Annotated in this window: 54 protein-coding genes and 1 riboswitch (2 of these 55 only partly in view); of the genes, 17 read left to right on the forward strand and 37 right to left on the reverse strand. The window is 75.3% G+C overall.

The window, feature by feature from the left end; translation table 11 throughout:
• Positions 1–1,537 carry the end of a hypothetical protein gene (locus tag SM577_RS06725; RefSeq protein WP_474586499.1) on the forward strand. 2,102 nt of this gene lie to the left of the window's left edge, so 1,537 of the gene's 3,639 nt are visible here — the last part of the coding sequence; the start codon falls outside the window, past its left edge; it ends in the stop codon at positions 1,535–1,537.
• Positions 1,538–1,546: 9 nt separating this feature from the next.
• On the opposite strand, the gene pspM is transcribed toward SM577_RS06725, so the two are convergent.
• The 7 genes from pspM to SM577_RS06760 all read right to left on the reverse strand — a co-directional run bounded on the left by pspM (position 1,547) and on the right by SM577_RS06760 (position 8,043).
• Positions 1,547–2,326, reverse strand: coding sequence for a phage shock envelope stress response protein PspM (pspM, locus tag SM577_RS06730; protein WP_302917643.1), 780 nt, complete (start codon positions 2,324–2,326; stop codon positions 1,547–1,549).
• Positions 2,327–2,351: 25 nt separating this feature from the next.
• A complete protein-coding gene (locus tag SM577_RS06735) occupies positions 2,352–3,233 on the reverse strand; it encodes a PspA/IM30 family protein (RefSeq protein ID WP_474586500.1) in 882 nt (293 codons plus the stop codon).
• A gap of 200 nt (positions 3,234–3,433) precedes the next feature.
• Positions 3,434–3,883: a helix-turn-helix domain-containing protein gene (locus SM577_RS06740; RefSeq protein ID WP_302917645.1), complete on the reverse strand. Its 450-nt coding sequence runs from the start codon at positions 3,881–3,883 to the stop codon at positions 3,434–3,436.
• Positions 3,884–4,164: 281 nt separating this feature from the next.
• Entirely contained in the window at positions 4,165–4,698 is a 534-nt protein-coding gene (locus SM577_RS06745; protein WP_302917646.1) for a CinA family protein, read from the reverse strand.
• Between the two features lie 58 nt (positions 4,699–4,756).
• Positions 4,757–5,347, reverse strand: a complete 591-nt coding sequence (gene pgsA / locus SM577_RS06750) for a CDP-diacylglycerol--glycerol-3-phosphate 3-phosphatidyltransferase (protein ID WP_302917647.1) — start codon at positions 5,345–5,347, stop codon at positions 4,757–4,759.
• Between the two features lie 77 nt (positions 5,348–5,424).
• The gene (gene rimO / locus SM577_RS06755; RefSeq protein WP_474586501.1) at positions 5,425–6,990 is read right to left on the reverse strand and encodes a 30S ribosomal protein S12 methylthiotransferase RimO; all 1,566 of its coding nucleotides are present in this window, start codon (positions 6,988–6,990) and stop codon (positions 5,425–5,427) included.
• 126 nt (positions 6,991–7,116) lie between these two features.
• Complete coding sequence (locus SM577_RS06760) at positions 7,117–8,043, reverse strand: ornithine cyclodeaminase family protein (protein WP_474586502.1); 927 nt, start codon at positions 8,041–8,043, stop codon at positions 7,117–7,119.
• Between the two features lie 110 nt (positions 8,044–8,153).
• Positions 8,154–8,218: riboswitch (guanidine-III (ykkC-III) riboswitch) on the forward strand.
• A gap of 64 nt (positions 8,219–8,282) precedes the next feature.
• Here SM577_RS06760 and SM577_RS06765 point away from each other — a divergent pair.
• Together SM577_RS06765 and SM577_RS06770 are read left to right on the forward strand one after the other, a co-directional pair.
• A complete protein-coding gene (locus tag SM577_RS06765; protein WP_302917650.1) occupies positions 8,283–8,597 on the forward strand; it encodes a DMT family transporter in 315 nt (104 codons plus the stop codon).
• Between the two features lie 138 nt (positions 8,598–8,735).
• Positions 8,736–8,981 carry a hypothetical protein gene (locus tag SM577_RS06770; protein WP_302917651.1) on the forward strand — a complete coding sequence of 82 codons (246 nt, stop codon included), beginning with the start codon at positions 8,736–8,738 and terminating at the stop codon, positions 8,979–8,981.
• Positions 8,982–9,174: 193 nt separating this feature from the next.
• Here the strand turns inward: SM577_RS06770 and SM577_RS06775 are convergent, their stop codons facing one another.
• Both SM577_RS06775 and SM577_RS06780 read right to left on the reverse strand, forming a co-directional pair.
• Positions 9,175–9,564, reverse strand: coding sequence for a VOC family protein (locus SM577_RS06775; protein WP_474586503.1), 390 nt, complete (start codon positions 9,562–9,564; stop codon positions 9,175–9,177).
• Positions 9,557–12,016, reverse strand: coding sequence for a DNA translocase FtsK (locus tag SM577_RS06780; protein ID WP_302917653.1), 2,460 nt, complete (start codon positions 12,014–12,016; stop codon positions 9,557–9,559). The genes SM577_RS06775 and SM577_RS06780 overlap by 8 nt, the downstream gene beginning before the upstream one ends.
• A gap of 114 nt (positions 12,017–12,130) precedes the next feature.
• Here SM577_RS06780 and SM577_RS06785 point away from each other — a divergent pair, with 114 nt between their 5' ends.
• Complete coding sequence (locus SM577_RS06785) at positions 12,131–12,610, forward strand: YbjN domain-containing protein (protein WP_302917654.1); 480 nt, start codon at positions 12,131–12,133, stop codon at positions 12,608–12,610.
• Positions 12,607–14,235, forward strand: a complete 1,629-nt coding sequence (locus SM577_RS06790) for a YbjN domain-containing protein (RefSeq protein WP_474580334.1) — start codon at positions 12,607–12,609, stop codon at positions 14,233–14,235. Before SM577_RS06785 ends, SM577_RS06790 begins: the two co-directional genes overlap by 4 nt.
• A gap of 163 nt (positions 14,236–14,398) precedes the next feature.
• Here SM577_RS06790 and SM577_RS06795 read toward each other — a convergent pair whose 3' ends face one another.
• The 6 genes from SM577_RS06795 to SM577_RS06820 all read right to left on the reverse strand — a co-directional run bounded on the left by SM577_RS06795 (position 14,399) and on the right by SM577_RS06820 (position 21,734).
• Positions 14,399–15,970: a S1 family peptidase gene (locus SM577_RS06795; RefSeq protein WP_474586504.1), complete on the reverse strand. Its 1,572-nt coding sequence runs from the start codon at positions 15,968–15,970 to the stop codon at positions 14,399–14,401.
• Between the two features lie 101 nt (positions 15,971–16,071).
• On the reverse strand, positions 16,072–17,760 hold the full coding sequence (locus SM577_RS06800; protein WP_302917656.1) for a ribonuclease J: 1,689 nt from the start codon (positions 17,758–17,760) through the stop codon (positions 16,072–16,074).
• Between the two features lie 52 nt (positions 17,761–17,812).
• A complete protein-coding gene (gene dapA / locus SM577_RS06805) occupies positions 17,813–18,739 on the reverse strand; it encodes a 4-hydroxy-tetrahydrodipicolinate synthase (RefSeq protein ID WP_302917657.1) in 927 nt (308 codons plus the stop codon).
• 47 nt (positions 18,740–18,786) lie between these two features.
• Positions 18,787–19,530, reverse strand: a complete 744-nt coding sequence (thyX, locus tag SM577_RS06810) for an FAD-dependent thymidylate synthase (protein ID WP_302918708.1) — start codon at positions 19,528–19,530, stop codon at positions 18,787–18,789.
• Positions 19,531–19,948: 418 nt separating this feature from the next.
• Positions 19,949–20,515, reverse strand: a complete 567-nt coding sequence (locus SM577_RS06815; protein ID WP_474580336.1) for a DUF2752 domain-containing protein — start codon at positions 20,513–20,515, stop codon at positions 19,949–19,951.
• A complete protein-coding gene (locus SM577_RS06820) occupies positions 20,505–21,734 on the reverse strand; it encodes a winged helix-turn-helix domain-containing protein (protein WP_302917659.1) in 1,230 nt (409 codons plus the stop codon). The genes SM577_RS06815 and SM577_RS06820 overlap by 11 nt, the downstream gene beginning before the upstream one ends.
• Positions 21,735–21,812: 78 nt before the next feature.
• On the opposite strand from SM577_RS06820, the gene SM577_RS06825 reads away from it, so the two are divergent.
• Positions 21,813–22,364 (forward strand): GNAT family N-acetyltransferase, encoded by a 552-nt coding sequence (locus SM577_RS06825; protein WP_302917660.1) that lies wholly within the window; start codon positions 21,813–21,815, stop codon positions 22,362–22,364.
• On the opposite strand, the gene SM577_RS06830 is transcribed toward SM577_RS06825, so the two are convergent.
• Complete coding sequence (locus SM577_RS06830; protein WP_302917661.1) at positions 22,263–23,540, reverse strand: glycosyltransferase family 87 protein; 1,278 nt, start codon at positions 23,538–23,540, stop codon at positions 22,263–22,265. The genes SM577_RS06825 and SM577_RS06830 overlap by 102 nt on opposite strands.
• Before the next feature lie 35 nt (positions 23,541–23,575).
• Between SM577_RS06830 and SM577_RS06835 the strand changes: the two genes are divergently transcribed.
• Positions 23,576–24,157 carry a GNAT family N-acetyltransferase gene (locus SM577_RS06835; RefSeq protein ID WP_302917662.1) on the forward strand — a complete coding sequence of 194 codons (582 nt, stop codon included), beginning with the start codon at positions 23,576–23,578 and terminating at the stop codon, positions 24,155–24,157.
• A gap of 107 nt (positions 24,158–24,264) precedes the next feature.
• Here SM577_RS06835 and SM577_RS06840 read toward each other — a convergent pair whose 3' ends face one another.
• The 7 genes from SM577_RS06840 to truB form a co-directional block, all read right to left on the reverse strand.
• Positions 24,265–24,738 carry a GNAT family N-acetyltransferase gene (locus SM577_RS06840; protein ID WP_474580338.1) on the reverse strand — a complete coding sequence of 158 codons (474 nt, stop codon included), beginning with the start codon at positions 24,736–24,738 and terminating at the stop codon, positions 24,265–24,267.
• A gap of 41 nt (positions 24,739–24,779) precedes the next feature.
• Positions 24,780–25,553, reverse strand: a complete 774-nt coding sequence (dapB, locus tag SM577_RS06845; RefSeq protein ID WP_474580339.1) for a 4-hydroxy-tetrahydrodipicolinate reductase — start codon at positions 25,551–25,553, stop codon at positions 24,780–24,782.
• Positions 25,554–25,689: 136 nt separating this feature from the next.
• Positions 25,690–27,084, reverse strand: coding sequence for a M16 family metallopeptidase (locus SM577_RS06850; RefSeq protein WP_302917665.1), 1,395 nt, complete (start codon positions 27,082–27,084; stop codon positions 25,690–25,692).
• Between the two features lie 47 nt (positions 27,085–27,131).
• Entirely contained in the window at positions 27,132–29,495 is a 2,364-nt protein-coding gene (locus SM577_RS06855) for a polyribonucleotide nucleotidyltransferase (protein ID WP_474580341.1), read from the reverse strand.
• A 222-nt stretch (positions 29,496–29,717) separates the two neighbouring features.
• Positions 29,718–29,987, reverse strand: a complete 270-nt coding sequence (gene rpsO, locus SM577_RS06860; RefSeq protein WP_043962418.1) for a 30S ribosomal protein S15 — start codon at positions 29,985–29,987, stop codon at positions 29,718–29,720.
• A gap of 263 nt (positions 29,988–30,250) precedes the next feature.
• A complete protein-coding gene (locus tag SM577_RS06865) occupies positions 30,251–31,180 on the reverse strand; it encodes a bifunctional riboflavin kinase/FAD synthetase (protein ID WP_302917666.1) in 930 nt (309 codons plus the stop codon).
• A gap of 87 nt (positions 31,181–31,267) precedes the next feature.
• On the reverse strand, positions 31,268–32,149 hold the full coding sequence (truB, locus tag SM577_RS06870; protein ID WP_302917667.1) for a tRNA pseudouridine(55) synthase TruB: 882 nt from the start codon (positions 32,147–32,149) through the stop codon (positions 31,268–31,270).
• 226 nt (positions 32,150–32,375) lie between these two features.
• Here truB and SM577_RS06875 point away from each other — a divergent pair, with 226 nt between their 5' ends.
• Positions 32,376–32,678, forward strand: coding sequence for a hypothetical protein (locus tag SM577_RS06875; RefSeq protein ID WP_302917668.1), 303 nt, complete (start codon positions 32,376–32,378; stop codon positions 32,676–32,678).
• A gap of 146 nt (positions 32,679–32,824) precedes the next feature.
• Entirely contained in the window at positions 32,825–33,772 is a 948-nt protein-coding gene (locus tag SM577_RS06880; protein ID WP_302917669.1) for a hypothetical protein, read from the forward strand.
• 9 nt (positions 33,773–33,781) lie between these two features.
• Here the strand turns inward: SM577_RS06880 and SM577_RS06885 are convergent, their stop codons facing one another.
• The 11 genes from SM577_RS06885 to rimP all read right to left on the reverse strand — a co-directional run bounded on the left by SM577_RS06885 (position 33,782) and on the right by rimP (position 45,184).
• Positions 33,782–35,107, reverse strand: coding sequence for an MATE family efflux transporter (locus SM577_RS06885; RefSeq protein ID WP_474586505.1), 1,326 nt, complete (start codon positions 35,105–35,107; stop codon positions 33,782–33,784).
• Between the two features lie 47 nt (positions 35,108–35,154).
• Positions 35,155–36,108, reverse strand: a complete 954-nt coding sequence (locus SM577_RS06890) for a DMT family transporter (RefSeq protein WP_474586506.1) — start codon at positions 36,106–36,108, stop codon at positions 35,155–35,157.
• A 921-nt stretch (positions 36,109–37,029) separates the two neighbouring features.
• Positions 37,030–37,239: a DUF6186 family protein gene (locus tag SM577_RS06895; RefSeq protein ID WP_302918709.1), complete on the reverse strand. Its 210-nt coding sequence runs from the start codon at positions 37,237–37,239 to the stop codon at positions 37,030–37,032.
• Positions 37,239–37,646, reverse strand: coding sequence for a hypothetical protein (locus tag SM577_RS06900; RefSeq protein WP_302917672.1), 408 nt, complete (start codon positions 37,644–37,646; stop codon positions 37,239–37,241). The genes SM577_RS06895 and SM577_RS06900 overlap by 1 nt, the downstream gene beginning before the upstream one ends.
• Before the next feature lie 244 nt (positions 37,647–37,890).
• Positions 37,891–38,970, reverse strand: coding sequence for a DHH family phosphoesterase (locus tag SM577_RS06905; RefSeq protein ID WP_474586507.1), 1,080 nt, complete (start codon positions 38,968–38,970; stop codon positions 37,891–37,893).
• Positions 38,967–39,485, reverse strand: a complete 519-nt coding sequence (gene rbfA, locus SM577_RS06910) for a 30S ribosome-binding factor RbfA (protein WP_474586508.1) — start codon at positions 39,483–39,485, stop codon at positions 38,967–38,969. The genes SM577_RS06905 and rbfA overlap by 4 nt, the downstream gene beginning before the upstream one ends.
• 158 nt (positions 39,486–39,643) lie before the next feature.
• Positions 39,644–39,937, reverse strand: a complete 294-nt coding sequence (locus SM577_RS06915) for a DUF503 domain-containing protein (RefSeq protein ID WP_474580345.1) — start codon at positions 39,935–39,937, stop codon at positions 39,644–39,646.
• 90 nt (positions 39,938–40,027) lie between these two features.
• Entirely contained in the window at positions 40,028–43,006 is a 2,979-nt protein-coding gene (gene infB, locus SM577_RS06920; protein WP_474586509.1) for a translation initiation factor IF-2, read from the reverse strand.
• 93 nt (positions 43,007–43,099) lie between these two features.
• The gene (locus SM577_RS06925; RefSeq protein ID WP_302917677.1) at positions 43,100–43,432 is read right to left on the reverse strand and encodes a YlxR family protein; all 333 of its coding nucleotides are present in this window, start codon (positions 43,430–43,432) and stop codon (positions 43,100–43,102) included.
• A 16-nt stretch (positions 43,433–43,448) separates the two neighbouring features.
• The gene (gene nusA / locus SM577_RS06930; RefSeq protein ID WP_302917678.1) at positions 43,449–44,492 is read right to left on the reverse strand and encodes a transcription termination factor NusA; all 1,044 of its coding nucleotides are present in this window, start codon (positions 44,490–44,492) and stop codon (positions 43,449–43,451) included.
• Positions 44,489–45,184, reverse strand: coding sequence for a ribosome maturation factor RimP (rimP, locus tag SM577_RS06935; RefSeq protein WP_474586510.1), 696 nt, complete (start codon positions 45,182–45,184; stop codon positions 44,489–44,491). The genes nusA and rimP overlap by 4 nt, the downstream gene beginning before the upstream one ends.
• 227 nt (positions 45,185–45,411) lie before the next feature.
• Between rimP and SM577_RS06940 the strand changes: the two genes are divergently transcribed.
• The 7 genes from SM577_RS06940 (at position 45,412) to SM577_RS06970 (ending at position 51,785) form a co-directional block, all read left to right on the forward strand.
• Complete coding sequence (locus tag SM577_RS06940) at positions 45,412–45,861, forward strand: hypothetical protein (protein WP_302917680.1); 450 nt, start codon at positions 45,412–45,414, stop codon at positions 45,859–45,861.
• Positions 45,858–46,307, forward strand: a complete 450-nt coding sequence (locus tag SM577_RS06945) for a ferritin-like domain-containing protein (protein ID WP_474580348.1) — start codon at positions 45,858–45,860, stop codon at positions 46,305–46,307. Before SM577_RS06940 ends, SM577_RS06945 begins: the two co-directional genes overlap by 4 nt.
• A gap of 67 nt (positions 46,308–46,374) precedes the next feature.
• Positions 46,375–46,956, forward strand: coding sequence for a PadR family transcriptional regulator (locus tag SM577_RS06950; protein ID WP_302917682.1), 582 nt, complete (start codon positions 46,375–46,377; stop codon positions 46,954–46,956).
• Positions 46,953–47,717: an ABC transporter ATP-binding protein gene (locus SM577_RS06955; RefSeq protein WP_302917683.1), complete on the forward strand. Its 765-nt coding sequence runs from the start codon at positions 46,953–46,955 to the stop codon at positions 47,715–47,717. The genes SM577_RS06950 and SM577_RS06955 overlap by 4 nt, the downstream gene beginning before the upstream one ends.
• Positions 47,714–50,431: an FtsX-like permease family protein gene (locus SM577_RS06960; RefSeq protein ID WP_474586511.1), complete on the forward strand. Its 2,718-nt coding sequence runs from the start codon at positions 47,714–47,716 to the stop codon at positions 50,429–50,431. Before SM577_RS06955 ends, SM577_RS06960 begins: the two co-directional genes overlap by 4 nt.
• A 57-nt stretch (positions 50,432–50,488) precedes the next feature.
• Entirely contained in the window at positions 50,489–50,986 is a 498-nt protein-coding gene (locus SM577_RS06965; RefSeq protein WP_302917685.1) for a nitroreductase/quinone reductase family protein, read from the forward strand.
• Positions 50,987–51,047: 61 nt separating this feature from the next.
• Positions 51,048–51,785: a nucleotidyltransferase domain-containing protein gene (locus SM577_RS06970; protein ID WP_474586512.1), complete on the forward strand. Its 738-nt coding sequence runs from the start codon at positions 51,048–51,050 to the stop codon at positions 51,783–51,785.
• 64 nt (positions 51,786–51,849) lie between these two features.
• Here SM577_RS06970 and SM577_RS06975 read toward each other — a convergent pair whose 3' ends face one another.
• Together SM577_RS06975 and map are read right to left on the reverse strand one after the other, a co-directional pair.
• Positions 51,850–52,566, reverse strand: a complete 717-nt coding sequence (locus SM577_RS06975) for a VIT1/CCC1 transporter family protein (protein WP_474580351.1) — start codon at positions 52,564–52,566, stop codon at positions 51,850–51,852.
• Positions 52,563–53,420 carry a type I methionyl aminopeptidase gene (gene map, locus SM577_RS06980; protein ID WP_088995449.1) on the reverse strand — a complete coding sequence of 286 codons (858 nt, stop codon included), beginning with the start codon at positions 53,418–53,420 and terminating at the stop codon, positions 52,563–52,565. The genes SM577_RS06975 and map overlap by 4 nt, the downstream gene beginning before the upstream one ends.
• A gap of 95 nt (positions 53,421–53,515) precedes the next feature.
• Between map and SM577_RS06985 the strand changes: the two genes are divergently transcribed.
• Positions 53,516–53,830, forward strand: coding sequence for an STAS domain-containing protein (locus SM577_RS06985; RefSeq protein WP_302917688.1), 315 nt, complete (start codon positions 53,516–53,518; stop codon positions 53,828–53,830).
• A 66-nt stretch (positions 53,831–53,896) separates the two neighbouring features.
• Here SM577_RS06985 and SM577_RS06990 read toward each other — a convergent pair whose 3' ends face one another.
• Positions 53,897–56,898, reverse strand: the 3' portion of a protein-coding gene (locus SM577_RS06990) for a SpoIIE family protein phosphatase (RefSeq protein WP_474580352.1). 655 nt of this gene lie beyond the right edge of the window; 3,002 of the gene's 3,657 nt are visible here — the last part of the coding sequence; its start codon lies off the right edge, out of view; it ends in the stop codon at positions 53,897–53,899.

Below are 56,898 nucleotides of genomic sequence, written 5' to 3' on the forward strand. Positions count from 1 at the left end.
GGCGCAGGCCACCACTGTCACCTTCACCCCCGCCGGAGCCGGCGCCCCGGTGACCCTGCCGCTGCTCGGCAAGGTGGTGCAGCAGGTCGTCGAGCCCGGGTACGGCCGGCTGACCGGACGGCTCGGCGTCGAGCACCCGCACACCGGGCCGCTCTCCCCCGCCACCCTGCCGCTGGACCCGACCGACCCGGCCACCGAGATCCTCTTCGCCACCGACCCGGCGGTCGGGATCGGCGCCGCCGCCGACGGCACCCAGCTCTGGCGGATCAGCGGCCACGCCCGGCAGACCCAGCCGGTGCAGTTCGACGGCTGCGACGTGCAGGTGGTCAACCGGGTCGGCTGGGACGGCACGGTCCGGCCGGCGGAGGGAGCCGAGCTGGGCTGGAAGCAGGTCGTCCGGGTCGACCCGCGGGAGGACGTGATCGTCGCCCTGCGGCCGGTCGCCCCCGCCCTGCCGTTCAAGATCGGCGACAGCGTACGGCTGCTCGACCCGACCCGGCCGGCCGGCGCCCGGACCGGCTCGACGCCGGTGAGCCCGGCCGACGGCCGCCCGGCGATGGTGCTGAACCACCTGGTCAACCTGGGCTGGGAGTACCGCTGGTACAGCCGGCTGGCCGGGTACCGCGACCAGGGCATGAACCGGCCGCTGGTGCTGCGGGTCGCGCCGAAGGCGCCCACCGGGCTGACCGCCACGCCCGCCCCCGGCTCGGCCACCGCGCTGCCGGCGATCGCGTTGGCCTGGACCGGCAACGGCAGCCGCCCCCCGGCCACCAGCCACCTGCTCCAGCGGGCCACCGACGGCACCTTCACCGAGGGGCTTACCGAGATCACCGTGGCGGCCACCGCCACCCGGTACACCGACGCCACCGTCACGCCCGGGGTGACCTACCACTACCGGATCCGCGCCGAGAACGCCGTCAGCTGCTCCGCCTGGTCGAACAGCGTGCCGGCCGCGGTGCGGCTGACCGCGCCCGCCGGGCTGGCCGCGGTGATCCCGCCGGCCGCGCCGCTGCGGGTCGCGCTGCGCTGGGCGAACCGCTCCTTCGCCACCGGGATCGACGTGCAGCGGGCCACCAACCCGACGTTCACCAGCGGCCCGGGCACCACCGCGATCGGCGTCGGCGACCAGCACCTGGACGCCGCCGTCGCCCCGGACACCACGTACTACTACCGGGTGCGGACGACGTACCTGGGCGCGGCCTCGCCCTGGTCGACGGTGGCCACGGTGACCACCCCACCGGTGCCCGGCACGCCGACCGCGGTGAGCGCCACGGCCACCGCGCCCGGCCCGGACACCGCCACGGTGATCCTGGGCTGGTCGGCCAGCGCCCCGAGCGGGCCGGGCGCCGGGTTCATCGTGCAGCGGGCCCTGGATCCGGGGTTCGCCCGCGAGGTGGCCACCTTCACGGTCACCGGCCGGGGCTTCACCAACACCGGCCTGGCCCGCGGGGTCACCTACCACTACCGGATCCGCGCGTTCAACGTGGTCGGCAGCTCGCCGTTCACCACGCCGGTCCCGGTCACCACGCCGCGGTGACCGGCCGGCTCAGCGGGCGCGCAGCGGGGTGTTGACGGCGCGCAGCTCGGCCAGCGCCCCGGCGACGCCGTGCAGCAGGTCGGTGGCCTCGGTGAGCTGGGCGGCGGCCGGGTGCTCGGCGTCCGGCCGGGCGTCCTCGGCGACGTAGCCGGCGGCGGCCACCACCAGCCGCTCGTACGCGGCGACGCCGCTGTCCAGCTGCGCGGTGAGCGACCGGTGCGCCTCGGCCAGCGGCGGGCGGGCGTCGGCCGGGGCCAGCCGCATCGCGCGCTCCACGCTGGCCACCCGGTTGGCGAGGTCCCGCAGCGACCGGTCGGCCGTGGCCGCCTCCTGCACCGCCGGCTCGGCGAGGCCGGTGAGCCGGGGGGCCATCCCGGCCAGGGTCAGCGCGGCCCGGTCCAGCCGGGCCCACGGCTCGGCGGCGCTGGTGCCGCGCAACGCCACCCGGGAGCGGACCCGGCGTACCTCGGCGAGCACGCCCGGGCCGACCGGGAGCCGCTCCACCGCGGCGACCAGCCGGGCCCGGGAACGGGCGGCGGCCTCGGCCGGGTCGAGCGGCGGCGGCGCCGGCCGGGCGGCCAGCGCGCGCAGGTCGATCCAGCGCCAAGCGGCCAGCGCCACCGCGCCGCCCGCGCCGGCGGCCCAGGCCGCGTCCGGCAGCCCCAGCCCGGCGTACGGGGTGAGCACGGCGGCGGCGCCACCGAGCCCGCCGGCCAGCACACTCCACCGGCGGGCGGACCGCCGCAGCCGGCTCAGCCGCCGGAAGTACCGGGTTCGCTCGTCTGCCACCTGTGCCTCCTCGACCCCCGGCCGCTCAACCGGCGGCGGTGGTGTCCCCCGTGCCTCGTTCCCGGCTCATGCTGGCCCGGATCTCGTCCAGCCGGGCGGCGGCCGCCGGGTCGGCCGCCGGCGCCGCCGGCGCGGCCTGCTCCGCCCGGGGCACCGCCTGCTGCTCCCGCTGGGCGCCGAGCTGCTCGCCGGCCATGCTGGCCCGGATCTGCTCCAGCCGGGCCGCGCCGGCCGAGTCCAGGGTCGCCTTCTGGATCTCCAGCATCCGCCCCTCGACGGAGTTGCCGGCCAGTTCGGCGCGGCCCATCGCGTTGGCGTAGCGCCGCTCGATCCGGTCGCGCACCTCGTCCAGGGTGGGGGTGGTGCCGGAGGCGGTCAGCGCCGACATCGACTCCAGCGACTGGGCGACGCTCTCCTGCATCTTGGCCTGCTCCAGTTGGCTGAGCAGCTTGGTGCGCTCGGCGAGCTTCTGCTGGAGGATCATCGAGTTGTTCTCCACCGCCTTGCGCGCCTGCGCGGCGGCCCCGAGCGCCTGGTCGTGCAGGGTCTTGAGGTCCTCGGTGGCCTGCTCGGCGGAGACCAGCTGGGAGGCGAGGGTCTGCGCGGACTGCTCGTAGCGCCCGGCCTCGGCCTCGTCGCCCCGGGCCCGGGCCTGGTCGGCGAGGACCAGGGCCTGCCGGGCGTTGCCCTGCAACCGCTCGACCTCGGACATCTGGCGGGAGAGCTTCATCTCCAGCTGGCGCTGGTTGCCGATCACCGCGGCGGCCTGCTGCACCAGCGCCTGGTGCTGGCGCTGCGCCTCCTCGATGGCCTGCTGGATCTGCACCTTGGGATCGGCGTGCTCGTCGATCTTGGCGCCGAAGAGCGCCATCAGGTACTTCCAACCCTTGACGAACGGGTTCGCCATCTCCGCGGTATCCCCTCAGTCGCGTCGCTGCGCCGCACCGTGCCGGACGGCCCGACGGTCCCGACGCGGCGCTGGCTCCATCGTCCCAGCCGGACGCCAGCTCGGCATCCGTACCGGCCAGCGGGCAACACCGGCACCGTCCGCGATCAACCCTACGCGGCGCGGGCCACAGGCGGCCACGGAGCGCGCGGGGACGCCGGTCAGGCGGCGCAGACCACGTCGCGGTCGGCCGGGCGCACCCGGGTGCTGCGCAGCGTGGCCTTGAGCGGGGAATCCTGGTGGACCGAGACGGCGACCTTGCCGTCGGAGCTGACCTGGTGCACGGCCCGGCCGGTGGCCTTGCGCACGGCGGGCCGGGCGACCGGGGCCGGCTCGGCCGGCTCGTCCTGCACCGGCACCAGCACGCCCGGCATCTGCTCGGCGAGCGCGACGGTGTCGCTGACCTCACGCAGCAGCTCGGACAGGCGCGCGCCGAGCGCGTCGCAGATGGCGGCCAGCAACTCGCTGGAGGGCTCCTTCTGGCCGCGCTCGATCTCGGAGAGATAGCCGAGGCTGACGTTGGCCGCGGAGGAGACCTCGCGCAGGGTGCGGTGCTGCCCCTGCCGGCGCGCCCGCAGTGCGTCACCGATCACCCGGCGTAGCAGGACCATCGCACCTCCCCCTGAGGGACACCTCTGTCGCCCCCGGCCGCCCGGTCCGGCGCGGCGGACCGCGCCGGCCCCGACCGCCGGAGCCTTCCCGCAACCGTACCCGTTGCCGGGCCCGGCGACATCCCACCCCGCCCGGGGATCGCGGGTTGTCTGCCGACCGCAGACCCGCTCCTCCGGTCGACGCCGCCCCGCGCGGCCAGCGCGGGCATGATCGACACCACATCGCCGGCAGGGGCCGACGACGGCGGCGCGACACCGCGACGCCGGCGAACCGGCGTGGGTCACACGCCGGCGGCGGCCCGATCCGCGTCGGCCTCGTGGATCCGCTCGGCCAGCAGCCGCAACGCCTCGATCACCGCCGCCGACCGCACGTGGTCCCGCCCGCCGTCCAGGTCCAACTGGCGTACGGTGCTGCCGCCCGGCCCCGCCACGGCCACGTAGACCAGGCCGACCGGCTTGCCGTCCTGCGGCTCCGGGCCGGCCACCCCGGTGGTGGCGAGGCCCCAGTCGGCGCCGCAGCGCCGCCGGCCGCCCTCGGCGAGCGCGGCGGCCACGTCCGGGTCGACCGGCCCGCGTTCGGCGAGCAGGTCCGCCGGCACCCCCGCCAGCTCGGACTTCAGCTCAGTGGCGTAGACCACCAGACCACCGCGGTAGACGCCGCTCACCCCGGCGATCTCCACGATCGAGGCGGCCAGCAGGCCGCCGGTGAGCGACTCGACCGTGGCGAGCGTCTCCTCCCGCTCGGTCAGGCTGTGCACCACCGCCGCCGCCGGACTCCCGACCGGCCGCTCCCCGTTCGCGTCGCTGCTCTGCATGTCCCGATCCTTCCCCCCACTGCTTCCGATCAACCCTGCCCCCCACCGGAGTCCGGCGTCACGGGGTGCGGCGGAGGCGGAGGGCCTGGGCCACGTAGTCGAAGCCGGTGATGACGGTCACGGCCACGGCCGCGGCCATGATCCAGGGGCCGACGGCGGCGAGTGCGGCCGGCATCGGCCAGAGGTACCAGGCGATGGCCAGGATCTGCAGGGCGGTCTTGATCTTGCCGCCCCGGCTGGCCGCGATGACGCCGCGCCGGATCACCCAGAACCGCAGGGCGGTGATGCCCAGCTCGCGGGCCAGGATCACCGCGGTCACCCACCAGGGCAGCCGGTCGTACCAGGAGAGCAGCAGCAGCGCGGCGCCGGTGAGCGCCTTGTCGGCGATCGGGTCGGCGACCTTGCCGACCGAGGTGACCAGGCCGAACCGGCGGGCGATCCAGCCGTCGACCAGGTCGGTCACCGAGGCCACCGCGAAGATCAGGCAGGCGGCCGTCCGCCAGCCAGCGTTGCTCATCGCGGAGATGACCACGCTGGCCGCGAAGACCGGCACCAGCACCAGCCGCAGCGCGGTGAGCGCGTTGGCCGCGTTGAGCACCGGCACCCGGCCGACCACCGGGGCCGGCGTCGAGCCGGTCGCCCCGGTCACCGCCGCGCCCCGCGCGGGCCGCCGTGGCGTTCCCGGTACCCCACCACGTGGCCTCCCCGCTCCGTCCGGGCCCGCCGTCACCGTGCCGCGCCGGGCGCCGCCGAGATCATCTCATCCGGCACGGCGAGCAGATCCACCCCTTCGGTGCCGGTGACCGTGGCCCGCACCAGGTCGCCGGGGCGCAGCGCGGCCAGGTCCACCCCGCCGCCGTCCGGCGCGACCAGGGTGGTCGAGCCGTCCACCTCGGGGGCCTGGTGCGCGGCGCGCCCCTCGACCACGCCGTCGGAGACCGAGTCGACCAGCACCTCGACCGTCGAACCGAGCCGCTCCTCGGCCCGCTGCGAACAGAGTTCGTCGGCGAGCGCGCTGAGCCGGTCGTAGCGGCGCTTGACGGTGGCCGCGGAGACCTTGCCGGAGAGCCCGGCGGCCTCGGTGCCGTCCTCGTCGCTGTAGTCGAACACGCCGATCGCGTCGAGCCGGGCCGCGGTCAGGAACCGGACCAGCTCGTCGACGTCGGCCCGGGTCTCGCCGGGGAAGCCGACGATGAAGTTGCTCCGGGCACCCGCCTCGGGCGCCAGCTCCCGGGCGCTGGCGAGCAGGTCGAGGAAGCGGTCGGTGGAGCCGAACCGCCGCATCCGGCGCAGCACCGGCTCGCTGGAGTGCTGGAACGACAGGTCGAAGTAGGGGGCCACCCCGGGCGTGGTGGCGATCGCCTCGACCAGGCCGGGCCGGGTCTCCGCCGGCTGGAGGTAGCTCACCCGCACCCGGACCACGCCGTCGATCGCGGCGAGCTGCGGCAGCAGCTTCTCCAGCGCCCGCGGGTCGCCCAGGTCCTTGCCGTACGAGGTGGAGTTCTCGCTCACCAGCACCAGTTCCCGGACGCCGGTCTTGGCCAGCCACTCCGCCTCGGCGAGCAGCTCGTCGGGCGTACGCGAGACGAACGCGCCGCGGAACGCCGGGATGGCGCAGAACGCGCAGCGGCGGTCGCAGCCGCTGGCCAGCTTGAGCGAGGCCACCGGGCCGGTGTCCAGCCGCCGGCGCAGCACCTGGCGCAGGTGGGCCGGGGTGTGCTCGTCGGTCTCGACGGCGTCCCGGGCCGGGGTGCCGTGGCCGGGCAGCGACACCGCCGCCGCCCGCCGGTTGACCGGGGTGAGCGGCAGCAGCTCGCGCCGGTCGCGCGGGGTGTGCGCGTGCAGCGCCTCACCGGCGACGACGGCGTTCAGCCGGGCGGCGATGTCCGGGTAGTCGTCGAAGCTGAGCACCGCCTGCGCCTCGGGCAGGCTGTCGGCCAGCTCGCGGCCGTACCGCTCGGCCATGCAACCGGCGGCGACCACCTTCGCCCCGGTGTCCGCCGCGGCCAGCAGGGTCTGGATCGAGTCCTGCTTGGCCTTCTCCACGAAGCCGCAGGTGTTCACCACCACCACGTCGGCGCCCTCGCCGTCGGTGGTCACCTGCCATCCGTCGGCGTGCAGCCGGGCGGCCAACTCCTCCGAGTCGACCTCGTTGCGGGCACAGCCCAGGGTCAGCAGGGCGACGCGACGGCCGTCGCCGGCGGGCGACAGCTCGGAGGACAGCTCCAGGTCGCGGCGCGGCGCCAGACGGGCCGGGCTGGAGTCGTCGGACGGGGAGGTGGCAGACACCATCCGAGGGTACCGGGCCGGGGCCCCGTCCCCGCCGTCGGCGGGCCGTCGGCAGTAGGCCGGCTCACATCCGCCCGGCCGGGCCGACCTGGCCGCGCGGCGCCGCCGAGCCCGGCGGGGTCGCGGCCGTCAGGCCGCGGCCGCCGCGCCGACCCGGACCAGCCGGTCGAGCAGGAACACCTCGGTGCCGGCCAGGCCGACCGAGCAGAAGACCGAGATCTGGTCCGCGCGGGTCCGGCCGGTGGCGGCGCCGGCCAGCACCGCGCCCAGGTCGAGCAGCCGGTCGGCGTACGGCGGGTCGGCCGCGAGCATCGGCGGGGCGTACGCGGACGCCTGCGCCGGCGAGTCGGTGACCAGCAGGTCGGCGATGTCCAGCAGGTCGCTGCCGAACTCGGCCCGGTCGTGCTGCTTGAAGCCGACCGCGTTGACGTGGGTGCCGGGGCCGAGGTCGGCGGCGTCCAGCACCGGGGTCGGGCTGGTGGTGGCGAGCACCACCACGTCCCGCTCCCGCACGGCGGCCCGGGCCGAGTCGACCGCCCGGGCCGGGACACCCAGCTCGGCGCGGACCCGGGCGGCGAACGTCTCCCGCCGGGCGGCGGAGCGGCTGTGCACCGTCACCTCGCGCAGCGGGCGCACCGCGGCGGCCGCCCAGACCTGCGTCCACGCCTGCCGGCCGGAGCCGATCACGCCGAGGGTGGCCGCGTCGGGCCGGGCCAGCGCGTCCACCGCGACCCCGCCCAGTCCCCCGGTACGCCGTGAGCCCAGCTCCTCGCCGACCGCCACCGCCCGCACCGCCCCGGTACGCCCGTCGTGCAGCACCACCACCTGCTCCGACTCCGGGTGACCGAAGGTGTCGTACGAGCGGAAGCCGTACCACTCGCCGGTCAGGTGCCCCGCGGTCAGCACCATCCGCCCGCCACCCAGCGACGCGGACGCCCGGGGCGGGGCCACCAGCCGGCCGTCGTACGCGGCCCGGAGGGCGTCCCGCATGGCGTCCACCGTGGTGGTGGCGTCCAGCGCGGCGGTGACCTCGCGGTCGGAGAAGAGCAGCGTCATGAGCCCATCCTGCAAGCTGAAGTGAGGTTCAGGTCAACGGACGGTGGCCGGGCTCACCCCCGCCCGGCTCACCCCCGCCGGCCCGGCGGCGGCCGGTGCTAGCCTCGGCCCTGGTGGCCCACGGGCCGCCCCGGACGAGTGGTGGGCGTACCCGGTCAGGCCAAGACGCCCCGCGTGACATGCAGACTCGACTCGTCCCGGCCCCGGCGGTCCGGGCAGCCCGCGCAGAGGTGACATCGATGGCCTGGATCGTGCTGGTGGTCTCCGGACTCCTGGAAACCGCGTGGGCGGTGGCCCTGGACCGCAGCGCCGGCTTCACCCGCCCCGTCCCGTCGCTGGTCTTCGTGGTGACGCTGGTGCTCAGCATGCTCGGGCTCGCGTACGCGCTGCGCGAGATCCCGGTCGGCACCGGCTACGCGATCTGGGTCGGCATCGGCGCGTCCGGCACCGCCCTGGTCGGCATGCTGGCCCTGAACGAGCCGGCCAGCCTGCCCCGGATCGCCTGCCTGGCGCTGGTCCTCGCCGGCGTGGTCGGGCTGAAGGTCTTCCACTGAGCGCCGGCGCGCCGCCCGGTGCCGGGCCGCGTGCCGCCCGACAGCGCGTGGACCGGCCAGCCTGGTTACCGAGGCGTGCCGGGTGCCCGAAGTGGGTAGAGATCGGCTGACATCGCAGGCTCTCTGACGGAGGCAGATATGGCCGACATGCCCAGCACCGCCCGTCCGCGCAGCAACGCCGCCCGCATCTGCACCATCCTGGGCTTCGTCTTCGCGGTCCTCGCGCTCCTGCTCAACCCGATCATCTTCGGCGTGCTCGGCGTCATCCTCGGCGTCATCGGCGCGGTGCTGGGCGACAAGCCGCTCGGCTGGTACGCCGCGGTGGCCAGCGTGGCCGGCGCGGTGATCGGCCTGGTGCTGGTGGCCGCCATCGTCAACAACTGAACCACACCGCTCCCCCGACGCGACGGGCCCGCCGCACGCCGGCGGGCCCGTCCGTGTCCGTGGCCCACCGCCCGGCCGACCGTTCCGCCGGCCGGGCCGGCCAGCGGCGAGCCCTCCCACCACGGCCGTCCCGGCGGCACCACCGGCCGCCCGGGAACACCGGGTCGGGCCGCTGGCGACCCCGCGGGGCGGCTCAGCTCCCGCCGGCCGCGCCCCGGTCGGCGACGATCACCCGGTGTCCGTCCGGATCGCGGACGACCGCCATCCGCTCGCCCCACGGCTGCGCCGCCGGTTCCGCCAGCACCGGCACGCCGGCCGCGCGCAGCCGGGCCACCGCGGCGTCGCAGTCGCCGACGTACACCCAGAGCGCGGTCCGGTCCTCGGGCGGCGGCCCCGGATCCACCTGGCGCCCGATGCCCAGCTGGCCGGCGCCGAAGCTCAGCGCGACGTACTCCGGCTCGCCCGTCTCCGGGAAGCGGTAGGTGACCGTGCCGCCGAGCAGGTCCCGGTAGAAGCCCAGCGCGGCCGGCAGGTCCGCGGCGGTGAGGATCGGGAACAGCTCCTGGGCCAGCGGCTCACTCATCGCCACCGCGCAGACCGGCCAGGACCTCCTCCAGCTCGTCCGGCTTGACCAGCACGTCGCGGGCCTTGGAGCCCTCGGACGGCCCGACCACGCCCCGGGTCTCCATCAGGTCCATCAGCCGGCCGGCCTTGGCGAAGCCGACCCGCAGCTTGCGCTGGAGCATCGAGGTCGAGCCGAACTGCGAGGTGACCACCAGCTCGACCGCCTGCACCAGCAGGTCGAGGTCGTCGCCGATGTCCTCGTCGATCTTCTTCTTGCCCTCCTGCGCCACGGTCAGCACGTCCGGGCGGAACTCCGGCTCGCGCTGGTCCTTGCAGAACTTCACCACGTCGGCGATCTCGCGCTCGGTGACCCAGGCGCCCTGGATCCGGATCGGCTTCGAGGCGCCCATCGGCAGGAACAGCCCGTCACCGCGACCGAGCAGCTTCTCCGCCCCCGGCTGGTCGAGGATGACCCGGCTGTCGGCCAGCGAGGAGGTGGCGAAGGCGAGCCGGGACGGCACGTTCGCCTTGATCAGGCCGGTGACCACGTCCACCGAGGGGCGCTGGGTGGCCAGCACCAGGTGGATGCCGGCGGCCCGGGCCAGCTGGGTGATCCGGACAATGGAGTCCTCCACGTCGCGCGGCGCGACCATCATCAGGTCGGCCAACTCGTCCACGATCACCAGCAGGTACGGGTACGGCCGCAGCTCCCGCTCGCTGCCCGGCGGGGCCTTGATCTCGCCGTTGCGGACCTTGCGGTTGAAGTCGTCGATGTGCCGGACCCCGTTGGCGGCGAGGTCGTCGTAGCGCATGTCCATCTCGCGGACGACCCACTCCAGCGAGTCGGCCGCCTTCTTGGCGTTGGTCACGATCGGGGTGACCAGGTGCGGGATGCCCTCGTAGCCGGTCATCTCGACCCGCTTCGGGTCGATCAGCAGCAGCCGCACCTCGTCCGGGGTGGCCCGGGTGAGGATGGACACCAGCAGCGAGTTGAGGCAGGACGACTTGCCCGCGCCGGTGGCCCCGGCGATCAGGATGTGCGGCATCTTCGCCAGGTTGGCCACCACGTAGCCGCCCTCGATGTCCTTGCCGAGGGCGACCACCATCGGGTGGTGGTCGCCGGTGGCGGCCCGCGAGCGCAGCACGTCGCCGAGCGCGACGTTCTCCGGGTCGGTGTTCGGGATCTCCACGCCGACCGCGCTCTTGCCCGGGATCGGGCTCAGGATCCGCACGTCCGGCGACTTCACCGCGTACGCGATGTTGCGGGAGAGCTGGGTGATCCGCTCGACCTTGACGCCGTGCCCGAGTTCGACCTCGTAGCGGGTGACCGTCGGGCCGCGGGTGAAGCCGGTGACCGCGGCGTCCACGTCGAACTGCTCGAAGACGCCGGAGAGCGCGGCGATCACCTCGTCGTTGGCCTTGCTCCGCTTCTTCGGCGCCGCGCCGCTGCTGAGCATGTTCGCCGGCGGCAGGGTGTAGTCGCCGGCCAGCCCGGTCAGCGCCAACTGCTCGGCCCGGGTGGGCGCGGGCGAGTGCTCCGGCGGCTCGACCGGCTTGCGGGTCGCCGGCACCTTGGCCGGCGCCTTGCGCGGCAGCACGATGGTGTCCTGCAGGTCGACGCCCTCGTCGAGGTCGTCGAAGTCGTCCGGGTCCAGCGGCGGCGGCATCCGCTTCGCCGGGCGCTTGCGGGCGGGCGTGGCCCGGGCCTCCGCCTCGTCCGCCGCCTCCGCCGCGGGCGTGCCGGTCACCGCGCCGGCCAGTAGGCCGAGCCGCTCCGGGATCTTGTTGATCGGCGTGGCGGTGACCACCAGCAGCCCGAAGACCAGCAGCAGGATCAGCAGCGGCACCGCGACCCAGGCGGTGACCGCCCGCTCCAGCAGGCTGCCCACCCCGGCGCCGACCAGCCCGCCGGCGAAGTCGCGCTGGGTCGCGTCGACCGGCTCCTGCCCGATGTGCAGCAGCGCGGCGGTGGCCACCAGCATCGAGCCCCAGCCGACCAGCCCGCGACCGCGGTGCTCCGGGTCGGCCGGTTCGCGCATCAGCCGCCACGCGCCGATCATCAGCAGCACCGGGACCACGATGGCGATCGCGCCGAGGAAGAGCCGGACGGTGTCGGCCACCCGCTCGCCGACCGGGCCGGCCGCGGAGAACCAGATGCCCACGGCACTGAGCAGCGCGAGCCCGAAGACCAGCAGGCCGGCGCCGTCGCGGCGGTGCTCGGGATCCAGCTCCCGGGCCGAGGCGGCCTGCCGGCCGGCGGCCCGGACCGCCCAGCCGACGCCGTGCGCGAGCCCCATCCACAGTGCACCGACGGCCCGGCCGACGTAGACCGCCGGGCCCGGACGGGCCGCGGTGGTGCGCCGCCGGGCCGGGGTGCGAGTCTTCTTCGCCGGCTGGCGGGCACGGCTGTTCGTGCCACCGCGCGGCGACGCGCCGCGCCGCCGGCTCGCCTGAGAGGTACGGCCCGCCATAGCATCAACTTAACGGCGTGACCCGGCAGATCGCCGCTTTTCCGGGTCGTGTCCGCGCGTCGCAGCACGGACCTCGCCGTCCGCCGTGATATTCGCCCCTGAAGGGATGCCCCCATGGCGTCGCCGGAGATCGAGGACGGTCCGGACGGCCCCCTGGCCGGACCGCCCCGGCAACTGCGACCGTTGACCGGCGAGCTGATCGCCGCCGTGCTGGGCAGCCGGGGGTACGTCGTCCAGCGCGACCCGGACGGCGACCTGGTCGGCCGCTGGGACGACAGCCTGATCTGGTTCCTGCGCCTGGGCGCCGCCGGGGAACTGCTCCAGGTGCGCACCGTCGCCGCGCCCACCTTCTCCATCGAGCACGTCCCCGCGCTCTACGCGTTCTGCAACGGCTGGAACCACGACCGGCTCTGGCCCAAGGCGTTCGTGCACGTCGAGGACGACGGCCGGGCCCGGGTCTGCGGCGAGGTGATCGCCGACCTGGAGCGAGGCGTCACCCCGCACCAGCTGGACCAGCTGCTCGACTGCGGCATCGCCACCGGCTGCCAGCTCGCCGCCGAGGTGCGCCGGCTGCCCGGCGCGGTGATCGCGTGACCGGCCGGGGCGAGCGCCAGCGAGCGGCACCGGGCGGGGCCGGCCGGCCCGGGCCGGCGGACGCGGCGCTGTCCGACGCGCTCGCCGACGCGCGGGACCTGCCCGACGGCGAGGCCCGGACCGCCGAGCTGGAACGCGTCGCCGCGCACGCGGACGCGGCCGGGGACGACCGCTGCGCGGTGGCCGCCCGGTTCGCGCTGGTCGAGGCGTACCTGCGCGACGGTGAGCGGTGGCGGCTGGTGGAACCGGTGCGCCGTTGCCTGGCCGCCGTCGACCGCCGGCCCGACCTGCTCCCCGCCGCCGACGCCGAGCTGCTGCTGCGCTACCAGCGGTACGCGGTGGAGGCGCTGCTCGGCACGCCCCGGGTCGGGCTGGACCAGGCCCGGTCCATGCTGGACGACCTGACCGAGCGGACCGCCTCGGGCGCCGGCGACGCCGCCGTGGTCGCGGAGCTGCGCTGCCGGATCGCCGACCACCTGGGCGACGAGCCGACCGCCCGCCGGTGGTACGACCGGTGGACCGCCGCCGAGCCGGGGCCGGCCGACGGGTGCCCCGGCTGCGCGCCGGCCCGTCGCGCCGACCTGCTCGCCGGTTGGGGTGACTGGCCGGCCGCGCTGGACGAGCTGCGGGACCCGCTCGACGGCACGCTCACCTGCACCGAGCAGCCGGAGCGGGCGCTGGCCGCGGCGCTGCTGCCGTGGCTGCGGGCCGGCGAGCCGGAGCGGGCCGGCGCCGCGCACGTGCGGGCGTACCGGCGGCACCGGCGGGAACCGGCCGCCTTCCCGTACCTCTCGGCGCACCTGCGGTTCTGCGCGCTCGCCGGGCACCTCGACCGCGGGCTGGACATCCTCGCCGAGCAACTGCCCCGGCTGGACCGACCGGCCGACGACCTGTCCGCGATGGAGTTCGCCGCCGCCGGCGCGCTGCTCTGCGCGCTCGCCGTCGAGGCGGGACTGGGCCACCGCACGCTGCGCCGCCCCGCCGCCGGCCCGCGACCGGCGGCCGAGCTGGACGTGGAGACGCTGGGGCACACCCTGCTCGGCACGGCCACCCGGCTGGCCGGCAGCTTCGACGCCCGCAACGGCACCGGCCACCAGTCCGGCCGGATCGCCTCCTGGCTGGCCGAGCGGCCGCTGGCCGCCCCGGTGCCGCTGCCCGCCGACGGCGCCCCCGACGACCCCGACGACCCGCTGGACGGCGACGACGGCCCGGCGGAGCTGGAACCGGCGCCGCTGACCCTGGCGATGATCACGGCCGAGCTGGAGCGGCGCGGCGACCGGTACGAGGTGGACGGTGCCGGCACGGTGTTCGGCCGCTGGGGCGAGGCGCTGATCCAGTTCCGCCGGGCCGGCGAGCGCGGTGAGATCCTGCACGTCCGGGTGGTCGCCGCGCGCCGGCTGCCGGCCGGCCGGCGCGCCGAGGCGTACGCGTTCTGCAACGCCTGGAACCACGACCGGCTGCTGCCGAAGGCGTACGTGCACGACCTCGGGGGCGAGCTGGCGCTGGCCGGCGACGTGAGCACCGACCTGGCGCACGGGGTGGCGCCGGCCCAGCTCGCCGTGCTGCTGGACGCGGCCGTGCGCACCGGCGCCGGGTACGCCGAGGCGGTCGCCGCGCTGCCCTGACGCGCGAACGGCGTGCCGGGTGGCGGCCGACGTGCGGAGACCGCCACCCGGCACTCGCGCAACCCGTTCCCCGGCTCAGGGGTGGTCTCCGTGTCGACCGCACCCGGCTCCGGGCCGGTCACCGACGTGCACGGGATGTCGGCGACCGGCCCGGCCGGGTGGGTCAGCCGGCGGAGAACGCCAGCGTGTAGTCGCCCGAGCCGCGCAGCGCGGTCACCCGGTAGCGGTAGGCGCCGGCCTGGCCCTCGGTGGCCAGTTGGGCCGCCGCCGCCCCGTTCGTGTCGGCGCGGGCCACGGTCCGCCAGCCGGTGCCGGTCCAGCGTTGCAGGGTCAGCGCGAAGGTGGCCCCGTCCGGGGCGTCCAGGCAGGCTCGCTGCGGGCCGGCCGGGGCGCGGAACCAGCGGCCGTCGGGCTGGGTCTGGGTCCGCCCGGCGGCCAGCGAGCCGGCCCGGGTGACCTGCCCGGTGCAGTCGGTGTCGCCGCCGGCCGGCGGGGCCGGCGGCGTCGTCGGCGGCGGGGTGGTGGCGGCCGGCGGCTCGGCCGGCCCGGAGGGCGGGGGCACCTCGCCGCCGTCGGCGGTGACCAGGGTCAGCCGGTTGGCGGCGAGGATCTCGTTGACCGGCTGGAAGAAGGTGACCCCGCCCCGGGTGCAGTCGCCCGAGCCGCCGGAGGTGACGCCCTGGGCCTGGTCGCCGGAGAGCCAGGCGCCGCCGGAGTCGCCCGGCTCGGCGCAGACGTTGGTACGGGTCAGCCCGGTGACCGTGCCCTCCGGGTAGTTGACAGTGGCGTTGCGGGCCTGGATCACCCCGCAGCGGGTGCCGGTGGTGGAGCCGGACCGGCAGATGGACGCCCCGATCGGCGCCTCCTGCGAGCCGGCCACCGGCACCGTGCCGCCGTTGAAGTCGTTCACCACGCCCTGCGGCGTCCAGTCGCCGTTCACCTCGACGAACGCCCAGTCGTCGCCGGGGAAGGACGAGGCGCGGAAGGTGCCCTGGGCGACCCGGTTCGAGCCGGTGGTCCGGTCCCCCGGCCGGCCGCAGTGCCCGGCCGTGACGAACCCGCCGACCACCGAGAAGCCGACCGAGCAGCGGCCGGCGTTGTTGATGAAGTACGCGTCCCCGCCGCGCACGTCGAACAGCAGCCGCGGCTCCTCCGCCACGGTCCGCACGGTGACCGCGTCCGCGGCGGCCCCGCCGGCGGCGGCGAACCGCCGGCCGGCCGCCTCGGCGCCCGGCCGGGCGAGCACCACGACGCGGTTGTCGGCCACGTCCACGTACCAGCCGGCCAGGTCCGGGCTGGCCTGGGCGCCGGCTCGGTCCAGCCGGCGCTTGACCGCGTCCAGCTCGCCGACGCCCCGGGTCACCTGCTTGGGCACCGCGCCGGCGGCGCGTACCCGGTCGGCGCCGGCCGGGTCGGCGACCGCCACGGTCAGCTGGCGGCCGTCCGCGCTCAGCCAGCTGCCGCCGTAGTCGGCGCCGAGTTCGGTGCGCAGCCGGGCCACCGCCCCGGCCGCCTGGCGTTCGCTGCGCAGCCGGTCGACCACCTGCTCCGGGCTGAGCGACAGGTCCCGCCGCAGGGCGTCGAGCACCTCCGGGGCGACCCCGGTGGCCGCGCCACCGGTCCGGTCCGCCGGTGGGGTGGTGCCCTCCCCGGCCAGCGCGGGCAGCGTCACCGCCGCCGCCGCTCCCGCCGTCGCCACCAGGACACCGATGGCTGTCATCCGTCTGCGGTCCATCCGCCACGCTCCTCCCGGCCGGCCTGGTCAGGCCTGCCGGGACGGAGTACGGGCGGACGGGGGCGGACGGTTGAACGACGGCCGGAAACGATCCGGATCGGTCAGACCTCGACGACGGTCGGCACGATCATGGGCCGCCGGCGGTACGCGTCGTTCACCCACCGCCCCACGGTGCGCCGGACGATCTGCTGGAGCTGGTGCGGGTCGGTGATGCCGTCCGCCGCGGCCCGGTTCAGCGCCTCGGTGACCAGCGGAACCACCGGGTTGAACGCCTCCGGGTCCTCGGAGAAGCCCTTCGCCGAGACGGTCGGCCCGCCGACCACCTTGCCGGTGACCGAGTCGACCACCACGGTGGCGGCGATGAAGCCGCCGTCGCCGAGGATCCGCCGCTCGGTGAGCAGCGACTCGCTGACGTCGCCGACGGCGAGGCCGTCGACGTAGACGTACCGGCTCTTCACGTGCCCGACCAGGCTGGCCCGGCCCTCGACCAGGTCGACCACGTCGCCGTCCTCGCAGAGCACCACCCGGTCCGCCGCCACCCCGGACTCGATGCCGAGCCGGGCGTGGGCGCGCAGGTGGCGCCACTCGCCGTGCACCGGCATCAGGTTGCTGGGCCGCACCACGTTGAGCAGGTAGAGCAGCTCACCGGCGGGGGCGTGGCCGGAGACGTGCACCTTGGCAACGTCCTTGTGCACCACCACCGCGCCGGCCCGGGCCAGCCGGTTGATCACCCGGTAGACCGAGGTCTCGTTGCCGGGCACCAGCGAGCTGGCGAGCACCACTGTGTCGCCGGGGGCGATGGTGATGTGCCGGTGGTCGCCGCTGGCCATCCGGCCCAGCGCGCTCATCGGCTCACCCTGCGAACCGGTGGACATCAGCACGATCTGCTCCGGCGGCAGCGTGGTGGCCTCCTCGATCCCGACGACCAGGCCGGCGGGGATGTTGAGCAGCCCCAGGTCGCGGGCGATGCCCATGTTGCGGACCATGGACCGGCCGATCAGCGCGACCTTGCGGCCGTGCTCGGCGGCGGAGTCGAAGACCTGCTGCACCCGGTGCACGTGCGAGGCGAACGAGGCGACGATGATCCGGCCGCGCGCCTTCTGGAAGATCGAGTCGAGCACCGGCCCGATCTCCCGCTCCGGGGTGACGAAGCCGGGGATCTCCGCGTTGGTGCTGTCGGAGAGCAGCAGGTCCACGCCCTCGGCGCCGAGCCGGGCGAAGCCGGCCAGGTCGGTGATCCGGCCGTCCAGCGGAAGCTGGTCCATCTTGAAGTCGCCGGTGTGCAGCACCAGGCCGGCCGGGGTACGGATGGCCACCGCGAGCGCGTCCGGGATCGAGTGGTTCACCGCGAAGAACTCGCACTCGAACGGGCCGAGCCGCTCCCGGCCCCCCTCCCGCACGGTCAGCGTGTACGGCTGGATCCGCCGCTCGGCCAGCTTCGCCTCGACCAGGGCGAGGGTGAACTGCGAGCCGACGAGCGGGATGTCCGGCTTGTGGGCGAGCAGGTAGGGCACCGCGCCGATGTGGTCCTCGTGGCCGTGGGTGAGCACGATCGCCTGCACGTCGTCGAGCCGGTCCAGGATCGGGCCGAAGTCGGGCAGGATCAGGTCGACGCCGGGCTGCTCCACGTCCGGGAAGAGCACCCCGCAGTCGACGACGAGCAGCTTGCCGTCGTACTCGAAGACTGTCATGTTGCGGCCGATGGCGCCGAGCCCACCGAGCGGGATGATCCGCAGTCCACCCTCCGGCAGCGGCGGGGGGAGTTCCGCCGTCATGTGCGCCTCGGTCACGCGTCCACCTCATTCTGGGACGCCGTCGCCCGGCGTCCGTCGTGTCGTTCGGTCATTCGGGTAGTGCCAGGCCCGCCGCCGCGCAGTCCGCGCGCAGCTGGGCCAGTTCGTCGTCGGTGGCGTCCACCAGCGGCGGGCGGACCGGGCCGGCCGGCAGGCCCTGGGCGGCGAGGCCGGCCTTGACCAGGATCACGCCCTGGGTCCGGAAGATGCCGGTGTACAGCGGCAGCAGCCGCCGGTGCAGCTCCAGCGCGGTGCCGGTGTCCCCCGCGTCGTACGCCTCGATCATCCGCTTGGTCAGCGCGCCGGTGAAGTGGGTCGAGGTGCCGACCACGCCGACGGCGCCCACCGAGAGCGCGGGCAGGGTGAGCGAGTCCTCGCCGCTGTAGAAGGCGAGGTTGGTGCGGCTGGTCACCCAGCTGGTCGCGGTGAGGTCGCCCTTGGCGTCCTTGACCGCCACGATCCGGGCGTGCTCGGCGAGCCGGACCATCGTCTCGGTGGCGATCGCCACACCCGCCCGGTGCGGGATGTCGTAGAGCATCACCGGCAGGCCGGTGGCGTCCGCGACCGCGGTGAAGTGGCGCAGCAGCCCGCTCTGCGGCGGCTTGTTGTAGTACGGGGAGACCACCAGCAGGCCGTTCGCGCCGGCCTTCTCGGCGGCGGCGGCCAGCTCGATGGTGTGCCGGGTGTCGTTGGTGCCCACCCCGGCCACCACGCTGGCCCGGTCGCCGACCGTCTCCACCACGACCCGGATCAGGCGCTCCTTCTCCGCGTCGGTGGTGGTCGGCGACTCGCCGGTGGTGCCGTTGACCACCAGCGCGTCGTTGCCCTGCTCGTCGACCAGGTGGTTCGCCAGTCGGGCGGCGCCGTCGAGGTCGAGCGAGCCGTCGGCGGTGAACGGGGTCACCATCGCCGTGAGCACTCGCCCGAACGGGCGGGACACCGCCCGGGCGGGGGTGTCAGGGTGGTCGTGCGTCATGCCATCCAACCTAGCGGACGACCACCGGGCCGCCGCCGGGGAAGGGCTCAGGAGAGCTGGGCGTGCGGGCTGGCCGCCACCTCGGTGCCGTCCGGCAGGGTCGAGATGACGAAATCGGCGAAGACGTTCGGGGCGACCCGCTGGAGCTGGCGCAGGCACTCCACGGCCAGCTCGCGGATCTCGACGTCGGCCTGCTCGGTGGCGCGCATGGCGATGAAGTGCCGCCAGGCGCGGTAGTTGCCGGTGACCACGATCCGGGTCTCGGTGGCGTTGGGCAGCACCGCGCGGGCGGCCTGCCGGGCCTGCTTGCGCCGCAGGGTGGCGTTCTCCACGTCGGAGAAGCGTCGCTCCAGCCCCTCCAGCAACTCGTTGTACGCCCGCACGCTGGCCTCGGCGGCCTCGACGAACTTCTTGTGCAGCTCCGGGTCCTCGGCGATCACGGTCGGTTCGACCATGGCGGCGTCCCGCTCCGGCACGTACCGCTGGGACAGCTGCGAGTACGAGAAGTGCCGGTGCCGGATCAGCTCGTGGGTGAACGACCGGGACACCCCGGAGAAGTAGAAGCTGACCGAGCCGTGCTCCAGCACCGAGAGGTGCCCGACCTCCAGGATGTGCGCCAGGTAGCCGGCGTTGGTGGCGGTGGCCGGGTTGGGCTTCTTCCAGCTCTGGTAGCAGGCCCGGCCGGCGAACTCGGCGAGCGCCTGGCCGCCCTCGGCGTCGGTCGACCACGGGACGTCGTCCGGCGCCTCGAAGTGGGTCCACGCGATCAACTTCACCTGCGGCTGCACCATGTCCGGCATGCCTCGGACTGTACTGGCGCGCGGCCCGCGGGAAAACTGGGGCGCGCGGGGCGGAAAGCCGCCAGCCAGGCGGAATGCCGCCCGCAGTCCCGTGGACGGCAGCCGGAGTGGTCAAGATCTCGGTTCGATCCGGCGCCCGCGGCGCTGGTGCTGCCGCGCTGGCCCCGTCCACGGCGGGTCCGCTGTCCCGGCCGCGATGGACGTCACCCCTGGCAGCTGTCCTATCGAGCTGCCCCGGCAACAGGACCACGCCCGGCGAGCGCCGCACCGGGACGGGTGGTCCCATCCGTGGGGCAGTTCGGAAGCGTCCGGGCGACATGCGGTGGCTCGACGTCCGCGGGCCGTGGCAATTGCGGCGGGCCGACCAGCCGGCTGCCGGCGGCGTGCCGGCGTTCGTGCTGCCGACGCTTCAGACGTAGAGCGAGGTGAACGGGGCCCAGGGCAGGTTGCGCAGCACCGAGAAGGCCAACCAGAGGCCGAGGAAGCCACCGATCACCTTGGGGCTGATCCGCAGCTCCGGCAGCCGCCAGCCGAACGCCTGCCGGCCGGCCCAGGCGACGAAGAGGTACGCCAGGAAGGGCACCGCGAAGACGAACAGGAAGTGGTGCCGGGCGGCGGCCGGCAGGTCGGCGTGCAGCAGGTACCAGGCTGCCCGCGTGCCGCCGCAGCCGGGGCAGTCCAGGCCGGTGGTCAGCTTCAGCAGGCAGGTCGGCGCGGCGTCCGGCGCCGACCGGGTCGGGTCGCTGAGCAGCGTGTAGCCGATGGCGGCGCCGACGCAGCCGACCGCGGCCAGCGGCACCACCCAGCGCGGCGAACGCTCGTAGAGCCGGGTCACGAACCGGGTGAGCCGGTCGGGTTCGGCGACCGGGTAGGGCGGCACCTGGCCCGCGGGCCACGCCGGGGCGTCCGGGGCGCTGGTCGGCGACTGCGGTTGGCCGACCGGTCCGTCAACGCTCGTCACGCGCTCACCGTACACCGGCGACGCCCACCAGCGCGGCGGCCAGCGGGGCGGCCAGGTCACCGGCGGCGGGCGGCGCCACCGCGTCCAGGCCGAGCCAGCCGGCGAGCCGGTAGAGCTCGGCGGCGAGCGCGACCGCCGTCTCCCCCGGGTCGGCGCCCGGCTCCGCCCAGGCCGCCGGCACCTGCAGCACCCGGGCCTTGCGGTCGGCCTTCAGGTCGACCCGGGCGGTGAACCGGTCGCCCTGGAGGAAGGGCAGCACGTAGTAGCCGTAGACCCGCTGCGGCGCCGGCACGTAGATCTCGATCCGGTAGCTGAAGTCGAAGAGCCGCTCGGTGCGGGCCCGTTCCCAGATCAGCGGGTCGAACGGGCTGACCAGGGTGTTGCCGCGGATCCAGCGGGGCAGGCGGGCCTGCGCGTGCAGCCAGGCCGGCTGCCGCCAGCCCGCCACGGTGACCGGCAGCAGCTCGCCGGCCTCGGCCAGCTCGGCGATCGCCTGCCGGGCGCCGGCCAGCGGGAGGCGGAAGTAGTCGCGCAGCTCCGGCTCGGCCGCCACCCCGAGCGACCGGGCGGCGATCGCCACCAGCGTGCGGTACGCCTCGGCGTCGGTCGGCGTGGGCGCGTCGAGCGCGGCCGCGGGCAGCACCCGTTCGGGCAGGTCGTAGCGGCGGGCGAAGGAGGTGGTGCGCTCGGCGGCGGTCACCTCGCCGGCCCAGAACAGGAACTCCAGGGCGCGCTTCACCGCCGACCAGTTCCACCCCCAGTTGCCGGTCTCCCGGGGAGCGTCGTGCTCGATCTCGGCGGCGGTCAGCGGGCCCCGGGCGGCGACCTCGTCGCGGACCCAGGCGACCAGCTCGGGCTGCTCCTCGGCGATCCGCCGCATGCCGCCCCAGGACTCGCTGTGCGCCCGGGCCATCCGCCAGCGCAGCGCCGGGTGCAGCCCGACCGGCACCAGCGACGCCTCGTGCCCCCAGTACTCGAACAGCTCCCGGGGCCGGCGGTAGGCGGCGGTGTCGAGCAGGGTGGTCGGGTACGGCCCGAGCCGGCTGTAGAGCGGCAGGTAGTGCGCGCGTTGCAGCACGTTGACCGAATCCATCTGGATCAGCCCGACCCGGTCGAGCACCCGGCGCAGGTGCCGGCGGGTGGGTGCCCCGGTGGGCGCGGGGTCGGCGAAGCCCTGGGCGGCGAGCGCCACGCGGCGGGCCTGGGCGAGCGAGAGTGATTCCGGTGCGGTCATCGTCGGCGAGGTTAATCCACGCCTGCGACACCGGAGCGGCCGCTGGACCGGACGCCCGGGCCGGCATAGAACGGACACATGCTCACCATCCGCCGGGAGGAGCCCGAGGACGCGGAGGCGGTCGCCCGGGTGCACGTGCACGGCTGGCAGGCCGGGTACGCCGGGCTGATGCCGGAGGAGGTGCTGGCCCGGCTGAACGTGGCGGCCTGGGCGCAGCGCCGCCGCGACCTCGGCACCGCCGACCCGGAGCACCCGTTCACCACGCTGCTCGCCGAGGTCGACGGGGTGCTCGCCGGCTTCACCACGTTCGGCCCGTACCGCAACGACCAGGACCGGGGCGACCTCGACCCGGCGCACGGGGAGGTGGTGGCGATGTACGTCGAGCCGGCGCACTGGGGCGACGGCACGGCCCGGACGCTGCTCGCTGCCGCCCGCGCCGGGCTGCGCGAGCGCGGCTGGGTCGAGTACCGGCTCTGGGTGCTGGCCGGCAACCACCGGGCCCGCCGGTTCTACCAGCGGGCCGGGCTGTCACCGGACGGTGAGCGATCGACCTACCGGGTGCCGCTCGCCGGTGGCCGCCCGCCGGTCGGGCTCGTCGAGCTGCGGTACGCCGGCCGGCTCGACGACTGACCCCGCCGGCGCCGCCGGGCGGCGGATCGGCAGGAACGCCAGCAGGGCCAGGCTGATCCAGACGTAGGTGTTGGCGCCGAGGAAGCCGTCCACCCCGGTGAAGTCCTTCTCCCAGGCCCAGACGATCCGGCTGGTCAGGAAGGCGTACCCGACGGTGGCGGCGACCAGCAGCAGCCGGCGCCGGCGGCTGCGGGCCGGCGCGGCCATGCCGCTGTCGACCAGCAGGATCAGCCCGGGCAGCAGCCAGACCAGGTGGTGCACCCAGGTGACCGGGCTGACCAGGCACATCACCGCGCCGGTCAGGGCCAGGCCGGTCGCCTCGTCGCCGGCGGCGGCCGCGGCCCGGGAGCGCCACGCCCACAGCGCCACCGTGGCGGCCACCAGCACCAGCCAGGCCAGGGTGCTCGGCTGCTCCGGGTCGAGCCGGGCCACCACGCCGCGCAGCGACTGGTTGGAGACGAACGCCAGCTCGCCCACCCGCCCGGTGTTCCACAACGCCTCGGTCCAGAACTCCCGGGAGGCGTCCGGGAAGAGCGCGGCGGCGACCAGGGTGGCCACGGTGGCGGTGACCATCGCGGTGACCGCCGCCCGCCAGCGGCGGGTGACCAGCAGGTAGACGATGAAGATGCCGGGGGTCAGCTTGATCGCGGTGGCCAGGCCGATGCCCACCCCGGCCCACCGGCTGCCGCCGGGCAGCAGCCGCAGCAGGTCGACCGCGACCAGGAAGAGCAACAGCGTGTTGACCTGGCCGAAGTTGACAGTCTCGCGCATCGGCTCGTACGCGGCGGCCAGGCAGAGCGCGACCGCCAGGGCGAACCAGCGGGTCCACCCGGCCCGGCGGGCGACCGGGTCGAGCAGCCAGAAGATCAGCACGGCGCTGGTCAGCACGCTGGCGGTCACGCTCACGGTGATCGCCGCCAGCCACGGCAGGTACGCCATCGGCAGCATGACCAGGGCGGCGAACGGCGGGTAGGTGAAGCCGTACTGGGTGCCCGGCTTGAGGAAGTCGTAGATCTCCCCGCCGTCGTGCACCCACCAGGTGAGCGCGCCGTAGTAGACCTTGAGGTCGAAGAAGCCGTGCCGGACGGCGGCCACGGAGAGGAAGGCGGTCACCGCGACGGCGAGCGCGACCACGCCGACGACCTGCGCCGCCGTCCTTCTGGCACCCTGGGCCACCGTCGCCTCCCTCGCCCTGCGTAGGCTTCCGTCCCATGGCTCTCGGGTACGTCCGCCCGGCGCGTCCGGAGGACGCCGGCGAGATCGCACGCATCCAGCTCGCGACCTGGCGGGTCGCCTATCGCCGGATCCTGCCCCGGCACGTGCTCGACAACCTGGACGAGGCGTGGCTCGCCCGGCGGTGGAGCGCAGCGGTGCAGGAGGCGCCGTCGCCCAGCCACCGGGTGCTGGTCGCCGTCGAACAGGCCGAGCAATCGTATCTGGTGGGGTTCGCCGCCTCCGGTCCGGCCGACGCCGAGGCGCTCGCGCCGGGCGAGCCGGCCGAGGCCCTCGGCGCGGACGTGGTGGCGGTGACCGACCTGCTGGTGGAGCCGCGCTGGGGGCGGCGCGGGCACGGCAGCCGGCTGCTCGCCGCCAGCGTGGACCTGTGGCGGGAAGACGGCTTCGCCCGGGCGGTGGCCTGGGCGTTCGACGCCGACGAGGCGACCCGGAAGTTCCTCACCAGCACCGGCTGGGAACCGGACGGCGCCACCCGCGCCCTCGACGTCGACGACCTGCTGGTCCCCCAGCTCCGCCTCCACGTCGCCGTCCCCACCGACCCCGTCCCCACCGACTGACCCCGCGATCCTGCGCCTGGCGCCCGGGCGCATCGGGCGGGTCCGCCCGGGGTGGAGGGGCGGACAGCGCAAGATCACGGAAAGGGGTGACCCGATCGCCGGCCGGGTCAGCGGCCGGGCGTAGCCAGTTCGGCGACCAGTTCGTCGTCCTCCATCACCCCGGTGGGCCGGAAGCCGAGGGCCGTGTAGAGGCGGGCCGCGTCGGTGTTGTCCGGGTGGTACGAGAGCCGGACCGGCCCACCCTGGGCGGCCAGCCAGCCGGCGAGGGTGGCCACGGCGGCGCGACCGACACCCCGGCCCTGCTCGGCGGCGTCGACGATCATCCCGCCGATCCAGCGTGAGCCGTCGTCGTCCATCCCCCACATGACGTGGCCGGTCACCGTCTCGTCCGCGTACACGGCGAGCGAGTTCCACACCTCGGAGCGGGTGGTCAGCAGCAGGTAGCGGGCCGCCAGCGCGGGCACCCACTCCCGCTGGTCGTCGCGGGGGGCGACGTCGGCCACCGCCCGCCAGTTCTCGTCGTCCACCGGCCGCAGGGTGACCCGGCGCCCGGCCCGGTCCCGTTCTCCCGAATCGATCACCGGGGCAGCGTAGGGGCCGCCCCGGGATCCGGCCAGCGGATTCAGTCCAGCAGGGCGTCCAGGCCGACGGTCAGGCCGGGCCGGTCGCGCACCGCGCGCACGGCCAGCAGCACGCCGGGCATGAACGAGGCCCGGTCGTACGAGTCGTGCCGGATGGTCAGCGTCTCGCCGGTGGTGCCGAAGAGCACCTCCTGGTGGGCGACCAGCCCGGTGGCGCGTACCGCGTGCACGCGTACCCCGTCGATGTCGGCGCCCCGGGCGCCGGCGACCTCGTCCCTGGTCGCGTCCGGCGCCGGACCGAGCCCGGCCTCGGCGCGGGCCGCGGCGATCAGCCGCGCGGTGTGCGTGGCGGTGCCGCTCGGCGCGTCCAGCTTGCGCGGGTGGTGCTGCTCGACGATCTCGACCGACTCGAAGTGCCGGGCCGCCCGCGCGGCGAACTGCATCATCAGCACCGCGCCGATGCCGAAGTTGGGTGCGACCACCACGCCGACCCCGGGCTTGCGGGCCAGCCAACCGCGCACCCGCTCCAGCCGCTGCGCGGTGAAGCCGGTGGTGCCGACCACCGCGTTGATGCCCTGGTCGATGCACCAGTGCAGGTTGTCCATGACGACGTCCGGGGTGGTGAAGTCGACGACCACCTCGGCGCCGGCGTCGGAGGCGGCGAACAGGCCGTCGCCCTGGTCGACCATGGCCACCAACTCCATGTCGGCAGCGGCGTCGACGGCCTTGCACACCTCGACGCCCATCCGGCCGCGGGCGCCCAGCACGCCGACCCGGATCGGCTCGGCCGCGCCCTTCTCCTGCTCGTCAGTCACGGGGCACAACCTATCCCAATCGGGACGCCGTCACCGCGCGGGTGGGCCACCGTCCCGCCGGCACCGGACCCGACCCGCGACCGGCCGGCACCGGCCCTGAGCGCCGCGGTGTGAACGGCACCGGGGCGGGCGGCGGTCAGCGGGCGACGAAGTCGTGCTCGCCGAACGGGCCGACCACGGCCAGCGACATCGGCCGGCTCAGCAGCTCGGCGGCGAGGGTGTTGACGTCGTCCACGGTGACCGCGTCCACCCGGCTGAGCAGCTCGTCGACCGGCATCAGGTCGCCGTAGAGCAGCTCGCCCTTGGCCAGCCGGCTCATCCGCGAGCCGGTGTCCTCCAGGCCGAGCACGAACGACCCCTTCGACATGCCCTTGCCCCGGGCCACCTCGGCCTCGGTCAGCCCCTCGGCGGCCACCCGGGCCAGCTCGGCCCGGGTCAGCTCCAGCACCTCGTCGACCTTGCCCGGCGCGCAGCCGGCGTAGACCGCGAACAGGCCGGTGTCGGCGTACTGGCTGGCGTAGGAGTAGACCGAGTAGGCCAGGCCGCGGCGCTCCCGGATCTCCTGGAACAGCCGGCTCGACATGCCGCCGCCCAGCACGTTGTTGAGCACGCCGAGGGCGAACCGCCGCCCGTCGGTGCGGTCGATGCCGGGGCAGCCGAGGATGACGTGCGCCTGCTCGGTCTCCTTCGGCTCGACCAGGGTGGTGGCGACCTTCGTGCGTACCGCCGGGGTGGCCGGCCGGTGCGGCGCCGGCGACGCCGCTTCGGTGTCCAGCGGGGTGCCGCGCAGCGCCTGGCGGACCAGCTTGACCACGGCGGCGTGGTCCAGGTTGCCGGCGGCGGCGATGACGATCTGCGGCGCGACGTAGCGGCGCCGGTAGAAGCCCTGGATCTGCCGCCGGGTCATCGGGGTGACCGTCTCCTCGGTGCCGGAGATCAACCGGCCGAGCGGGTGGTCACCGTAGACGGCCCGGGCGAACAGGTCGTGCACCTCGTCGCCGGGCTCGTCGTCGTGCATGGCGATCTCCTCGAGGATCACGCCCCGCTCGGTCTCCACGTCGGCCGGGTCGAGCACCGAGTCGGCGACCAGGTCGCACATCACGTCGATGGCCAGCGGCAGGTCCTCGTCGAGCACCCGCGCGTAGTAGCAGGTGTACTCCTTGGTGGTGAAGGCGTTGGTCTCGCCGCCCACCGCCTCGATCGCCGAGGAGATCTCCAGCGCGCTGCGCTTGCGGGTGCCCTTGAAGAGCAGGTGCTCCAGGAAGTGCGCGGCACCGGACTGGGGGCCGGTCTCGTCCCGGGAGCCCACCGCCACCCAGATGCCGAACGACACGCTGCGCATCGCCGGGATCGCCTCGGTGAGCACGCGCAGCCCGCTGGGCAGCACGGTACGCCGTACCGTGCCGCCCAGCGGGTCGTCGCTCAGGGTCCGGGTCACCGCCCGGGCGGCGCCGCCGGCGCGGGCAGCCCCGGCGGACGCGACCACCCCCCGTCGATCCGGCGGAAACGGCGCAGCTGCGGCCCGACTCACGTGGTGCTCCCAGATCGACGAGGGGTGGGTGGTGCTGTTGTCAGGCGTCAGCTGTGCCGGGTCCGGCGGCGCGGACGCTCGCCGCCCTCGCCACCCTCGCCCCGCTCCGGGCCACGGCCGCCCCGCTCGCCACCGCGCTCGCGGTCACCCCGGTCGCGCGGGCCCCGGTCGCCCCGGTCCCGGCCGGCCGGCCGCTCGCCACCGGCGGCCTCGCCCTCGGCCGGCGCCTCGGCGCCCTCCGGGCGGACCTTGTCCAGGTAGATCTTGCCGCGCTGGTCGATGTCGGCGATCTCGACCTCGACCTTGTCGCCGACGTTGAGGAAGTCCTCGACCTTCTCGACCCGCTTGCCGTCGCCCACCTTGGAGATGTGCAGCAGGCCGTCGCGGCCCGGCAGCAGCGAGACGAACGCGCCGAACGCGGCCGTCTTCACCACGGTGCCGAGGAACCGGTCGCCGACCTTGGGCAGCGTCGGGTTGGCGATCGCGTTGATCCGCTCCACCGCCGCCTGCGCCGACGGGCCGTTGGTGGCGCCGACGTAGATGGTGCCGTCGTCCTCGATCGAGATCTCGGCGCCGGTCTCGTCCTGGATGGCGTTGATGGTCTGCCCCTTCGGGCCGATCACCATGCCGATCTTGTCGACCGGGATCTTGACGGTGGTGACCCGCGGCGCGTAGTCCGACATCTCGGCCGGCGCCTCGATCGCCCGCTGCATCACGTCGAGGATGGTCTGCCGGGCCTCGTGGGCCTGCTGGAGCGCGGCGGCCAGCACGTCGGACGGGATGCCGTCGAGCTTGGTGTCGAGCTGGAGCGCGGTCACGAAGTCCCGGGTGCCGGCGACCTTGAAGTCCATGTCGCCGAACGCGTCCTCGGCGCCGAGGATGTCGGTCAGCGTCACGTACTGGGTCTTGCCGTCGACCTCGTCGGAGATCAGACCCATGGCGATGCCGGCGACCGGCGCCTTCAGCGGCACACCGGCGCTGAGCAGGCCCAGCGTCGAGGCGCAGACCGAACCCATCGAGGTCGAGCCGTTGGAGCCGAGCGCCTCGGACACCTGCCGGATGGCGTACGGGAACTCCTCGCGCGAGGGCAGCACCGGGATCAGCGCCCGCTCGGCGAGCGCGCCGTGGCCGATCTCGCGCCGCTTCGGCGAACCGACCCGGCCGGTCTCACCGGTCGAGTACGGCGGGAAGTTGTAGTTGTGCATGTAGCGCTTGGACTTCTCCGGGGAGAGGGTGTCCAGCGACTGCTCCATGCGCAGCATGTTCAGCGTGGTGACGCCCAGGATCTGGGTCTCGCCCCGCTCGAACAGCGCCGAGCCGTGCACCCGCGGCAGCACGCCGACCTCGGCGGTCAGCGGGCGGATGTCCCGCGGGCCGCGGCCGTCGATGCGGACCTGCTCGCGCAGCACCCGGCTGCGGACCTCGGACTTGGTCAGCGACCGCAGCGCGGCGCTGAGCTCCTTCTCCCGGCCCTCGAAGCGCGGGCCGAGCTCCTCGGCCACCCGGGCCTTGATCCGGTCCAGGGCCTCCTCGCGGTCGGCCTTGCCGGCGATCTTCAGGGCCTCGGCCACGTCGGCACGGGCCAGCTCGGCCACCGCGTCGTACGCGTCGTCCTGGTAGTCCAGGAAGACCGGGAACTCGGCGACCGGCTTGGCGGCCACCTCGGCCAGCTCGCCCTGCGCCCGGCACAGCTCGCGGATGGCCGGCTTGGCGGCCTCCAGACCGCTGGCCACGACCTCCTCGGTCGGGGCGGGGGCGCCGCCGGCGACCAGCTTCACGGTGTGCTCGGTGGCCTCGGCCTCGACCATCATGATCGCGACGTCGCCGTCGGGCAGCGCCCGGCCGGCCACCACCATGTCGAAGGTGGCCCGCGCCAGCTCCTCGTAGGTCGGGAAGGCGACCCACTGGCCGTCGACGTGGGCCATCCGGGTCGCCCCGATCGGGCCGGAGAACGGCAGGCCGGAGAGCTTGGTCGACATCGAGGCGGCGTTGATCGCCACCACGTCGTACGGGTGCTGCGGGTCGAGGGCGAGGACGGTCTCGACGACCTGGACCTCGTTGCGCAGGCCCTTGACGAACGACGGGCGCAGCGGCCGGTCGATCAGCCGGCAGGTGAGGATGGCGTCCTCGCTGGGCCGGCCCTCGCGGCGGAAGAACGAGCCGGGGATCCGGCCCGCGGCGTACATCCGCTCCTCCACGTCCACGGTCAGCGGGAAGAAGTCGAACTGCTCCTTGGGCTGCTTGCCCGCGGTGGTGGCGGAGAGGACCACCGTCTCGCCGAGCTGGGCGATGACGGAGCCGGCGGCCTGCCGGGCCAGCCGGCCGGTGGAGAAGGTGACCTCGCGGGTGCCGAAGGACCCGTTGTCGATCACGGCGGTGCGGGACTGGGTGCCGAGGTTGCTCTCGGTCATGTGCGGTCGTGCTCCTTCGCATCGGGGGCCCACGACGCGGGGAGCTGCTCAGACGGCCGGTCTTCGATCGAAGCGCCCGGGCGGCGGCGAGATGCCGGATGCCCGGGGGCCACTACCGGAGACCGGTACGCTGACCGGCTCCCTGTTCGGGTGGTCGCGCGGCCCTGTTTCTTCTGTGGTGTGGAACGGGGGAGCGGCCGTCGCGGCCACTCCCCCGTCACGTCACCGGCGCAGACCGAGCCGCTCGATGAGCGACCGGTAGCGGTTGATGTCCTTCTTCTGGACGTAGTTGAGCAGCCGACGGCGGCGGCCGACCAGCAGCAGCAGCCCGCGGCGGCTGTGGTGGTCGTGCTTGTGCACCTTCAGGTGCTCGGTGAGCTCCGCGATCCGCTTGGTCAGGACCGCGACCTGCACCTCCGGCGAACCGGTGTCGCCCTCGGCGGTCGCGTACTCCGCGCGGATCTTGGCCTTGGCTTCCTGGTCGAGCGCCATGTTCTCCCTGTTTCGTGGGTTGTCGATGGTGTCCGTCGGATCGGTCAGGGGACCGGAAACGGACCGGTACCTCGCACCCGCGGCGTCGTGCAGGCACGCGAGGCCCCACGTCGGTCAGCCGACGTCCCCGCCAGACTACCAGCCCGCCCGGGCGTCGGCCGGTCAAGGGCCGCGAAGCGGGGCGTCACAGCCCCCCGGGCCGGCCCGGCGACCGGCCCGTCGGGGCCGCGTACCGGCTCGGGGTCGGGCCCACCGGGCGGTGGTCAGCCGAGCGCCCGGCGGGTCCGCTCGACGTCCTCCTCGATCTGGGCGACCAGCGGCTCGATCGCGTCGAACCGGATCTGTTCCCGCAGGTGCGCCACGAAGTCCAGGGCCAGCCGCTCGCCGTAGAGGTCGCCGGTGAAGTCCAGCGCGTACGCCTCCACCCGCCGCTCCCGGCCGGAGAAGGTCGGGTTGGTGCCGACCGACACGGCGGCGGCCAGCGGCTCGCGCTGCCCGCGGCGCACCAGCCGGGCCGCGTAGACGCCGTCGGCGGGCACCGCCGCGTACCGGTGGCAGAGCAGGTTGGCGGTGGGGAAGCCCAGCTCGCGGCCGCGCTGGTCGCCGCGGACCACCACCCCCTCCAGCCGGTGCGGGCGGCCCAGCGCGGCGGCCGCCGCGCCGACGTCGCCCGCGTCGACGCAGGAGCGGATGTAGGTGGAGGAGAAGACGGTGCCCGCCTCGGCGACCAGCGGACCGGCCTCCACCCCGAAGCCGAAGGTGCGGCCGAGCCGCTCCAGCAGCGCCACGTCGCCGGCGGCCCGGTGCCCGAAGCGGAAGTTGTCGCCCACCACCACCAGGGCCGCGTGCAGGTGCTCCACCAGCACGTCGTGCACGAACGCCTCGGCCGGCAGCCGGGAGAACTCCGGGGTGAACGGCACCACGCAGAGCACGTCGGCGCCGAGCGCCTCGATCAGCTCCGCCTTGCGGGCCGGCTCGGTGAGCACCGCCGGGTGCGAGCCGGGGCGGACCACCTCGGCCGGGTGCGGGTCGAAGGTGACCACCACCGACTTCACGCCCAGATCCCGGGCCCGGGCCACGGCGTGCCCGATGGTCGCCTGGTGCCCCCGGTGCACCCCGTCGAAGACGCCGATGGTGACGACCGACCGCCCCCAGCCACCGGGCGCCGCGTCGTACCCCCGCCACCGCTGCATGCTGCTCCTCCCCTGCCTGCCCACGGGCCGCGACCGGCCGCGGGTGGAACCTCCCGCCGGCCCTGCCGGCGGGGCCGCGCCCGGCCGTCAGGCCGGCGCGAGCACGATCTCCGCGCGGGCCCGACCGTCCCGCTCGCTGACGATAGCGATCAACGCCCCGGCCGGGTCGAAGACCGCGTAGGGGCCGGCGATCCCGACCGGGTCGAGCGGCCCGCCGTGGGAGAGCACCTTCGCCTCGTCGGCACCGGCGTCCCGGCGCGGGAAGAACCGGTCGGCCGCCGCGGCCAGCGGCAGGTTGACCACCTCGGGCGCGCGCCGCTCCAGCTCGTCGAGGGTGGCGGCCTCGGCTAGGGTGAAACCGCCCACCGCGGTACGCCGCAGCGCGGTCAGGTGGCCGCCGACCCCCAGCGCCAACCCCGCGTCCCGGGCGATGGCCCGGATGTACGTCCCGGACGAGCAGTCCACTGCCACGTCCACGTCCACCACGTCGCCGTGGCGGCGGACCGCCAGCACGTCGAGCCGGGAGACGGTGACCCGGCGGGCCGGCAGCTCGACGCTCTCGCCCTCGCGCACCCGCTTGTACGCCCGCCGCCCGTCGATCTTGATGGCGCTCACCGCGCTCGGCACCTGGTCGATCTCGCCGGTCAACCCGGCCAGCGCGGCCCGGATCGCGTCCTCGGTGACCAGGCCGGCCGGGGTGGTGGCGATCACGTCGCCCTCGGCGTCGTCGGTGACGGTGGCCTGGCCGAGGCGGATCGTGCCGGTGTAGCCCTTGCCCGCGCCGATCACGTACGTCAGCAGCCGGGTGGCCCGGCCCACCCCGATCACCAGCACCCCGGTGGCCATCGGGTCGAGCGTGCCGCCGTGGCCCACCCGGCGGGTCCGGGCCAGCCGGCGGATCCGCGCCACCACGTCGTGCGACGTCATGCCGCCCGGCTTGTCGACCACGATCAGACCGTCTGTGCTCACGACACCCAAGCCTGCCAGACGGCCGCCTCGGGGCCACGGGCGGTGGACGCCACCGGGATCCGACGTCCGGCCACCGCACGGCTCCGCCGGTCGGCCGATCTTCCCGGTGGACCGACGGGCGGGGCGGCGGGCGCCGCGCCACGGGTGCGACGATCATGCGCCCCCAGGGCTCCGACCGGCGGCCGACGCCAACCGGAACCGGCCCACCACCGCCGACAGGAGCACGATGAGTCCCGACGTGCCGCCCGCACACGAACACCGCCCGCACGTCGACCTGCCGGAGTGGATGCGCACCCCGACGCCGGCCCGGCGGACCCTCGGCCGCCGCGTCTCCGAACTGGTCGAGCGGGTGCCGGCGATGCGCGCGGCCCGCCGAGCGCTGTGGCGGCGGTGGGACCGCCCGCGGTGGAGCGAGCGGCACCCGGTGGTGAGCGCGTTCCTGTCGTTCTTCGGCGTGGCCGTGGCGGCGACCGCCCTGGTCACCGGCACGCTCTACCTGTTCCACAAGATCATGCGCGGTGAGCTGTGACGGAGGACCCGATGAGCACCGACCCACCGCTCGACCGGTCGACGACCGCTGCCCCACCGGCCGTAACCGCGCAGTCGGTACCGGCCGCGCCTTCTCGCGGTGATGCCGACGGAGGAGTGCGGTTCGCCGAGGCCACACCGATCCGGGTGCCCGACTGGATGCGCGAGCCGCAGCCGGACCGCCCGCTGACCCGTGCCGAGCGGCTCCGGCTGGGCTGGGCGGAGCACAGCGGGAAGCTGCTCGGCGGGCTCGCCGCCGTGGTGGTGCTGGCGTTCCTGGCGGTCCTCGGCATCGGCGGGCTCGGCATATACGACCATGCGCGGGACAACGGCCCGCTCCTGCCCGACCGCCGGGGCCTCCCCGGCCAGCCACGGCCCACCGACGCCGACGGCAACTCGATCAGCCCGTGGGCGGCCACCCCGGCCGAGTCCTTCGCCGCGGGGGCGGACGCCATCGTCGCGCCGCCGGCGAAGGCGACCGGCCCGTTCACCGTCAGGCAGGTCACGGACGCCCTCGCCACGGTCCGGCAGGCGCTGGTCGAGGCGCGGATCGACCGGACGATGGTGGAGCTCGGCGACCCGACGCCCTTCCTCGGCCTGCTCGCCCCGGACAGCCGGCCGAAGATCCGCGCCGACTTCTCGGCGGGCGGCGCGCTGAACTACGCGACCCGGGTGGACCGCGACGCGGAGCCGGGGCTGGACGCCACCGACCGGGTGCGGGCGCGGGGCACTGTCAGCTACCGGGCGACGACCGACCAGGACGGGATCCGGGTGCTGGAGATCACCACCAGCTTCATCTGGGTCTACCACTTCGACCTCTGGCAGGCGCAGGAGTACCCGCCCGGGGCCGAGCTGGTCACCGTGCGTGACCGGGTGGTCTGGCACCTGCCGCATCCCGACGACGTGCGTCCCTCGTCCCGTGGGCTCTGGCTGGAGGACGCGGCGAGCACGCTGGTCAACGCCGACTGCGCCGGGATCAATCGCGGCTTCCTGGCGCTGACCCCGGAGGAGCCGTTGCGGCGCCGGCCGACCCCGGGGCCGACCGGCGACGTCTACGACCCGAGCTGGCGCCCCGGCGACGGCGAGGCCTGCTGACCCGGCCGTTCAGCGCACCGCGCCGACCACCGCCCAGCCACCGGAACGCAGCCGCAGCAGCAGGGCGGCCAGCCGGAGCACGATGAACAGGGTCAGCCCGGCCCAGATCCCGCCCAGCCCGAGGTCCAGTCCGTAGGCCAGCCAGATCGCCGGCAGGAACCCGCCGAGCGCCGACACCACTGTGAGGTTGCGCAGGTAGCGCACGTCCCCGGCGCCGATCAGCACGCCGTCGAGGGCGAAGACCACCCCGGCCAGCGGCTGCATCGCCACGAACCACGGCCAGGCCACCATGGCCTGCTCGCGGACCTGCGGGTCGGAGCTGAACCAGGCGGGGACCACGCCCGCCCCGGCGGCGATCAGCACCGCGAACACCACCCCGCAGGCCCCGCCGAGCAGCGCGACCCGGCGGGCCAGCGCGCGGGCGCCGACCGCGTCGCCGGCGCCGAGCGCGGCCCCGACCAGCGACTGGGCGGCGATGGCCAGCGCGTCGAGCACCAGCGCGGTGAAGAACCACAGTTGCAGGGCGATCTGGTGCGCGCCGACCGCGGCGGCGCCGAACCGGGCGGCGACCGCGGTGGCGGACAGGAAGCTGGCCTGGAACGCCACGCCCCGGATCAGCAGGTCGCGGCTGAGCACGAGCTGGTGCCGGATCAGCCGCGGCCGGGGCCGCAGGGCGATCCGCTCGCCGACCAGCGCGGCGGCGAACAGCCCGCCGGAGATGGTCTGCGCGATCGCGTTGGCCACCGCCGAACCGGTGAGCCCGAGCCCCACCGGGTAGACCAGCGCCGGGCAGAGCAGCGCCGACAGCAGGTTGGGGCCGAGCACGAACCACAGCGGGCGGCGGGTGTCCTGGATGCCGCGCAGCCAGCCGTTGCCGGCGGCGGCGAGCAGCAGGCCGGGGGCGCCGAGCGCCGCGATCCGCAGCCACTGCGCGGCGGCGTCGGCCACCTCCCCGGCACCCCCGGCGAGGGTACGCGCCAGCGCACCCCCGCCGAGCTGCATGCCGACCGCGACGAGCAAACCGACGCCGAGCGCCAGCCAGGACGCCTGCACCCCCTCGGCCACCGCCGCGGCCCGGTCGCCGGCCCCGAACCGCCGCGCCGAGCGCCCCGTGGTGCCGTACGCGACAACGGTGCCCAGCCAGGCGGTGAGGGTCATCACCGTGCCACCGACCGCGAGCGCGGCCAGCGGCACCCGGCCGAGGTGCCCCACCACGGCGGTGTCGACCAGCACGTAGAGCGGCTCGGCGGCCAGCACGACGAGGGCCGGCAGGGCGAGCGCGGCGATCCGGCGGGGTGACGCGGACCGCGTCGCGGTGAGGGTGTCCTGGCTCATCGCCGCCGATCCTGACACGGCGCGGGTAAGGAGTGCAAGGGTCGCGATCACTTACCAGCGCGGAGGTGGACGACGGTGACGGCACCGAGCAGCAGCGCTCCCCCGACGAACGCCGGCGCGGGCATCGTCTCGCCGATGAGCCATCCGGCGAGCAGCACCGCGGTGAGCGGCTCCACCAGGGTCGCCAGTGCGGCGCTGCCACCGGTGGTGGTCCGCAGCCCGGCGTAGAACAGCACGTACGCCAGCGCGGTGGTGACCACCCCGAGGTAGACCAGCAGCCCGACGGGCGCGACCCGGACCGGGACACCCAGCCCGTCGAGCACCGCGACCGGCGCCAGCACCAGGGCGCCGACCACGGCGGACACCGTGGTGAGCGTCAGCGCGGCGACCCGCTGCGCGGCGTGCCGGCTCAGCACCGTGCTGGCGGCGTAGCCGACGCCCGAGCCGAACGCGGCGAGCAGACCGAGCAGCGGTCGTGGCGCGTCGGCGCTCGGCTGCCCGGCCGCCACCGTGATGAGCACCAGGCCCACCAGGCCGGCCACCAGGGCGCCCAGCAGGCCGCGCTCGGGCAGCCGCCGGGCGCGCAGCGTCTCCCAGCCGAAGACGAGGACGGGGGCGAGTCCCAGGCTGACCAGGGTGGCCACGCCGACCCCGCCCGCCGCCACGGCGACGAAGTACAGCGCCTGGTAGGCACCGAGGCCGACCCCGACCAGGACGAGGACCACCGGCGCCGACCGCAGCGCGGCCAGCACCGGGCCCAGCCGGCCGGCCAGCAGCGCGACGAGCACCACCGCGCCGATGGCCAGACGGTAGAAGCCGATGCCCGTCGGCGTCAGCGCGGTGGACTGGCGCAGCAGTTGGACGGCGACTCCGGTGGTGCCCCACAGCGCGGCGGCACCGGTGATGGACAGCAGGCCGACCCGCAGACCGGCCGGGGTCGCCGGGCGTCGGCGGGCGGTGGGCAGGGACGGGAGGGACGGCGAACGGAAGGATCGGGACATGCGTGCGCTCCAGGAGAATCGAGCCGCGGACAGATCGACGTCTGTCGGAGCGCGGGCACGACGGGCCGACCGCTGACCACTCGGTGGCGGCGGGAACCGGTCACCCGGGGCGGGCAGCCCGACGGGACCGGCGGTCACCCCACGGACAGGGGGACGCACACCGGCGGCGTGGCGCTCCGATCAGGAGCGCGGTGGGGGCAGCAGGCCCGGACGGCACGACATACCGGGGACCTTAACTCACCCCGGCCGGCGCGATCATCCGTACTTCCCGCATGGCGGACACGGGGCACCAGGGGCCCGGAGGCGAGGCGGCGGCCCGGAGGCGAGGCGGCGGCCTGGCCAGCAGGCGCGGGACCCACGGCCGGTCGGCCGGGTCGGGTCCGGGGCGAACCCGGCGGTTGAGCAGGCCGGGCGGGCCGGGTCTCACCAGCGGGCGCGCAGACCCGCGGTGCCCGGCTGAACGGGCGGTGGCCCTGGGAGGGGCGCGTCAGGGAGCCGGTCGGCCCGGGTGGGCGGTGACGTCGTCGGCGTGGGACGTCGGCGGCGTCACCGCCGGTGGGTCAGCGTCACTGACGGGTGTCCATCGACGTCTGCAGCGCGCGGCGCATCTGCTCGCGGGCCTCGTCGGTGGTTTCGGGCTTGGGCTTGTTCGGCATGGTGGTGATCCCCTTCCAGGGTGCGAGCCGCCGAGGGACGGCAGCTCTCACGGGCGGTCGTGCTGAGCGCCCGGCACAGCGGTCCGGGATCACCGGAGCGGCTGGTGGGGCAGCGTGAGCCCGGGTCGGTCGACCCTGGAGGGAGGCGGCGCCGGGTGTGGCCCCACCGCCCACGGCCGCCGCCACGCGCGGCGCCGGCCGTTTCCCAAGCTATCGTTCAGGTCCACATGCTGCCCAGGGTTCCCGCCATTCGGACGGGATCGGCTCACCGGGCCAGGAAGTGCCAGCCCAGCCACCACCAGAAACCGAAGAGCCCGATCCGGCCGACCGGCACCGAGCCCACCTCGTACCGCATCACGTACGCGCAGACCTCGCCCAGGGTGGGGATGCGCGAGCCCTCCCGTCGGGCGAGCCACTCGACGGCGGCGAAGAGCAGCAGCGCGGTCAGGAAGCCCGTGATGGCCAGGGTCCGCATCATCGCCGCACCAGCCCCCAGAACGCCGACAGCCAGAGCAGCCAGCCCGCCGAACGGACCAGCTGGTCCTCCAGCAGCGGATCGGCCAACCGGGAGAAGGTGGGGAACTCGTCGCCCGCGGCGAGCACGAAGGTGGCCCCCTCGAAGACGCCGAAGACCACCACCGGCAGCGTCCACCAGACCGCACCGGAACCGAGCCGGGCCGGTGCCGGCCGCCGGGGCACCCGGTTGCTCAGGCCCAGCCAGATCAGCACGCCGCCGGCGCCGAGGGTGTAGAGGTTCGCCTCCGTCGAGAAGGACGGGAACCGACCGCCGACCAGGGAGAGGCAGACCAGCACTGGAACGGCCACGGCGGGCCGGTCCCAGGCGCGGGGCGCGTCGACGGTGAGGTCGTGGGGCTGCTCCATCCCGCAATTCTCCCCGCCGGCACCAAACCCGGAAAGGTCAACACCCCCCGGAGCTGACCCTGATCTATCCACGAGCCCGGCACCGCGAGCCCGCACCGCCCGGGAGCCCGCACGGCCCGGGAACCCGGAATCGCCCGCGAGCCCGGTACCACCAGCGACCCCGCGCCCTCCGCGAGCGGCGGCATCGCCCGCGGGCCCTCCACCGCCCGCACTCCCGCCCGGCCGAGCCGGAGCGGCTCCGCCGTCAGCCGTGGGCCGGGTGGAGCAGCGCGCCGGGCAGTTCGGCCCGGATCCGGTCGACCACCTCGTCGACAGCGCCCCGGCCGGTGAAGCCGGCCGCGAACCGGTGCCCGCCGCCGCCGAGGGCGACCGCCACCCGGCTCACGTCGACCGCCCCCTTGCTGCGCAGTGAGACCGCCCACTCGCCGGCCGGGGTCTGCTTGACCACGCAGCTCACGTCGGCCTCGGCCGTGCACCGCACCGAGTCGATGAGCGCCTCCAGCACGTACGGCCGCTGCTCGTGCCGGGCCAGGTCGTCCTGGGTGGCGTAGGTCCAGACCAGGCCGTGCCCGCCGGCCGCGGCCGGCTCCAGCCGGGCCCGGCCGAGCACCTCGCCGAAGAGCCGGACGGCCCCAAAGGGCCGGGTGTCGAAGACCCGCCGGGAGATGTCCCCGGGGCGGATGCCGGTGGCGAGCAGCCGGGCCGCCATCTGGTGCACCGCCGGGGTGGTGGCCTCGAACCGGAACGAGCCGGTGTCGGTGGTCAGCGCCACGTAGAGGCACTCGGCGATGCCGGCGTCCAGCGGCACGTCCAGCCGGGCCAGCAGTTCCTCGACCACCACCGAGGTGGCCGCGGCCCGGGGATCGACTAGGTTGACGTCGCCGAAGCCGGTGTTGGACGCGTGGTGGTCGAGCACCACCGCGGTGCCCGCGCCGGTCAGCCGGTCGACCAGGTCACCGAGGCGCGACTCGCTCGCCGCGTCGAAGCAGACCACCAGATCCGGGTCCGGATACGCCCGGGTCGCCGGCACCAGCAGGTCGAGCCCGGGCAGCCCGCGGAACGGCTCGGGCACCTCCGGCGGGCCGGGGAAGGTCGCCTGCAACCCGCGCACGCCGAGCCGGCGCAGCCCGAGGGCGAAGCCGAGCATGCTGCCCAGCGCGTCGCCGTCCGGGTTGACGTGGCAGATCAGCAGCACCCGGGCGTCGGGCGGCAGCTGTCGGACGGCCGCGACGGCGGCGCTCCAGTCGGCCTCGGTGGGCCCGGCGCCGGCCGGGGGCGCCGCCGTGACGAGGGCGCTCCCGGGCTCGCTGGCGGAATCGGTCACCGCCGTTCCCCGCCCCGGGGCGGGGTCTCGTCCACGTCCTCGTCCTCGGCGTCCTCGCCCACGGCGTCCTCGTCGTCGGACTCCTCGTCGTCGGACTCCTCGTCCAGCCGGTACGGCTGGGCCTCGCCCGCGTACTCGGCCCGGGCGGCCAGCCGCTGCACCTCGGCGTCGGCGTTGCGGGCCGCCGCGAGCAGGTCGTCGATGTGCTTGACCTGGTCCTGCACGTCGTCGAGGACGAACGTCAGGGTCGGCGAGTGCCGCAGCCCGAGCGCCTTGCCCACCGTGCTGCGCAGCATGCCCTTGGCGCTCTCCAGCGCGGCGGCGGTGCTGGACTGGGCCGCCGCGTCACCGAGCACCGTGTAGAAGACCGTGGCGTCGCGCAGGTCCGCGGTGATCCGGGCGTCGGTGATGGTGATCATCCCGAGCCGCGGGTCCTTGATCTGGCTCCGCACCACCGACGCGACCAGTTCGCGAATACGCTCCGCGTGCCGGCGTACCCTGGCCGGATCCGTCATCTCCGCCACCTCCACGGCGTCCCGCTCCCGGCCGGGCGGCGACGCCCGTGGCGCCGCCGGAACCGACCGGCCAACATCTCGAACACTACCCGCGCGCCCCGGCCCGCCGCGCGGCACCGGGTGGCACCGCCGGTGGCGCCGGCGGGGCACCCGCCGGGTCAGTCCTCGGCGCCGTAGAGCCGGCGGCGCACCGACAGCAGTTCGGTCTCGGGGCGGGCGGCCACCAGCCGCTCGCAGGAGTCGAGCACCTCGCGGACGTGGGCCGCCTCGGCGGCCACCACGGCCACCCCGATCTGGGCCCGGCCGTGCAGGTCGAGCGCGCCCACCTCGGCGGCGGACACCTCGAAGCGACGCAGCGCCGCCACGATCGGACGTACGTATGATCTCTTGGCCTTGAGCGACCGGGAGTCGCCCGGCAGCAGCAGGTCGAAGACCGCGGTTCCGGTGAACATCGCCCCGGACGATACCGGGACGTACCCCCACATGATCAAGGGGTTTACGCCTTCCGGCGTAAACCCCTTGATCAGTGCGTCACCGCGGGATCAGGCGCGCGGCTTCTCCCGCATCTCGAAGGTCTCGATGATGTCGCCGACCTGGACGTTGTTGTAGCCACCCAGAGTCAGACCACACTCGAAGCCCTCGCGGACCTCCGTCGCGTCGTCCTTGAACCGCTTGAGCGAGTTGATCGTGAGGTTGTCCGCCACGACCGACCCGTCCCGCAGCAGCCGCGCCTTGGCGTTGCGGCGGATGAGACCGGACCGGACGATGCAGCCGGCGATGTTGCCGATCTTGGACGAACGGAACACGTCGCGGATCTCCGCGGTGCCCAGCTCGACCTCCTCGTACTCCGGCTTGAGCAGGCCCTTGAGCGCCGCGTCGATCTCCTCGATGGCCTGGTAGATGACCGTGTAGTACCGGATCTCCACGCCCTCGCGGTCGGCGATCTCGCGGACCTTGTTGGCGGCCCGCACGTTGAAGCCGATGATCGTGACCGCCTCGGACGAGGCGCTCGCGAGCATGACGTCGCTCTCGGTGATCGCGCCGACGCCCCGGTGGATGATCCTGAGCTGGACCTCCTCGGGGATGTCGAGGTTGAACAGCGCGTCCTCGAGCGCCTCCACCGAACCGGAGACGTCGCCCTTGAGCACCAGGTTGAGCGAGGTCTTCTCGCCCTCCTTGAGCTGCTCCATGAGCGTCTCGAGGGTGGCCCGGCCCCGGGAGTTGGCGAATGCCGCCGCCCGCCGCCGTGCCTGCCGCTGCTCGGCGATCTGCCGCACCGTGCGGTCGTCCTCGGCCGCCAGGAACGTGTCGCCCGCCCCCGGCACCGCGGTCAGACCGAGCACCAGCACCGGACGTGCCGGACCGGCCTCGGCGACCTGGTTGCCGTTCTCGTCGAGCATCGCGCGGACCCGGCCGTGCGCCCCACCGGCGACGATCGAGTCGCCCGCCCGCAGGGTGCCCTTCTGCACCAGCACCGTCGCCACCGCACCGCGGCCCTTGTCCAGGTGCGCCTCGATGGCCACACCCTGCGCCGGCCCGTCGATCGGAGCGGTCAGCTCCAGCGACGCGTCGGCGGTCAGCAGGACGGCCTCGAGCAGGTCGTCGATGCCGATGCCCGGCTTGGCGGCCACGTTGACGAACATCGTGTCGCCGCCGTACTCCTCGGCGACCAGGCCGTACTCGGTCAGCTGCTGGCGGACCTTGTCCGGGTTCGCCTCCGGCTTGTCGACCTTGTTGACCGCCACCACGATCGGCACGTCGGCCGCCTTGGCGTGGTTGAGCGCCTCGATCGTCTGCGGCATCACGCCGTCGTCGGCCGCGACCACCAGGATCACGATGTCGGTGACCTGGGCACCACGGGCACGCATGGCGGTGAACGCCTCGTGACCCGGGGTGTCGATGAAGGTGATCGCCCGGTCCTCGCCCTCGTGCGGGACGTGGACCTGGTAGGCGCCGATGTGCTGGGTGATGCCACCCGCCTCGCCGGCCACCACGTTCGCCTTGCGGATCGCGTCGAGCAGCTTGGTCTTACCGTGGTCGACGTGACCCATGACGGTCACCACCGGCGGCCGGCTGACCAGGCGGTCCTCGTCGACCTCGGCGTCGAGGTCGATGTTGAACTGCGCGAGCAGCTCGCGGTCCTCGTCCTCCGGGCTGACGATCTGCACGTTGAAGCCGAGGTGCTCGCCCAGCAGCAGCAGGGTGTCGTCGGAGCACGACTGGGTCGCGGTGACCATCTCGCCCAGGTTGAACATCTCCTGGACCAGCGAACCCGGGTTGGCGTTGATCTTGTCGGCGAAGTCCGACAGCGAGGCGCCACGGGAGAGCCGGACGACCTGACCCTGACCCCGGGGAGCACCCGAGCTCATGGTCGGGGCCGACAGGTTGTCGAACTCCTGTCTGCGCTGCTTCTTGGACTTGCGACCGCGCGTCGGCTTGCCGCCCGGACGCCCGAAGGCACCCGCGGCGCCGCCACCGCGGCCACGACCGCCACCGCCGGGACGACCCGCGCCACCGGCCGGAGCGCCGGGACGGAAGCCACCGCCGGCACCGCCGCCGGGGCCACCGCGGTAACCGCCGCCGCCACCGGCGCCACCGCCGGGGCCGCCACGGTAACCGCCGCCGCCACCGCCGCCACCGGGGCCACCGCGGAAACCACCGCCGCCGCCGCCGGGACGACCGGCGCCGCCGCCGGGCCGACCCGCACCGGGGCCGCCGGGGCGACCGGGGCGCTGGCTCGGCATGGAGGCCGGGCTGGGCCGGGGCGGCATCGACGCCGGGCTGGGCCGCGGCGGCATGCCCGCCGGGCTCGGCCGCGGGCCACCCGCACCGGCGGCCGGCGGCCGCTGCTGCTGGCCGCCCTGGATGCCGAACGGGTTGTTACCGGCGCCGCGCGCCGGCGGACGACCGCCCGGACGCCCACCGGGACCCGGGGCCGGGCCGCCGGCACGACCGGCGGTCGCCGGACCCGGACGGGGCGGGATCGCGTTCGGACCCGGTCGGGGACCGGGACGGGGACCACCCTCGGTCGGGGGCTCCCGGCGGACGTTCTCGCGCTGCTGCTGGCGGGCGGCCTGCGCGGCCTTGACCGCGGCCTCCTGCTCAGCCTTCAGCGCGGCGGCACGCGCCTCGGCGGCCGCCACCTCGATGTCGTGGGCACTCGCCGGCTTGGCGACCGGAGCCGCCGGCTGCGGCGGACCGGGCACCGGCCCCTTCGGCTTCGGACCGGGCGCCGCCGGCCGCCGGGGCGGCGTCGGCTTCGCGGTGATCCGGGGCTCGCCGGGGGTCGGCGCCGGAGTCGGCGCCGGAGCCGGGGACGGCGCGGCCGCCGGCGGGGCGGCCGGGGCCGGCGCGCCGGCGGCGGCGACGAATGCGCTGCGCAGCCGTCGGGCGACGGGCGCCTCGACGGTGCTCGACGCGGACTTGACGAACTCGCCCATCTCCTTGAGCTTGGCGAGAACGGTCTTGCTTTCGACCCCGAGCTCCTTAGCAAGCTCGTGTACGCGGGCCTTACCTGCCACTGCACTCCTCACTCCGAGGTCGTGCGGGCAGCACCCGCAGCGACCTCACTCGTGCACTTGAAGCCTGGTCATTTCTGCGACTTCATCGTGTGCTCATGTCGGTCGTCCTACCTTGCTAGCGACCCTCGTCCGGTCGGGTTGACCGGACGTAGTGGTTGGCGCATCGATGTGCTCCGCCAGCTCACCGTGGTCGAGGACCCCGGTGATGCGCAGTGCACGCCCGAAGGCGCGACGCCGCACCGCCAGCGCGAAGCAGGCCGGATCCGGGTGCATGTTCGCTCCCCGACCCGGCATTCTGCGGGCCGGATCGGGCCGGAGGCTGTAGCCAGCCTCGTCGCCGACCGCGACGATCCGCAGCAATTCGCTGGCCGGCGCACGTCGCCGGCAACCCACACAGGTGCGCTCCGGCAGCGCGCGTCGTACCACTGGCGAAAGTCTACCCCTAGCTGCTCGAGATCGCGCCGCCCGGCTCCGGTACGTGATCAGCTTCGCCCCGGCCGGGTGCGGCCGCCTGCTCGGCGTCGGAACGAATGTCGATCCGCCAACCGGTCAGCCGGGCCGCGAGCCGGGCATTCTGCCCTTCCCGGCCGATCGCCAGCGACAGCTGGAAATCCGGGACGGTGACCCGGGCGGTCCGGCTGGCCAGGTCGACCACCTCGACGCGCAGCGCCTTGGCCGGCGACAACGCGTTGCCGACGAAGGTCGCCGGGTCCTCCGACCAGTCGATGATGTCGATCTTCTCGCCGTGCAGCTCGCTCATCACCGCGCGGACCCGCTGCCCCATCGGGCCGATGCAGGCGCCCTTGGCGTTCACGCCCGGGGCGGTCGAGCGGACCGCGATCTTCGTACGGTGACCTGCCTCACGTGCGATCGCCGCGATGTCGACGGTGCCGTCGGCGATCTCCGGCACCTCCAGCGCGAAGAGCTTCTTCACCAGCGCCGGGTGCGAGCGGGAGAGCGTGATCTGCGGACCCCGCATCCCCTTGGCCACGTGCACCACCACGCAACGGATCCGCTCGCCGTGCGCGTACCGCTCGCCGGGCACCTGCTCGGACTGGGGCAGGACGCCCTCCAGCTTGCCCAGGTCGACGCTGACGATGCCCTTCTCGGCCCGCGCCTCGTGCGCCTGCACCACGCCGGTGACCAGGTCGCCGTCGCGCCCGACGTACTCGCCGAAGTGCACCTCGTCGGTGGCCTCCCGCAGCCGCTGGAGGATCACCTGCTTGGCGGTCATGGCGGCGATCCGGCCGAAGTCGTGCGGGGTGTCGTCCCACTCCCGCGCCACCCCGCCCTCGTCGTCCAGTTCCTGGGCGTACACCAGGGCGGCGCCGGTCTTGCGGTCGATCTCCACCCGGGCGTGCGGCTCCGCGCCCTCGGTGTGCCGGTAAGCGGTCAGCAGCGCGGTCTCGATCGCCGCGAGGATCGTGTCGAACGGGATCTCCCGCTCGCGCTCCAGTGCGCGCAGCGCCGCGAGGTCGATGTTCACCTCTCCTCGTCCTCCACATCGTCGTCGTCGTCGAAGTCGTCGGTGTCGTCTGTCCCGTCGAGCCCGTCCGGCTCCTCGATCTCGTCGAGGCGGGTGAACTCGACCTGCACGCGGCCCGGGCCGAGGTCGGCGTGGGCCACCTCGGCGGGGCCGGCGTCGGTCTCCAGCACCACGCGCTCGTCGTCGGCCGCGACCACCCGGCCGGTGACCTGCCGGTCACCCGCGGGACGCTCGCCGCGCTGCCCGGGCAGCCCGCCCCGGACGGTCACCTTCACCAGCCGGCCCACGTTGCGCCGCCAGTGCCGCGGCTGGGTCAGCGGCCGGTCCACCCCCGGCGAGCTGACCTCCAGCTGGTACTCCCCGGCGACCAGGTCGCCGCCGGACTCCTCCGCGGCGTCCAACGCCGCCGAGACGGCCCGGGAGACGTCGGCGACGGCGTCCAGGTTGATCCCGCCGTCGGCGTCGACGATCACCCGCACCACGTGCCGCCGGCCGGCCCGGGAGACGGTGAGCTCCTCCAGGTCGTAGCCGGCCGCGCCGACCACCGGCTCGATGACCTCGCGCAACCGGGCGCGCCGGGCGGCCAGGTCGCCCCGGGGGGCGCCGGCGCGCTCGACGCCACGCGGGCCGTCGGCCCGGCGGGGTCGTCCCGTCGGCCCCGTCGACCTGGTGGCTCGGCCACGCTGCGTCATCTGGCGCACCCTCTCCTTCAGCGGCGGCGCGATCTGCCGCCATGCCGGCACGCCACCGGGGCGGACGCGCCGGTGGCTGCGCAGAGCGTAACGCGCCGGTGCCGTCCCGGACCGGGCGGCGCACCGACGCCCTGGCCCACGTACCGCCACCGATGGTGTTGACTTGTCCGGTGGCGACGGGCAGAACGACACAACACAGCCGGGGATCCGGGCATTCCCGACGAACGGTGCTGCGGGCCGGCGCCCTGCTGGCCCTCGGCGGCGCGGCCGGGTCGCTGGCCGGCTGCGGGCTCTTCGACCGCGACGACCCGGCCCCCGGGCCGGACCCGCTCGCGCCACTGGTCGACGAGTCGCTCCGGCTGGCCGCCGGGCTCCGGGCGGCCGCCGGCGCCCACCCGGCGCTGGCCGACCGGCTCACCCCGATCGCGGAGGCGCACCAGGCGCACGCGGCGGAACTCGCCCGGGTGATCGGCACGCCGCTGCCGTCCGCGCCCGCGCCGACCCCCTCCGACCCCGCCGCGGCCGACCCGGACGCCGCCCTCGCCGCGCTGCGCGAGGCCGAACGCGCCGCCCGGGAGACCGCGACGAAGGCCTGCGCGGCGGCGCCGGCCGAGCGGGCCGCGCTGCTCGGCTCGATCGCCGCCGCCCGGGCCACCCACGTGGAGGCACTGAAGTGACGCAGCCGACCGCCCCGGCCGGGCCCACCGCCGCCCTGGCCGACGCGCTCACCGCCGAGTACGCGGCCATCTGGGCCTACGGCCCGATCGGGGTACGGCTCAGCGGGGCCGCCCGGGCGGCCGCCCGGGACGCCGAGGCCGCCCACCGGCGCCGGCGGGACGCCCTGGTGCTGCGGCTGAGCACCACCGGCGGCACGGTCCCGGCGGACCGGGCCGGCTACGCGCTGCCGTTCCCGGTGACCGACCGGGCGAGCGCGCTGCGGCTGGCGGTGGAGGTCGAGGACCGGGCCGCCGCGTTCTGGCGGGCGGCCCTGCCGCACACCACCGGCGCCGACCGCGAACAGGCGCTGGCCGCGCTGGTGGAGTACGCCCTGCGGGCCACCCGCTGGCGGCGCACCGCGGGGATCACCCCGCTGACCGTGCCGTTCCCCGGCCGACCTGCCTGAACCCGGGCCGCGGCGCAGTCGCGCCTCCGGTTGCGGGTGACATACCAGGTATGCATACTCCGTTGCCATGTCCATCCGTCACGGGCTGCTCGCCCTGCTCGAACGCGGCCAGATGTACGGCTACCAGCTGCGCGCCGCGTTCGAGGAGTCGACCGGCTCGACCTGGCCGCTGAACATCGGGCAGGTCTACACCACCCTGTCCCGGCTGGAACGGGACGGGCTGGTCCGGTCGCTGCCGGAGAGCGAGGCCGGGCAGCGCCCGTACGAGATCACCGACGCCGGGCGGGCGGACCTGACGTTGTGGTTCGCCACCCCGATCAGCCGGACCGACCGTCCCCGGGACGAACTGGCGATCAAGCTCGCCCTGGCGCTCACCACCCCCGGGGTGGACGTCCGGTCGGTGGTGCAGACCCAGCGCAGCGCGACCATGCGCACGCTGCAGGAGTTGACCCGGTTGAAGTACGCCAGCGACCGGCCCGAGGACCTGCCGTGGCGGTTGGTGCTGGACGCGATGGTGTTCCAGGCCGAGGCGGAGGTGCGCTGGCTGGACCACTGCGAGACCAGCCTGGTGCGGTACCGGCCGCCGGCGGGCGGACCGGCGGCCGCCCCGGGGGCGGTGGACCGGACCGACGAGGAGGCGCGCCGGTGAGCGTCGACGGCGGCGCGCACGGGCCGGGCCAGCCGGCCGAGGGCGCCGTGCTCGACCTGCGCGACGTGCACCGCACCCACGGCACCGGCCCGGCCGCCGTGCACGCCCTGCGCGGGGTGAGCCTGTCGGTGCGGCCGGGTGAGCTGGTCGCCGTGATGGGACCGTCCGGCTCCGGGAAGTCGACCCTGCTGGCGCTCGCCGGCGGGCTGGACAGCCCGACCGCCGGCGAGGTGCGCGTCGAGGGCCAGCCGCTGGGCGAGCTGGACCGGCGGCGGCTGGCGCAGCTGCGCCGGCGCCGGATCGGCTACATCTTCCAGGACCTCAACCTGCTCGGCAGCCTCACCGCGGTGGAGAACGTGGCGCTGCCGCTCGAACTGGACGGCGCCGGCGTGCGGCGGGCCCGGCGGCTGGCCGCGGAGGCGCTCGCCGAGGTGGGCCTGCCGGAGCTGGGTGACCGCTTCCCGGACCAGCTCTCCGGCGGCCAGCAACAGCGGGTCGCGATCGCCCGGGCGCTGGTCGGCGAGCGCCGGCTGGTGCTGGCCGACGAGCCGACCGGCGCGCTCGACTCGCAGACCGGCGAGGCGGTGCTGCACCTGCTGCGCCGCCGGGTGGACGCGGGCGCGGCCGGGGTGCTGGTCACCCACGAGGCGCGGCACGCCGGCTGGGCCGACCGGGTGGTGTTCCTGCGCGACGGGGTGCTGGTCGACACCACCGCTCCGCTGGTCGGGGTCGAGCAGTTGCTGAGCGGCAGCGGGCGGTGAGCCGGGGCCGCGGCGAGCGGCTCGCCGGGGTGGTCGGGTCCTGGCGGGCGGCGCTGCGGATCGCCCGGCGGGAGGCGCGGCGGGCCCGGGGCCGTACCGCGCTGGTGCTCGCGATGATCACCCTGCCGGTGCTGGCGCTGAGCTTCGCCGCGGCCAGCTACGACATGTCCGAGCTGTCCCGCGCCGAGCAGCTCGACCGCCAGCTCGGCACCGCCGACGCGGAGCTGCGCTGGGTCGCCCGGGGCCCGGTGGCGCAGAGCGCCTGGGGGGAGGGCTGGCGCCACGAGGGCGACCCGGCCCAGCCCGCCCCGGTGACCGCCGAGCAGGTCGGCGCGTTGCTGCCCGCCGGCAGCCGGGCCCTGGAGGTACGCCGGTGGGTGCCGGTCCCGCTCCGGGTCGGCGACCGGGACGAGGCCTTCTCCGGCCGGGTGCTCGATCTCACCGACCCGCTCGGTGCCGGGCTGGCCCGGGTGCTCTCCGGCCGCCCGCCCGGCCGGGCGGGTGAGATCGCGCTGAACCCGGCGGCGCTGCGCCGCCTGGACGTCCGTCCCGGTGGCACGGTCACCACCGCCGACGGCTCGGCCAGCTACGCCGTCGTCGGCGTGGTCGAGTTCCCCGAGGAGCTGCGCCCGGTGGTGGCGCTGCACCCGGCCACCGCGCCCGGCCCCGCGGTGGTGCCCGACAGCACCTTCCTGGTCGACCTGCCCTCCGACGTGGACGGTGACCTGGTCCGCCGGCTCAACCAGCGCGGGATCGTGGTGACCGCGCGTACCCCGGCCCCGGTCGGGCCGCTGGCCGGCGACGCCGACGTCGTGCCGGTCCCCTCCCCGGCGGTCGACGTCGAGCAGGTGAGCACCCTGGTGCTGGTCGGCGGGCTGGGCCTGCTGGAGGTGGTGCTCCTGGTCGGCCCGGCCTTCGCGGTCGGCGTACGGCGCCGGCGGCGGGACCTGGCGCTGGTCGCCGTGGCCGGCGGGGACGCCGCCCAGCTGCGCCGGATCGTGCTGGCCGACGGGGTGGTGCTGGGCGCGGTCGGGGCCGCCGTCGGGGTGGTGCTCGGGGTCGCGGTCGCGTTCGCCGGCCGGCCGCTGGTGGAGCAGTACCTGTTCGGGGCGCGCTTCGGCGGGTACCGCTGCTGGCCGGCGGCGCTGCTGACGATCGCCGGGGTGGCGGTGCTGGCCGGGGTGCTCGCGGCGCTGGCACCGGCCTGGACGGCGGCCCGGCAGGACGTGGTCGCCGGACTGGCCGGGCGGCGCACCGCGCCGGCGCACCGGCGGCGGTGGCTGACCGCCGGGCTGCTGCTGGTCGCCGGAGGCGCCGCGGTGGCCGCCGCCGGAGCGGCCGGGAGCACGCCGAGCGTCACCCTGGCCGGGCTGGTCCTCGGCGAGCTGGGCCTGGTCTTCGCCACGCCGACGCTGGTCGGGTTGCTCGCCCGGCTCGGCCGGGCGCTGCCGCTGGCACCCCGGATCGCGCTGCGCGACGCCAGCCGCAACCGGTCCTCCACCGCGCCGGCCATCTCCGCGGTGATGGCCGCGGTCGCCGGCAGCGTCGCCCTCGGCGTCTACCTGGCCAGCGACGAGGCCCGTGCCGACCGGATGTACGAGCCGACGATGCCGTACGGCAACGTGGTGGTCAGCCCGCCCGGCCCCGAGGGCGCGGCGGACGCCGGGACGCGGGCCCGGGTCGCCGCGGCGGCCCGCGTCCATCTCGGCGCCGACCGGGTGGCGCCGCTGAGCACGGCGTACTGCCCACCGGGGGTCGACTCCTGTTCGGTCAGCCCGGTGCTGCCGCCGGAGCGGGCCTGCCCGTGGCCGCCCGGCGACGGCCTCTCCGCCGCCGAACGCCGGCGGGCCCTGGCCGACGCCCGCTGCCGGGACGCGCCGGCGGACCGGTACGGCGAGTACTTCCAGGTCGTGGTGGACGACGGGACAGCGCTGCCGATCCTCACCGGCGCCGAGCCGGCGGACGTGGCGGCCGCCACCGCCGTGCTGCGCGCCGGTGGGGCGGTGGTGACCGATCCGCGCTACCTCGTCGACGACCGGGTGCGGGTGCAGGTCGGCCACCTCGGCGACGACCCGGACGCGCCGGCGCCGGCCACCACCGCGCTGCCCGGCTACGCGCTGCGCACCGGGACGGGCGTCCACCGGCTGCTGCTCTCGGCGCCGGCCGCGGACCGGCTCGGGCTGGTCACCCAGCCCCTCGGCTGGGCCATCGACGGGGTGCCGGACCAGCGCCGGCAGGACCGCTTCGTCACCGCGCTGCGGCCGCTCGGCCTGCAGGTGGAGATCGAGCGGGGCCGACCGGAGAGCGGGGCGCGTCCGCTGCTGCTCCTGCTGGCGGCGGCGTCCGGGGTGGTCACCGTGGGCGCCGCGGGCATCGCCACCGGGCTCGCGGCGGCCGAGGGCCGCGCCGACCTGTCCACCCTGGCGGCGGTCGGCGCCGGTCCGGGGGTACGCCGGCTGTTGTCGCTCTGCCAGGCCGGGGTGATCGCCGTGCTCGGCTCCGCGCTCGGCATCGTCGCCGGCCTCGGCACCGCCCTGATCATCCTGACCGCGACCAACCGCCGGTACGCCTCGACCTGGCCGGTGGCGGAGCCGTACCCCATGGTGGTCCCGTGGACCGTCCTCGGCGTGCTGGTGCTGGTGCCGCTGGTGGCGATGCTCGGCGCGGGCCTGTTCACCCGGTCCCGGCTGCCGGTGGAGCGCCGGCTCGACTGAGCACCCGTACCGGATCGGGGGTGCCGCGGACGGCCGCCGGCCGGCACACTGGGCACCGTGCCCGTGCTGGGATCCCTCACCCGCCGAGTCGGCCACCACCGCTGGTTCGGTGCCGCCGCCCGCCTGCTCGTCCCCGCCGACCGGTTGGTCGGGCGGCTGACCCGGGGGCGGGTGGTCGCCCTCGGCCTGGTGCCGTCGCTGGTCATCACCACCACCGGTCGCCGCTCCGGCAAGCCGCGCAGCAACCCGCTGCTCTACGTGCCCGACGGCGACGCGTACGTGGTGGTCGGCTCGAACTGGGGCCAGGCGCACCAGCCCGGCTGGTCGCTGAACCTGCTCGCCGACCCGGCCGCCGAGGTGGCCGTCAAGGGCCGCCGGATCCCGGTGCGCGCCGAGGTGGCCACCGGCGCCGAGCGGGAGCGGCTCTGGCACCTGCTGGTCACCGAGTGGCCGGCCTACCGGACGTACGTCCAGCGGGCCGGTGGCCGGGAGATCCGCGTCTTCCGGCTGGTGCCGACCGGGCGCGGCGCAGCCGCCAACCCCGGCGGAGCCTGACTAGGGTGGAGACGGCGCCCGGCCGACGGGCGGCGCTGCGCACGAGGCAGGGGTGATCGGCGTGGACGCGAGCACCGCGAACGCCGGGACGGACGGGCACCTGGGCGATCCACGGTGGCCGGTGGCCGAGCGGGTGGCCGACGCCGTCCGGCGGCGGTTCCCGGCCGACGTGCTGGCCGTGGCGGTGCACGGCCCGCTGGCCCACGGCGACGACGACGGCGGCGGGGACGGCGAACTCGGGCTGCTGGTGGTCACCTACCGGCCCGGCGCCGGGCCGCCGGCCGCCACCCGCCGGGTCGACGGCGTGCTGGTCGACCTGACCGTCGCCGGCGCGGACGACTACCTAACCCGGGCTCGCACGATCACCTCGCTGTGGCCGCTGACCGCCGACCGGTTCGTCACCACCCGGCCGCTGCACGACCCGACCGGCTGGCTGCGCACGCTGCGCGACGAGCACCTGGGCCGGCTGGCCCGGGCGCGGCCCGCCGAGTTCAGCACCGCCGCCCGGCGGGCCTGGTACCGGGGCAGCGCGGCGCACGCCCGGGCCGCCCGGCTGGCCGAGTGGTACGAGACGGACCAGGCCCTGCTGATGCTCGGCGAGGCGCGGCTGGCGGCGGCGAGCGTGAGCGGCCTGCTCAGCCGCACCTACTTCCGGGATCCGGGCGACGCGGTGCGCCGGACCGGCCTGGCCGGCGCGGACATGACCGAGGTGGGCCGGGTGCTCACCCGGCAGGCCGAGGAGTTGGCCGCCCGCGGCCGCCCGGTCGACGGCACCGTCGACGACCTGCTCGACGGCTGAGACCGGGGCGGCGCCGCGAACGGCGGGTCGGTCCCGCCGAGCGGCCGACCGACCGGCCGCCGGGTCAGCCGAGGCCGCCCTGGACGCCGATCAGGGCGCCGATCAGGTAGGTGGCCGTCGCGGCGGCGCCGCCCAGCAGCAGTTGGCGCAGGCCGCTGGACCACCAGGGCCGGTTGGTGAACCGGGCCACCACCGCGCCGGCCGCGAAGAGCCCGAGGCCACCCACCCCGAGCGCCAGCCAGAGGTTGGTGAACCCGAACAGGTAGGTCAGCAGCGGCACCAGGGCGCCGACGGAGAAGAACAGGAACGACGAAATCGCCGCCGCCCACGGGCTGGGCTGGTCGTCGGGGTCGACGCCCAGCTCCTCCCGGACGTGCACCCGCAGGGCCTCCTCCGGGTTGCGCCGGACCGCCTCGGCGACCTGCGTGGCGAGGTCGCGGGGCAGCCCCCGGGCCACCCAGGCGTCGGCCAGCTCGCGGGCCTCCGCCTCGGGGTGGCGTTCCAGTTCCCGGCGCTCCTTGGCCACCTCGGCGGCGACCTGCTCGTTGGCGGAGCGGACGCTGGTGTACTCGCCCAGCCCCATCGAGATGGCGCCGGCCACCAGACCGGCGGTGCCGGTCAGCACGATGCTGCGCGGCGACACCCCGCCGCCGCCGACGCCGGCGATCAGGGCGATGTTGGTGACCAGGCCGTCCATCGCGCCGAAGACGGCCGGACGCAGCCAGCCGCCGGACACGTCCGCGTGGTGGGCCTCGCGCAGGGCGGCCGGGGTCTCGGTCACGGCAGGGTCAGGATCTCGTGGCCGTCCTCGGTCACCACGATGGTGTGCTCGAACTGGGCCGTCCACCTGCGGTCCTTGGTGACCACGGTCCAGCCGTCGTCCCACATGTCGTACTGGTGGGTGCCGAGGGTGATCATCGGCTCGATGGTGAAGGTCATCCCGGGCTCCATCACGTCGGTGGGGCGCGGGCTGTCGTAGTGCGGCACGTAGAGGCCGCTGTGGAAGGACTCCCCGATGCCGTGGCCGGTGAAGTCGCGTACCACGCCGTAGCCGAAGCGCTTCGCGTACGACTCGATGACCCGGCCGATCACGTTGATCTGCCGCCCCGGGGCGACCGCGCGGATGCCCCGCATCATCGCCTCGTGGGTCCGCTCGACCAGCAGCCGGGCCTCCTCGCTCACCTCGCCGACGCAGAAGGTGGCGTCGGTGTCGCCGTGCACCCCGTTGATGTACGCGGTGACGTCGACGTTGATGATGTCGCCGTCCTCCAGCACCGTCGAATCCGGGATGCCGTGGCAGATGACCTCGTTGAGGCTGGTGCAGCAGGACTTCGGGAAGCCCTTGTAGCCCAGCGTCGACGGGTAGGCCCCGTGGTCGCAGAGGAACTCGTGCACCACCCGGTCGATCTCGTCGGTGGTCACGCCCGGCTTGCAGTGCTCCCCCGCGAGCTGGGTGGCCTGGGCGGCGAGCCGACCGGCGATCCGCATCTTCTCGATCGTCTCCGGCGTCTGCACGTGCGAGCCACGCCACTCCTGCGGACGCTTCTTGCCCACGTACTCCGGGCGGGGAATGTGGGCGGGCACCTGCCGCCACGGGGAGAGCGTGCCTGGGGTCAGCGGCGCACGGACGGTCATGACGCAAGCCTATCGCCGCGGGCGGGGTGAGCCGCGCCACCGCCCACCCCGCGGGGACAGTTGCCCAGCCAGGCCGCCTGTGCCATCGTGTTCGCGTGGATCAAGGGGGCACTCCTCCCGTCTTCTCGGCGAGCGCCGAGATCGACGGTGACCACCTCCGCGTGGTGGTCGCCGGCGAGGTCGACATGGCGACCGCCGACACCATGCTGCAGACCGCGCTGCGCGAGCCCGCCGAGCGGATCACGCTCGACCTGCGCGCGGTCACCTTCTTCGACTCGGCGGCGATCCACGCGCTGGTGCGGCTCGCCCAGCAGTTCCCGGGCACGCTCACCGTGCTGCCGTCCCGGCAGGTCGACCGGGTGCTGACGATCGCCGGCCTGGGCGAGCAGAGCTGGCTGAACCCCGCCTGACCCGCTGCCCGGCCCGGTTCCGTGTGCGGCCCGCCGGGCCCGGTCCCGCGTCCGGGCCCGGCCGGCTCAGTCCTGCAGCCGCCGGCGCAGCGTCAGCTCCGTCCCGTCGGCGGTACGGGTGACGGTCAGCTCCCCCAGCGCCCTGATCAGCGACAGCCCGCGCCCGCGGAAGCCGGCCCCGGTCGGCTCCCGCCACCGGCCGCTGTCGCGGATGGTGGCCACCACCGTGCGGTCCTCGATGGTCACCTCGACGCCGATCGTCGCCTCGGTCGGGTCGACCGGGTGCTCGATGGCGTTGGCCGCCGCCTCGGAGACCGCCACCGTCAGGTCGAACAGGTCCGTCTCGCCGACCCGGTGCGCGACCAGGAAGTCCTCCAGCCGCTTGCGCAGCACGCTCAACCGGGTCGGGTCGGCCGGCAGTCGCAGCGCGAACCGGTTGAGTTCGGTGGCCTCCAGCGCGAGCACCGCCACGTCGTCCCGGCGGGGCCGCTGGGCGACCCGGCGCACCACCGCGTCGACCAGGTCGGCCACGTGCTCGCCGGGTTTCGTGGCGTCGGCGCGCAGTCGGGCCAGCGCCTCGTCGATGCCGAGGCGGCGGTCCTCGATCAGGCCGTCGGTGTAGAGCAGCAGCCGGCTGCCCGCGGTCAGCTCCCCCTCGGCGGTGCCGTAGGAGGTGTCGGGGATGGCGCCCACCGGCGGCCCGAGTGCCCGGTCGTGCAGGAACGCCACCTGCTCTCCTCTGATCAGCAGCGGGGACGGGTGACCGGCGTTGGCGTACCGGAGCCGGCCCGTGCGGGGACTGAACCAGAGGCAGACCACGGTGGCGAAGGAGCGCCCCTCGGTGCTGCCGACGAGCCGGTTGAGCCGGGTCAGCGACTCGCCGGGGTCGAAGCCCTCCAGCACGTACGCCCGCAGCGCGTTGCGCAGCTGGCCCATGGCCGCGGCCGCCCGGACCCCCTTGCCGACCACGTCGCCGATCACCAGGACGAGCTCGTCGTCGCCCAGCGCGACCACGTCGTACCAGTCGCCGCCGACCTCCACGTCGGCGGAGCCGGGCAGGTAGCGGCTGGCCACCACGGCGCCGGGCAGCTGCGGCAGCGAGCGGGGCAGCAGGCTGTGTTGCAGGGTGCTGGCGATCCGGTGTTCGGCCTCGTAGAGCTGGGCGTTCTCCAGCCGGACGCCGACCAGCCGGGCCAGCTGGGTGAGCGCCGCCTCGTCGGTGTCCGCGCCGTCCCCGGCCGCGCGCCAGACCCGCAGCTCGCCGAGTTCCTCCCCGGCGGTGCCGGTGAGCGGCAGCGTGAACGAGGGCTCGGGCGAGGTGACGCCGCCCGCGTCGGCCTCGTAGCGGATCCCGCCGGCCGACACCACCACCCGGGCCGCCTCGGCCAGGTTCAGCGCGTGCCCCGCGGCGACCTGGCACACCTCGGCGGTGGTGCGCGCGCTGTTGACCGCCACCGCCGCGTCGGCCAGCCCGCGCAGCCGCCGGATGATCTGCCCGCGCAGCTGTCCCAGTTCGACGTTGGTCCGGACCCGGGCGACCAGTTCCTGACTCGAGAAGGGCTTGGTGAGGTAGTCGTCGGCACCGACCGACAGCCCGGCGACCGCCTCGGCCGGGCCGGCCCGGGCGGAGAGCAGCACGATCGGCACGTACCGGGTGCGCGGGTCGGCCCGCAGCGCGGCGACCAGCCCGAAACCGTCCAGCCGGGGCATCATCACGTCGGTCAGCACCAGGTCGAACGGGCTCTCCATGGCCCGCCGCAGCGCCTCCACGCCGTCGGTGACGGCGACCACCTCCCAGGTCGGGGAGAGCAGCCGGGTGACGTGTTCGCGCAGGTCGGCGTTGTCGTCGGCGAGCAGGATCCGGCCGGCGGGGGGCCCGGCGGACGGGCCGGCCGGGGCCTGGTCGGTGACCGACCCGGTCCACAGCGCGGTCTCCGCGACGTAGAGGTCGGCCTGCAGCGGCTCGGGGCGCGGGTGCGCCGCATGGGCCACCCGGTCCGCCGGGAGGTGGCGGGTGCCGAACGGGACGGTCACCGTGAACGTGCTGCCAGCGTCGACCCGGCTGGTGACGGCCACCCGCCCACCGTGCATCTCGACCAGCTCGCGGACCAGCGCGAGCCCGATCCCGGTACCCTCGTGGGTACGCGAGCGCGTGCCGGGGACCCGGTGGAAGCGCTCGAAGACGTGCGGCAGCTCGTCCGGCTCGATGCCGACGCCGGTGTCGCTGACCTCCAGCCGGGCGGCGTCGTCGACCGCGGCGATCCGGACCCGGATCTCGCCGTCGAAGGTGAACTTCACCGCGTTCGAGACCAGGTTGAGGACGATCTTCTCCCACATGTCGCGGTCCACGAAGACCGGCGCCGGCAGCGGCGGGCAGTCCACCACCAGGCGCAGGCCGGCCCGCTCGGTCGCCGAGCGGAACGTGCTGGCCAGTTGGGCGGTGTAGCCGGCCAGGTCGGTGGGCTGGTAGTGGGCGGTGAGCCGGCCCGATTCGAGCCGGGAGAAGTCGAGCACCGTGTTGACCAGCTTGAGCAGTCGCAGCGCGTTGCGGTGCATGGTGGTCAGCCGGTCGGTGTGCGCCCCGGCCAGCGCCGGGTCGGCGAGCAGCTCCTCCAGCGGGCCGAGCACCAGGGTGAGCGGGGTGCGGAACTCGTGACTGACGTTGGCGAAGAAGTTGGTCTTGGCCCGGTCCAGGGCGGCCAGCTCGGCGGCCCGCGCCCGCTCCTGCTCGTACGCCAGCTGCCGGCCGGCCGCCCGGGACAGCTGCGCGGCGACCAGGTCGAGGAAGTCGCGGTAGTCGGCGGTGAGCGGAAGCCGGCGGGCGACGCCGAGCACGACGGCGCCGACGATCTCGTTGGCGGCGGCGACCGGGAGCAGCAGCGCCTGCCCGGCGGCGTCGGCGGGCACCGCGTCGAGCAGGTCGGTGACCTCCACGGCGGTGGCGCCGTCGGGGTCGAGGCGGTCGAGCACCGCCGACGGCGCCAGGGTCACCGACCCGGCGTCCACCCCGGGGCAGCCCGCGAGGGTGACCTCGCCGGCTGCGCCGCGCAGGTAGAGCAGGGCGAAGG

It is taken from the genome of Micromonospora desertarenae (assembly GCF_056150265.1).

What these genes read in the sequence shown, in the direction of transcription:
- SM577_RS06780 (WP_302917653.1), bottom strand. Translation starts at nt 12,016, where the DNA reads ATGGCGGGCCGTACCTCTCAGGCGAGCCGGCGGCGCGGCGCGTCGCCG.
- rbfA (WP_474586508.1), bottom strand. Translation starts at nt 39,485, where the DNA reads ATGACGGATCCGGCCAGGGTACGCCGGCACGCGGAGCGTATTCGCGAA.
- thyX (WP_302918708.1), bottom strand. Translation starts at nt 19,530, where the DNA reads ATGGTGCAGCCGCAGGTGAAGTTGATCGCGTGGACCCACTTCGAGGCG.
- rpsO (WP_043962418.1), bottom strand. Translation starts at nt 29,987, where the DNA reads ATGGCGCTCGACCAGGAAGCCAAGGCCAAGATCCGCGCGGAGTACGCG.
- SM577_RS06890 (WP_474586506.1), bottom strand. Translation starts at nt 36,108, where the DNA reads ATGTCCCGATCCTTCCGTTCGCCGTCCCTCCCGTCCCTGCCCACCGCC.
- rimP (WP_474586510.1), bottom strand. Translation starts at nt 45,184, where the DNA reads ATGACGCAGCGTGGCCGAGCCACCAGGTCGACGGGGCCGACGGGACGA.
- SM577_RS06775 (WP_474586503.1), bottom strand. Translation starts at nt 9,564, where the DNA reads ATGAGTGAGCCGCTGGCCCAGGAGCTGTTCCCGATCCTCACCGCCGCG.
- SM577_RS06835 (WP_302917662.1), top strand. Translation starts at nt 23,576, where the DNA reads ATGGCTCTCGGGTACGTCCGCCCGGCGCGTCCGGAGGACGCCGGCGAG.
- SM577_RS06855 (WP_474580341.1), bottom strand. Translation starts at nt 29,495, where the DNA reads ATGACCGAGAGCAACCTCGGCACCCAGTCCCGCACCGCCGTGATCGAC.
- SM577_RS06770 (WP_302917651.1), top strand. Translation starts at nt 8,736, where the DNA reads ATGGCCGACATGCCCAGCACCGCCCGTCCGCGCAGCAACGCCGCCCGC.
- SM577_RS06865 (WP_302917666.1), bottom strand. Translation starts at nt 31,180, where the DNA reads ATGCAGCGGTGGCGGGGGTACGACGCGGCGCCCGGTGGCTGGGGGCGG.
- map (WP_088995449.1), bottom strand. Translation starts at nt 53,420, where the DNA reads ATGACCGTCCGTGCGCCGCTGACCCCAGGCACGCTCTCCCCGTGGCGG.
- SM577_RS06895 (WP_302918709.1), bottom strand. Translation starts at nt 37,239, where the DNA reads ATGCGGACCCTGGCCATCACGGGCTTCCTGACCGCGCTGCTGCTCTTC.
- SM577_RS06740 (WP_302917645.1), bottom strand. Translation starts at nt 3,883, where the DNA reads ATGGTCCTGCTACGCCGGGTGATCGGTGACGCACTGCGGGCGCGCCGG.
- SM577_RS06885 (WP_474586505.1), bottom strand. Translation starts at nt 35,107, where the DNA reads ATGAGCCAGGACACCCTCACCGCGACGCGGTCCGCGTCACCCCGCCGG.
- rimO (WP_474586501.1), bottom strand. Translation starts at nt 6,990, where the DNA reads ATGGTGTCTGCCACCTCCCCGTCCGACGACTCCAGCCCGGCCCGTCTG.
- SM577_RS06765 (WP_302917650.1), top strand. Translation starts at nt 8,283, where the DNA reads ATGGCCTGGATCGTGCTGGTGGTCTCCGGACTCCTGGAAACCGCGTGG.
- SM577_RS06825 (WP_302917660.1), top strand. Translation starts at nt 21,813, where the DNA reads ATGCTCACCATCCGCCGGGAGGAGCCCGAGGACGCGGAGGCGGTCGCC.
- SM577_RS06785 (WP_302917654.1), top strand. Translation starts at nt 12,131, where the DNA reads ATGGCGTCGCCGGAGATCGAGGACGGTCCGGACGGCCCCCTGGCCGGA.
- SM577_RS06875 (WP_302917668.1), top strand. Translation starts at nt 32,376, where the DNA reads ATGAGTCCCGACGTGCCGCCCGCACACGAACACCGCCCGCACGTCGAC.
- SM577_RS06795 (WP_474586504.1), bottom strand. Translation starts at nt 15,970, where the DNA reads ATGGACCGCAGACGGATGACAGCCATCGGTGTCCTGGTGGCGACGGCG.
- SM577_RS06820 (WP_302917659.1), bottom strand. Translation starts at nt 21,734, where the DNA reads ATGACCGCACCGGAATCACTCTCGCTCGCCCAGGCCCGCCGCGTGGCG.
- SM577_RS06915 (WP_474580345.1), bottom strand. Translation starts at nt 39,937, where the DNA reads ATGTTCACCGGAACCGCGGTCTTCGACCTGCTGCTGCCGGGCGACTCC.
- SM577_RS06760 (WP_474586502.1), bottom strand. Translation starts at nt 8,043, where the DNA reads ATGACGCTGCTCTTCTCCGACCGCGAGGTCACCGCCGCGCTGGACGCC.
- SM577_RS06745 (WP_302917646.1), bottom strand. Translation starts at nt 4,698, where the DNA reads ATGCAGAGCAGCGACGCGAACGGGGAGCGGCCGGTCGGGAGTCCGGCG.
- SM577_RS06900 (WP_302917672.1), bottom strand. Translation starts at nt 37,646, where the DNA reads ATGGAGCAGCCCCACGACCTCACCGTCGACGCGCCCCGCGCCTGGGAC.
- SM577_RS06950 (WP_302917682.1), top strand. Translation starts at nt 46,375, where the DNA reads ATGTCCATCCGTCACGGGCTGCTCGCCCTGCTCGAACGCGGCCAGATG.
- SM577_RS06735 (WP_474586500.1), bottom strand. Translation starts at nt 3,233, where the DNA reads ATGGCGAACCCGTTCGTCAAGGGTTGGAAGTACCTGATGGCGCTCTTC.
- dapA (WP_302917657.1), bottom strand. Translation starts at nt 18,739, where the DNA reads ATGACGCACGACCACCCTGACACCCCCGCCCGGGCGGTGTCCCGCCCG.